Origin of the sequence: Streptomyces sp. NPDC048434, assembly GCF_043200375.1 — a bacterium.
Lineage (GTDB): Bacteria > Actinomycetota > Actinomycetes > Streptomycetales > Streptomycetaceae > Streptomyces.
The window spans coordinates 121,797-174,957 of the sequence record NZ_JBICXQ010000002.1 but is presented as its reverse complement, the minus strand read 5'-3'; the positions used below and the strand labels follow the sequence as shown (position 1 = coordinate 174,957).

Sequence of the window (53,161 nt, the reverse complement as noted above, 5' to 3'; positions counted from 1 at the left end):
GGCGAAGCCCCCCGCCCACGGGGGGCGAGGGGCTCGGCGAGGAGAGGTGCGGAAGTGCCGCGGCTCAGAATTCGTAGTCGGCGATCACCCAGGTGGCGAATTCGCGCCACTGAGCTGCGGCCGCCTGGTGGGCCGGGTGCTCGATATAGCGCTTGAGGGCGTCCGTGTCGGCCACGGCGGAGTTGATCGCGAAGTCGTAGGCGATCGGGCGGTCGGTGATGTTCCAGGCGCACTCCCAGAACGTCAGCTCCGGAATCTCGCTCTCCAGTGCCGCGAATGCGCGGACGCCGGCCCGCACCCGCTCCTCGTCGCGGGAGACACCATCGTTGAGCTTGAACAGGACCAGGTGGCGGATCACTGGGGGCCTCCGTGTGGCGGACGAGGCGCAGCCGGGCCGGTGGGCCGACTGACCGGGGCTGGGGCGCCGGCCGAACGCGGGCCGAGCCGGTCCCTCGGGCGGCCCCTTGGGTCCGCCGGCCGGATCGGGCGGTCCCTACTTGATCAGCGACGTCATGAACTCGCCGACGCCCTGCGCGGCGGTCGAGATGCCCTCGAAGCCTATCTGGACCATTTCGGCGGCCCGCTGCGGGGAGGTGATGATCGTGTACAGCACGAAGACGATGACCATGTACAACGCGATCTTCTTCGCCTGCACCATCAGTCCCGTCTCCCCTACGCAGTCCCCTACGGCAGTACCTGCACCTCCCGGTTGCAGTCGGGCGAGTGTAACCACACGTGTTCGATCGCGGGAGCCGAGCCCACGAGTCGTCCGCGGCCGCCCGCCGGCCACGCGGTCCGCGTCGGCACTGATCCGGACTTCCCGGTACTGATACGGACTTTATGGACCAAAGGCCTGTCAAAGGAGGTCCTTCGCCCGCCTGTTGGGGCGGGTCTCCCCAGGCACCATGAGTGGAGTGGCCCGGTGGATCTGGCAGGAATCCACGGGCCCGGGACCAGGGCCCCGCTGCGGGGTCCGCGCCGTGATCGTCCCGTGACGGCGGCGCGGACCGGGGGGCTCGGTCCGCATCGGGGGGAGCGGCCGTCTCCTGACACCGCTCCCGACCGGACAGGAGCTCCGCCTCCGAGCCGCCCCTGGATGCCACGGGGGGTCCCAGGACACGGCCCGGCGGCGGGGCTCCGTCTCGTGCGCGGTGGCCGGGTGCGCGCCGTACGGGGTTACGGTGTCCGCGGCCGCCGGTTCCCCGCCACGGGTTGCCGCTGTGGGCCCGCGGCCGCGCGTCTGCAACCACGCGGAGGGCCTCCGCGTCTCCCACCTCGTACGACTCGGGCGCCCCCGTACGTCGTAGGCCTCGAAGCACCTGGTCGGCACGCCCGGCATGCATCATGTACGCGACAGCAACGGAGCGCGGAAGCGCGCCGCGCCGCGGCGTGCGGCCGCGTGGGACGACGAAAGGAACACAGGCTCCAACGATGAAGATCGACTGGGACCGGCGTACCTGCGCGCGCCGCGGGCACATCACCTACCTCCCGCAGGAGGAGCACCTCCGGAACAAGCTGCGCGCGGACACCGCGCTTGGCGAGGCCTGGCGCTGTCTGCGCTGCGGCGACTTCGCCCTCGGCGACCCGCACGGCTCGGGTCCGGCCGCCGACGCCCCGCTGGTCCCGCGCGGCAAGGTCCTGCGCGATCTGTTCATCCTGCGGTTCCTGGCCGTCGAGCGGGCGGTGCGCGGAGTGTTCATCGTGCTGGCCGCCGTCGGCGTTTGGCAGTTCAGCAACCGCAAGGACGCGGTCCGCCAGTTCTTCGACGAGTACATCGCCGTGCTCCGCCCGGTGGCCCGGCACTTCCATTACGACCTGGACCACTCACCGGTCGTCGGCACCATCCAGAAGACCTTCGGCTACCGCCACTCCACTCTGCTGCTGGTGGCCGCGCTGCTGCTGGTGTACGCCCTGGTGGAGATCATCGAGGGCGTGGGCCTGTGGCGCGCCAAGCGGTGGGCGGAGTATCTGACGGTGGTGGCGACGGCGGCCTTCCTGCCGCTGGAGATCTACGAGCTGACCGAGAAGATCAGCTGGCTCAAGATCGCCACGCTGGCGGTCAACATCCTTGCGGTGCTCTACATCGCGCTCACCAAGCGGCTCTTCGGGCTACGGGGCGGCCGCGCGGCCTTCGACGAGGAGCGGCACAGCGCCTCTCTGATGGAGGTCGAGACCTCGGCCGGCGTGCCCGCCACCGCCCATAATGGCTGAACGCTCGATCCAAGGGGGAAACGAAGAATGCCCATGAACTCCGAACCGCGCGAGCCCGATTCGTCGTACGCGGCGGCCCGGCCGGCCCAGGGCGGACCCCGGTCGCCCCTGACGCGGCGGCGGCCGGCCATCGTGCTGGCGCTGCTGGTCGGCCTGCTGGCCGCGGCCGTCGCACCGGCTACGGCGGCGAGCCGCGGCGCGGTGGACGGTGCACGGGCGGCGGCCACCGCGAGCGCGCCGAGCCGGAGCGCCGATGCCTCCCGGCTCGCCGCCGCCCCCGCGCAGTCCGCCGGCTACCGCCACCACAGCGCGCACCACTCGGCTCCGCTCAAGACGGTCTTCAAGTCCAAGAAGTCGAAGTGGAAGTCGAAGACGAAGAAGAAGGGCGGCTTCTTCAAGAAGCTCGGCATCTTCCTGGTCGTGCTGTTCGTCCTCTTCCTCATCGTCGTGGCCCTGGTGATCTGGCTGATCGTGCGCTTCTTCCGCCGCGCGGCGCGCAACCGGCACAACGACTAGCCATGCCCTACGGGCCGTCCCGGCCCCGCGGCGCGTCCGTCCCGGCGGGCGCGCCGCTCTTTGCTGTGCGGCCTCTTCAACGGCTCCCGGCCGGCCCGGTCGTCCCGGTGGACGGGGCAGGCGGGCTCCCGGCCACCGGTACCCCCGCCGGGTTATACGGGAACCCGCGCATCGCTGCCGGTCCGCGCCGAGCCCCCATACGACGATGCCCCCGGACACGACGAAGGCCCCGATCCGTAAAGATCGGGGCCCTCGTCCTCTGAGCGGTAGCGGTGGGATTTGAACCCACGGAGGAGTTGCCCCCTCACGCGCTTTCGAGGCGCGCTCCTTCGGCCGCTCGGACACGCTACCGAGAGAGAGCTTAGCCCACCGGTGGCCGTGCGCCGAAATCGGATTCCGGGGCGGGGCCGGCGCGGGGTCGGGCCGCCCGTCAGCGGTCGCGGAAGAAGTCGGTCAGCAGGGCCGCACAGTCGGCTTCGAGGACGCCGGTGATGACCTCGGGGCGGTGGTTGAGACGGCGGTCACGGATGACGTCCCAGAGGGAGCCGGCCGCGCCGGCCTTGGCGTCGCGGGCGCCGTAGACGACGCGGTCGACGCGGGAGAGCACGATCGCGCCGGCACACATCGTGCACGGTTCCAGGGTGACGACGAGGGTGCAGTCGGTCAGCCGCCACCCGCCCGCCCGTCGCCCGCCGGTACCCGGGGCGGCATCTTCACCGGGGCCCGTCCGGGGGGAACCAGGGCCCGGTGCCTTCTCCCGCAGGGTCCGGGCCGCGGCCCGCAGCGCGAGGATCTCGGCGTGGGCGGTCGGATCGCCGGTGGCCTCACGTTCGTTGTGGCCGGTGCCGAGGACCGTGCCGTCCGCGGACAGCACGACGGCGCCCACCGGGACGTCACCGGTCCCGGGGGCGCGGGCGGCCTCGCCCAGCGCCTGCCGCATCGGTGCGATCCACGGATCGCGCAGCGGGTCGGGTGCGGGGGAGGGGTGAGAGGCGGATGGGGGGACGGTCATGTCCCCAGTGTCGGGGACGTGACCGGGGGCGGGGCCCAGGCCCTGAGGGCACGGGCCCGGCATGGCCGGCTCAGCGCACGGCTTCGAGGACCTCCGTGCAGCCCAGCGAGTCGGCGATGGTGCTCAGCGCATCACCGTCGAGGGCCAGCAGCTCCTTCTCGCTGACGCCCAGGTCGGTCAGCAGGGCGGCATCGCCGAGCGGGCCGTGCGGTGGGCCGTCCGAGCCGTTCACCGCGTCCAGGGGGTCGTTGTCGTCGTCGTCATGAACGTTGTTGTCCGATTCGGGTTCGCCGTCCTCCGTGCCGTCCAGGTCGAGGCTGTCGAGGTCATCGGCCGCGTCGTCCTCATCGCGGCCGAGCAGCTCGTCGGTCAGCATCGCGCCGTACGAGCTTTTGGCGGCGGCGGCGGCGTTGGAGAGGAAGACCCGCGGGTCGTCCTCTCCGTCCACCCGGACGACGCCGAACCAGGCGCCCTCCTGCTCGATGAAGGCCACCACCGTGTCGTCGTCGACCGCCGCCTCTCGGGCCAGATCGGCCAGATCGGTCAGCGTCTCCACATCGTCGAGCTCCGTATCGCTCGCTTCCCACCCGTCTTCGGTGCGCGCGAGCAGTGCGGCGAAGTACACCGTGACTCTCCCACTGGTCATAGGCGTGCCGGGCCGGGCGGGGCGGCGCTGCACGCCGTTGGTCCCGCCCCTTCGGAATCGTGGCAGAAACAACGCGTTCGCGCGGGGTCTTCGGCGCTGCGTCGTGCGGAGGTTGTGCGAGATGTCGCTCACGTGCCGCAGTGCAGGCGGGGCGCGAGGGGGGTTCGCTACCAGCGGAACGGGCTCCGCTACCAGCGGAATGTGCGCATCCGCAGGGCCTGGCGCATCCGTTCGGCACGTGCGCGACGGGGCTGGACGCGGTTCCGCAGCTCCTTGGCCTCGTGCAGTTCCCGCAGAAATTGTGCGCGGCGCCGTCGGCGCGCCGCTTCCGCTTCGGCGTCGAGGGCCGCGCCCTCGTCGGCGGAGACGGCGTCGTTCGTGTCATGGGTCCGCTTACGGTCGGGCACACGCACACCACCTCGGGCGGGGTCTTCGCCCGACGGCAGGACGGCTGATCGGGCGTACGTGCCCCCTTTCCCTCCTTTCGGTGGATTGATGCCGATCACACCGCGCCGCCGTGAGCGGCTGCCGGGTGCTGCACGGCGGGCGCTGCGGCCTTCCGGCTCGGTTAGTGTCGATGCCATGCGGATCCACGTCGTCGACCACCCGCTGGTGGCGCACAAACTCACCACACTGCGCGACAAGCGCACCGACTCCCCCACCTTCCGGCGGCTCGCCGACGAGCTGGTCACCCTGCTCGCCTACGAGGCCACCCGTGATGTGCGCACCGAACAGGTCGACATCGAGACCCCCGTGACGCCCACCACCGGTGTGCGGCTGTCGCACCCGCGCCCCCTGGTGGTACCGATCCTGCGGGCCGGTCTGGGCATGCTGGACGGCATGGTGCGGCTGCTGCCCACCGCCGAGGTCGGCTTCATGGGCATGGTCCGCAACGAGGAGACGTACGAGGCGCACACCTACGCCACGCGGATGCCCGATGACCTTTCGGGCCGTCAGGTGTACGTCGTCGACCCGATGCTCGCCACGGGCGGCACGCTGGTCGCGGCGATCCGTGAGCTGATCAAGCGCGGTGCGGACGATGTCACCGCGATCTGTCTGCTGGCCGCGCCGGAGGGCGTGGCGGTCATGGAGAAGGAGCTGGCCGGCACGCCGGTGACGGTGGTCACCGCGGCGGTCGACGAGCGGCTGAACGAGGCCCGCTACATCGTGCCGGGTCTCGGCGACGCGGGGGACCGGATGTACGGCACGGCCGGCTGAACGAGCCGCCGGCTTCCCGCCTGATCATGGTCCGGGCCCTGCACCACGGGTTGGTGCAGGGCCCGTCCGCATGCGGTCAGCACTTGTCGTCGGTGGCGGGGACCGGGGACGGGTGGGTCAGCAGGGCCAGGGACTTCGCGGCGTTCTGCTGGGTGGTCAGGTCCTTGAAGGTGTCACCGATGATCAGGTCGAGCTCGGCGCCCTTGCGGTCGTCGGTCTTCTGCTGAGCGCCGGTGAGCTGGGTGGCCAGTACCTTCAGCGGGGCGTCGGCCGCCTTGGGGCCGAGCAGTATCCCGGAGCCCTTGACCTTCTTGTCGTAGGCGGCAGGGGCGTTGCCCACCTTGCCGATCTTGAAGCCGCGCTTCTGGAGCTCGTCGGCGGTGCGCTTGGCGAGTCCGGAGCGCGGGGTGGCGTTGAAGACGTTGACGGTCAGCGTGCCGGGCGCGGGTGCTTTCCGCGCGGCGGTCCTGGCCTGCGCCGCGTCGGCCTTGCCGCTGTCCCGGCAGTGCTGTTTGTCCGGGGCGGCCTGGGCGGTACTGCCACGGCCACCGAAGACGTCGATGAGCTGCAGGGTCCCCCAGCCGGCCAGGCCGAGGGCGCAGGCCGTGACGACGAGGGTGAGGACGATCCGGCGACGGTGGCGGGGGCGGCGCATCCGCGGATACCTGTCGCCCGTGATGCGGTACTTCTTACCGCCCATCCCTGGGGGCGTCAGCATGCTCATGGGCGCAGCGTAGTGCGGGAGACAGGCCGTGCCTACTAGATGATCAACGCGTCGCGCGAGACCCAACCCATAAGGGTCAATACGGACAGGGCGGGTTGGGCGGCGCCGGGCGGTAAGAGGGGATTTCCGGTCAGTTGGCCAGGGGGCTGCGCGTCAGCCCAGTTCAAGCACGCGGGCGTGCAGCACCTGGCGCTGCTGAAGAGCCGCGCGTACCGCGCGGTGCAGCCCGTCCTCCAGATAGAGGTCGCCCTCCCACTTCACGACATGCGCGAAGAGGTCGCCGTAGAACGTCGAGTCCTCGGCGAGCAGCGTTTCGAGATCGAGCTGCTGCTTGGTCGTCACCAACTGGTCGAGGCGTACCGGGCGCGGGGCGACGTCCGCCCACTGGCGGGTGCTCTCCCGGCCGTGGTCCGGGTACGGCCGCCCATTTCCGATGCGCTTGAAGATCACACGGAAAGCCTACCGGGCGAGCGGCACCGGGCGCAGCCATGCCGCAGCAACGCAAAAGGATCATTGACGGCAAATTTGGCTCATTGGGGAGGGGCGACCCGGAGGATATGGCCGGATGCGACCCGAACGGCCTAGGGGCTGATCGAGGGATCACGGCCGGGGCCGCGGTGCGTCCCGAGGGTCAGGGGTGCCTTTTGCCACGGTCCGGTCCTGGGTCGTCACCACTTCCGGGCGGCCGTCAGGTTCGGCTGCCAGTACGTGACCGTGGCCGTGTGCGGGTCGACGTGGATGGGGGAGCGGCCGTCCAGGCCGACCTGGGTGGGGGCGGCGCGGCGGGTCAGTGCGACGCCGAACTGGGAGATCTTCCGGCCCCGGTGGCCGTTGCCGCCCGGCCTGCCGGTGGCGGAGGTGGTGATCGTGGCGTATGCGGTGTCGTCGGGCGCCAGTGAGACCACGGTGGCCGGGCGGCTCGTCTCGATCGCGGGGAGGGCGGCGTGCCGGTCGTCGCCGAACCGCAGCAGGGGGTAGGGCTGGGCGGCGAAGTCGCAGGTCCGGCCGGAGGAGTTGGTGACCGTCAGCAGCATGCGACGGTCCCGCCGGGGCAGCGCGCCGGCGTGGAATCTGAGCATCTCGGGGGTGCAGGCGACCCGGCCGTTGGGGCCCGGGGGGTTGTCGCCGTCGTCCGGGGAGGACGGGGTGGGGGCCGGTGATACGGCCGTGACGGGGTTGCCGGCCCTGTTGCCGGGGACGCCGTGGCAGGCGGCGGTCAGGGTCAGCGCGGCGGCGACGAGGAGACCGGCGGCGACCCGGCGGGTGGTGGCGGTGAACGGCATAGGGGGCTCCCCGGGACGGTGGCGTGTACACGACCTTCGGCGCGGGTGCTGGTGATCCGCTAACGCACGGCTAACGCAGGCGGGTGGTTTTGGCCCCGTCGGCCGCCGCGGCTTGAGGGCGGGCTCGCCGTCCGGGCGTTCGCGGTCTTCCTGCCGCGTGGTGCACGGCCGGGGGCGCCCGGCGGCCGCGGCCCGCGGCCTTCGGCCGGCTCGCCGGGGCCGCAGTGCGCGGCGTTGGTCGGTCGGCCGTGGGCCCGGCGCACGATCGTAGCTGCCGCGCCGGTGACCGCTGTTCCTCGGGTACGCGGTGGGACCGGGCGGACGGCCGTCGACGGACCCGGCGGGGCGGGGGTGTGTGACCGTCAACGAGGCTCTCAACTGTGCGTTGGTGACGGGGAGTTGCCGCTGTCACCCGCCCCGGCGCTGCCCTGCGGGGTGGGGGCGTGCGACGGGGTGGTGGAGGGCGGCAGGGCGGTGGCGGAGGGACGGCCGTCCGGCTGATCCGTCGGCCGGGGGGTGGGGGTATCCGAACGGGAGTGGTGCGGCGGCCGGGCCGGGTCGGTGCCGGGCGCCCGCGAGCCGGCGGTGCGGTCGGGGTCTGCCGACGGGCGGCTCGGTGACGGGTCGGGGGTCGGTCCCGTATGGGTCGGGGTCGGTGTGGGGGCGACGGGGCTCGGTGGTGTCGCGGGCACGGGTCGATCCGGCGGGGTGCCGGGGGCGGTCGCCAGATAGCCGATCACGACGGCGACGGTCGCGGCGGCCGCGGCCAGCGGCAGTCCGAAACGGCGCAGCCAGGGCCGTTGCGGACCGGGCAGCCGGCTGCGGCGGGAGTGCGGTCCCGGGGGTGCGGCGGGCCGCAGGTCCCGGACGGCGATGCTCTCGGCGCGCGCGGCGAAGGCCCGGCGCAGCCGGTCTTCCACGGGCCGCCCGGATGCGGCGCCGCCGGGGCCCGTGCCGCTGCCGCCGCCTCCAGGGCCCATGGCGCCGATGCCGCCCGCGCCGTCGCCAGGCCCGCTGCCGGCGCGACCGCTACTCGTGCCGGGGCCGCTCATGACCGCTCCTCCAAGATCTTCTCCAGCGAGTTCAGTGCGCGGCTGGCGATCGACTTCACCGAGCCGCGGCTGATGCCCAGCGTCGTCGCGATCTGCGCTTCCGTCAGATCGCCCCAGTAGCGCAGGACGAGCACCTCCCGGCGGCGGGCGGTCAGCCCGCTCAGCGCGGCGAACACCTCCCGGTGCTCCTCGTCCAGCACGATCCGCTCCTCGGCGGACGGCGCATCCGCCTCGTACGGCGGGGTGTAGTCGCGTGCGGTACGCCGGCGCCGCAGCACCGAGCGGGCGGCGTTGACGACCGCGGTGCGCAGATAGGCGAGCGCATTGTCGACCTCGCCGAGCCGTTCGCCGTGCCGCTTGTAGAGCGCGGCGAACGCGTCCTGGACGACGTCCTCGGCGGTGGCGCGGTCGTCGACGAGCAGGACGGCCAGCCGGACCATGTTCAGCCGGTGTGCGTGGTAGAGCTCGCTGATCGTCGGGCGTGGCTCCGGAGGCGCGGGGGAGCCGCCGTCCGGCAACCGGGCCCCGACGTCTGCCGGTTGGCCGTACGCGGGGTGCCGGGGCGGGTGGCCGGGGCGCGGTGATTCGCGGTGGGCGGCCGCCGGGCGGGCGGTGCGCAGCAGCCACCGCCACAGGGCAGGCCGGGGCCCCGGCAGGGCGAACCGTACCGGGGCGTGCTGCGGGCCGGCGGAGTACTCCATCGATTCCTCGGGCTGGGGCGGGCGGCCTGGCGCGGTGGCTCAGCCGCGCCGGCGGCGGACCGCGTAGACGGCGCCGCCACCCGCGGCGATCAGGGCCGCGGCACTGCCGCCGAGCGCCATGGTGGTCGTGGAGGAGGCCCCGGTGCGGGCGAGTTCCTTCTCGCTCCCGGAGCCCTTGGCGGGGGCGGGCCGGGCGCTCGGCGAGGGGCCGTCACCACCCTTGCCGGGGGAGGTCGGCGAGGCACTGGGCCGGGGCTCGGCGCTGGTCGGCTGCGGTCCCGGGCGGCTGGGGGAGGCGCTGGGCCGGGGCGTGCCGGGCACGGTGGGCCGGGCGGTCGATGCCGGCGGGACGCTGGTGGCCGGTTCGGGCGTGGGCCGGGCGCTGCCGCCGGCCGGCCGTGGGGCGGGCGACGGGGTCGCACGGCCGGTGTGCGGACGCTGCGGCTGCGGTGCCCGGTCGTCGGCGTGTGCGGTGCCGGCCGTGGACAGCGCGGCCAGGGCGAGGGCGGTGACCAGCCCGGCGCCTGCCGCGCCGCGCAGACGGGGGCGGGTGGCGTACGGCCGGAAACCGGCGGAGGTGCGGGGGATACGGGGGAACTTCACGGTCGGCTGCTCCACGTTCTTCGACGGGGCGGCGCCTGTTGGCGCCCTCACCCGTGACGACGTGCGGCGGGGACGGGGGTTGCCGGGCAGTGCGGAAAATCTTCCGCGGTCCCGCGCCCGCCCACCGGCCGCCGTCAGCCCACGCTGTGCAGCAATTTCTCCACGGCCTTGACCCGGTCGCCCAGCTCCGCCAACTGGGCGCTCATCGTCTCCTGTTGGACGGTGACCCGTTCCGCGAGCTTGCGGTACTCGGCCAGCGCGGCGGCATCCGCGCGATGCCGCTGCAGCTTGAAGTACGACGCCACGATCGTGGTGATCGAGGCGAAGATGATCGCCAGGACTGAAATCGGGATGATGGTGCTGCCGTTCATGTACGGGTCCCCCTAGGGTCGTTCGGTCCCTCCGCGGCCGACGGCTCCACCGCGCCGTCCGCGTCCCCGGTCTCCTGCTGTGCCGCCGCCCCGGACCGGTCCTCCTGGAGGGCCGCGAGGACGGTGGCCAGGTCCAGCTTCAGCTCGAACGGCGTCAGTTCGAAGTACTTGAGCGCCTTGCCGTCCTCGGACAGCTCCAGCCGGCCCGCCACCAGACCGGCCTTCTCCAGGCGGTCCAGATGCATGTAGAGCAGCGGCCGGGACATCTCCAGCCGGCGGGCCAGTTCGCTGACGTAGAGCCGGCCACCGGCAAGTTCGGCGATCACCCGCAGCCGCTGCGCATGGCCCACGGCGGACAACAGGGCCAGCAGCTCCTCGCTGTTCATGGCCCACCTTCTTGCCGTTCCGGACGCCGGTCAGCGGAGGTTTTCGTATGACGCGACGGACTGTCAAACACGTCCGCCGCCCTCCACGCCGCAATCTTACGGTTGACGCTCTGCGCCGACACCTGTAATTCTCGACTTACATGCGTACCAGTGGGGGGCGCGACGCGAGGGCGAAGGGGCCAGGCACATGAACGTGGTGGTACGAATGCGGCCGACGGAGCACCGGCCGAAGGAAAAACGGCCGGTCACGGTGCGATGGGCTACCTGGAGCGCACGGCATCCGTGGCGCGCGCTGGCCGGATGGCTGGTGTTCGTGGTGCTGTGCCTGGGGGTGGGCAGCTCCGTCGGCACCCACCAGGCCACCGCGGCGGACTACCGCGTCGGGGAGGCCGGCCGCGCCGAAACCCTGGCCGCCGAGGCCCGTCTGGGCCATGAGCCGGTCGAGCAGGTACTGATCTCCGCCCGGTCCGGCCCGCTGGACGGGGCCGCGGCCGATGCGGCCGCCCGGGACATCACCGCCCGGATGCGGAAGCTGCCCGAGGTGGCGCGGGTCGCGCCCCCGGTCCGCTCGGCCGACGGCACCGCGCTGCGGGTCGCCGTGGTGATGAAGGGCGCGGATGCGGACGCCGATGACCATGTCGCGCCGCTCGCCGAGCGGACCGCGGCGGTCCAGCGCAGCCACCCGCAGCTGCGGGTGGCGGAGACCGGCAGCCCGTCGGTCAGCGTCGGCGTCGATACCCAGCGCGACCAGGACCTGGCGCTCTCCGAAGCGATCACCCTGCCCGTCACGCTGCTGACCCTGCTGGCCGTCTTCGGGTCCGCACTGATGGTGGCGGTGCCGCTGCTGCTCGCGCTGACCTCGATCGCGGCCGCCGTGGGTCTGTCGATGGTGGTCTCCCACGTACTGCCGGACGCCGGGGTGGGCACCAATGTCATCCTGCTGATCGGCATGGCGGTCGGCGTCGACTACACGCTCTTCTACCTCAAGCGCGAACGTGAGGAACGGGCCCGCGCGGGCGGCCGGCTCGGGTCCGAGGCGCTGGTGGAACTGGCCGCCGCCACCTCCGGCCGGGCGATCATCGTCTCCGGCCTCGCGGTCATCGTCTCCACCGCCACCCTCTATCTGGCCACGGACGTGGTCTTCTCCTCGCTCGCGACCAGCACCGTCATCGTCGTACTGGCCGCGGTCCTCAGCTCGCTGACGGCGCTGCCCGCACTCCTGGTCAAGATCGCCCAGCGGGCCGAACGCCGCGCGGTACGCCGCGAGCTGCGGAAGGGACACCGGTCGGCTCCGCGGGACCGTTCGGACGGTACCGGCCGCCTCTGGCGCGCGCTGCTGCGCCCGGCGAGCACCCACCCGGTCCGCGCGCTGTGCCTGTCCGTCCTACTGATGCTCGGCCTCGCGGCGCCCGCCCTGGGCATGCAGCTGCGGGTCCTCAACAAGGACAGCCACTCACGCGAGATCCCTGCCCTGCAGACCTATGACCGACTGACCGCGGCCTTCCCCGACCTGCAGGTCCAGCATCAAATCGTGGTCCGTGCCGCCGCCGCGCAGGCACCCGAAGTGGCCTCGGCGCTGCGCGAGTTGGGTGCGCGGGCCCAGTCCGATCCCCTCTACGCCAAGGACGTCACCCCGCCCCTGCGCACCTCGCGGGACCGCCGCACCACCACCATGGAGGTGTCGACACCCCACAAGGTCAGCTCCCCGGAGGCGATCACCTCCCTGGACCGCCTCCGTACGGACTATCTGCCGGCCACCGTGGGCAAGGTGCCCGGCGCGGAGTTCGCGGTGAGCGGGGATGTCGCGCACGACACCGACTACCTCGCCCACCAGAACGAGAAACTGCCCCTGGTCGTCGGGGCGCTCTTGCTGCTGACCTTCCTCATGACGGCCCTGGTCTTCCGCTCCGTGGTGATCGGTCTGATCGGTGTCGCGCTCAATCTGCTGTCCGCGGCCGCCGCGTTCGGCCTGGTCGTGATCTTCTTCCAACACGGCCTGGCCAGCACGCTTTTCGGCTTCGACACCGCGGCGACCAGCGCCATCGGGTCCCGCGTCCCGCTGTTCCTGTTCGTGATCCTCTTCGGCCTGTCGATGGACTACCAGGTCTTCGTCGTCAGCCGCATACGGGAGGCGGCACTGCGCGGCGTACCGACCCGGGAGGCGGTGCTGCACGGCGTCGGTGCCTCCGCCAAGGTCGTCACCAGCGCGGCCGTGGTCATGGTGACGGTCTTCGCCAGCTATATGTTCCTGCACCTCGCCGAGATGAAGCAGATCGGCTTCAGCCTCGCGGTGGCCGTCCTGCTGGACGCCTTCGTCATCCGCGTGGTGATCCTGCCGGCGGCACTGATCCTCCTGGGCCGGGCGAGCTGGTGGCCGTCCCGGACGATGCGGCGGGCGCAGGGCTGAGGGAGCGCTTCGACGGGCCTGTCCGACGGGTCGGGCCGGACAGGCCCTGGGGGAGGGCGCTGCGGGAAGGGGCGGGGCGCCGGTCGCTCCTACGTCAACCGGCCGCCTGAGCGGCGGAGTTCGCCTCTCCGTCGGCTTCCTCCGTCTCCTGCTCGCAGCGGTTCCCGGTCCCGTGGATCTCCCAGGCCGGGAACGGGTCGTCGGCCGTCACGGGGGTGGACTCGTCAGGGGCGAGGAGGCAGGAGGTGAGGGCGGCGTGCAGGGGCTCGGGGCGCAGTCCGGTGCCGATGAAGACCAGCTCCTGTACGGCTTGGGCGGGGGCCTGGTCCGGACCGTCTGCCGGAGTGTGCTCCGTGGGCCCGGTGTCCGTGCCCGACGGCTCGAAGCGGGCGACCGCGCCGGCCTGGGACCACAGGCCGGCCACGCCGGGGCGGGTGGCGAGGCGGAAGAAGCCCTTGGAGCGGAGGATGTCGCCGTAAGCACCGCTGTCCAGGCCTTCGGTGACGAAGTGCCAGAGGCGGGCGGGGTGGAAGGGCCGGCCGGCGCGGAAGACGGTGCTGGAGATGCCGTACTCCTCGGTCTCCGGGACATGGTCGCCGTTGAGCTCCCTGACCCAGCCGGGCGCCTGCTGGGCGCGCTCCAGATCGAAGCGGCCGGTGCCCAGTACCTCTTCGAGCGCCACCCTGCCGTGCTGCGCCGGGAGGATGCGGGCGGCGGGATTGAGCCGGGTCAGCGTCGCCTGCAGACGTACGGCGGTCGCGCTGTCGACCAGGTCGGTCTTGTTGAGCACGAGGACGTCGGCGAATTCGATCTGGTCCATGAGGAGATCGCTGACCGTGCGTTCGTCGTCCTCGTACTGGTCGAGGCCGCGTTCGGCGAGGCCGTCGCCGCCGGTGAGTTCGGGCAGGAAGCCGGCGGCGTCGACGACGGTGACCATGGTGTCCAGGCGCGCCAGATCGTCGAGCGTGGCGCCGTCGTCGCGCGGAAAGGCAAAGGTCGCGGCGACCGGCATCGGCTCGGAGATACCGCTGGACTCGATCAGCAGACAGTCGAAGCGGCCCTCGCGGGCCAGCCGGCCGACCTCCTCCAGCAGGTCCTCGCGCAGGGTGCAGCAGATGCACCCGTTGGTCATCTCGACGAGCCGTTCCTCGGTGCGGGACAGCGCCGCGGCGCCGCCGCGCACCAGGGCGGCGTCGATGTTGACCTCGCTCATGTCATTGACGATGACGGCGACGCGCAGGCCCTCCCGGTTGCCCAGGATGTGGTGGAGCAGGGTGGTCTTGCCCGCGCCGAGGAAACCGGAGAGCACGGTGACGGGCAGCCGGGAGCGTGCCATGGCCGGTCAGCCCTTCGGGTCGATCAGACCGAGCCGGTACGCCTTCGCGAGGCGGCGCGGGACCAGGTGGACGGAGCCGTCGACGGTGACGGGGACCAGCGGGGGAACGGTGGCCTTCCACTGGGCGCGGCGATGGCGGGTATTGCTGCGGGAGAGCTTGCGCTTGGGTACGGCCATGGGGCGGGGCCTCCTTCGGGGGCGGCGGGCGAGCCGGAGCGGTTCACCGGCGGTGGGCGCCGTCGGGAGGCTATATGAAAATGGATACCGTTTTCAATTGGCTCTCATGGCACGCGCACGCCCGGGGCGGCCTGCGTCAGGCGGCCCCGGGCGTGATCAGGTCAGGAAGCCGGGCGGGAAGCCGGGCGGGAAAGCGGGCGGGAAACCGGGCGGGAAACCGGGCGGGAAACCGGGCGGGAAACCGGGCGGGAAACCGGGCCGCGGATCAGATCGTCGAGGTGTCGATCACGAAGCGGTAGCGGACATCGCTCGCCAGCACCCGCTCGTACGCCTCGTTGATCTGCTCCGCGCTGATCACCTCGATGTCCGAGGCCAGCCCGTGCTCACCGCAGAAGTCGAGCATCTCCTGCGTCTCCGGGATGCCGCCGATCATCGAGCCGGCGAGCGACCTGCGCCGCGGGATCAGCGCGAACGGCGCGACCGGCAGCGGGTTCTCCGGGGCGCCGACCTGCACCAGGGTGCCGTCGGTGCGCAGCAGTCCGAGGTAGGCGTTCAGGTCCAGGTTGGCGGAGACGGTGTTGACGATCAGGTCGAAGGTGTCCGCCAGTTCCTCGAACGTGGCCGGGTCGGAGGTCGCGTGGTAGTGGTCCGCGCCCAGCCGCAGGCCGTCGTCCTTCTTGCGCAGCGACTGGCTCAGCACGGTGACCTCCGCGCCCATCGCGTGCGCGATCTTCACGCCCATGTGGCCGAGGCCGCCCAGGCCGACGATGGCGACCTTCTTGCCGGGGCCGGCCTGCCAGTGGGCGAGCGGCGAGTAGAGGGTGATCCCGGCGCACAGCAGCGGGGCCGCGGCGTCCAGCGGGATGCTCTCGGGGATGCGCAGCGCGTAGTTCTCGTCGATGACGAGGTGGGTGGAGTAGCCGCCGTAGGTGGTCCCGCCGTCCCGGCCGGTCGCGTTGTACGTGCCGACGTTGCCGAGTTCGCCGGTGCAGTACTGCTGCAGGCCGGCCCGGCAGTTCTCGCACTCCCGGCAGGAGTCGACGAAGCAGCCGACGCCGACCCGGTCGCCCGCCCGGTAGCGGGTGACCTCGGCGCCGACCTCGGCGACCACGCCGGCGATCTCATGGCCGGGGACGATCGGGAAGGCCCCGCCGTCGCCCCACTCGGCGCGCACGGTGTGGATGTCGGAGTGGCAGATGCCGGCGTACTTGATGTCGATCAGGATGTCGTGGGCACCCAGCTCGCGGCGCGGAATCGTGATCCGCTCCAGCGGTGCTTTCGGGGCGGGTGCGGCGTACGCGGAGACAGAGGTGTGGGTCATGCCACCGAGAATGCGGCGTTCCGCTTGTCCTAACCAGTGCACCCTTGAACATATGCATGGCGTGCCTACTACTGACGGAACCACCCTCCGGTCCGCTCCGCGGCCACAGACTGCGGTCATGGACCAGCGAACGGAATTGAGCGAGTTCCTGCGCTCCCGGCGGGCCCGGCTGCGGCCGCAGGACGTCGGGCTGCCGGAGTACGGCGGGCGGCGCCGGGTGCCGGGGCTGCGCCGGGAGGAGCTGGCGCAGCTGGCCGGAGTGAGCGTGGCGTACTACATCCGCCTCGAACAGGGCCGTGGCCGCAATGTCTCGTCCGCCGTACTGGACGCCATCGGCAACGCGCTGCGGCTGACCCCCGCCGAGCGCGATCACCTCACCCATCTCGCCCGCCCCGTCTCGCGCCGGGTGCGCCCGGCCGGCCGGCCGCAACGGGTGCGCCCCGCGCTGCAGCAGCTGATCGACACGATGGAGAGCGTCCCCGCCTATGTCATCGGGCGACGGCTGGACATCATCGCCTGGAACCGGCTCGCCTGCGCCCTGCTCGGCGACTTCGCCGCGCTGCCGCCCGAGCGCCGCAATCTGGCCTGGCAGGTGTTCCTGGATCCGGCCGCACGCGAGCTGTACGAGGACTGGGACGCCAAGGCCGCCGATGTGGTCGGCTATCTGCGGCGCGATGCGGGCCGCAATCCGGATGATCCCGACATGGCTTCCCTGATCGGTCAACTCTCGCTCAACAGCCGTGAGTTCCGGCAGCTGTGGGCCGCCCATGACGTGCAGGACAAGGGCTTCGGCGGCAAGGTCCTGCACCATCCGCTGGCCGGCAGGCTGGTCCTGGCGTACGAGACCCTGACGCTGCCCGCCGACCCCGACCAGCAGGTGATCACCTACCACGCTGAACCGGGGTCGCGGTCGGCCGAGGCGCTCCGGCTGCTGGCGTCGGATCAGGAGAAGATCACCGAACGGACCTTCAGCTGATCCGAGGCGTGACCGCCGTTCGGCCGGAGGGTGAAGGAGTCGCCCGTGCAGTCGGCGCCCGCGAAGACCGTCGCGACGGATGAGGTGTAGTTCCTCGGGGTGTGGGCGGGCTGGACGGACGGGTCGGACACCTCGGGCAGGGCGAGGCACGCCCGGCTCGGCGGGTCGGCGAGCAGGCCCACGTGCGGGGTGCCGGTCGAGTCGGTGTACACGTAGGTGAACGGGCCGGTGGCCGCGCCGGCCGAGGCGGTGGGCAGGGCCAGGGCGAGCGCGAGGGCGCCGACGGCGGTGACGACGGTAGAGCGAAGACGCATGGGGATATTCCTTTCCTTCCGTTTCTATGCGGAATGTCTACTTCCCTGGCATACGCCCGGTGATGTCCGCCGTCACACGAAGGAGTTCTGGCGCGACGCCGAAGGGCGCGCCGCGCTATGGGCCTTGCCGCGCGCCGCCCCGCCCTAGGGGCGTGGGCGCGCCTCGCTCCGCTCCCGCAGCACGCCGGCGACCCGCTCGCACCAGTCGTGGGTCTCCCGCTCGAAGCCGAGGCCGCGCAGACAGGTCAGATAGGGGCCGAGCCGCGCGCCGCGGGCCAGGAACTCCGTCTCGTCCAGACCGCCGCGCAGCCGCGCCAGCAGCTGGACGAAGATCTCGGCCTTGGCGGCGGCGACCCGCGCCCGCTCCGCCAGCTGCTCGATCACCGGTGTCGCGTCGATCCGGTCCACGGCCTGCACCTTGACCAGCAGATCGTCGCGGATGAACGAGGGTTTGGACGCGGCTGCAGCAAACCGCTCCAGCTCGGCCAGCCCCTCGTCGGTGACCTGGAACAGCCGTTTGTTGGGCCGGGTCTCCTGGACCACCTGGCGGCCCGCGATCAGCCCGTCCGCCTCCAGCTTGGCCAGCTCCACGTAGAGCTGCTGCGGGAGTGCGTGCCAGAAGTTGGCGACACCGGCGTCGAACGCCTTGGCCAGCTGATAGCCGCTGTACTCGCCGTCCAGCAGTGCCGCCAGCACCGCGTGCTTGAGAGCCATGTCCAGGCCACCCCTTCCCATACTCAAGAATATGACTAATCATAGTCGCGACTAAGGCATCCGGGTCGAGCTGTTGCTCGGCCGAGACGAGGAGGAGTCATGGGGACGACGGCGGACCGCTTCAAGGCGGCGGTGGAAGCACAGGAACTGAGCGCGGTGGAAGAGCTGTTCACCGAGGACGTGCGCCTGTACAGCCCGGTGAAGTTCACGCCCTTCGAGGGGCGGCCGATGGTGCTCGGGCTCTTCGGGGTACTGCTGCGTACCTTCCAGGACTTCCGTTACGTCGGCGAACTGGCCGGCAGCGCGGAGACGGCGGCGGGGGCGGACGGCGGCTCCGCCGACTCGACGATCCTGATCTTCCGGGCCACCGTGAACGGCAAGCAGATCCACGGCATCGATCTGCTGCAGTTCGACGAGGCGGGCCGGATCAAGGAGTTCACGGTGATGGTGCGCCCGCAGTCCGCGGTGCAGGCGCTGGGGGAGGCGGTGCTGGCCGGGCTGGTCGAGGACGGGCTGGTGCCGCAGCCGTAGGCGGCTCGGGCCGGGGGCGGTCAGCCTTCGAGGAGCCGTTGGAGGGCGGGCGCGTAGAGGTCGGCGAGCCGTTCGGGCGGGGCCTCGGCGGCGGCGCCGGTGCGGTGGATGCTGAGGGTGGCGCCCAGACCGATCAGCTGGGCCGCGATCAGCTCGGCCCGGAGGGCGGCGTCGGGGCCGGTGAGCAGGGCGGTGAGCCGGTCGGTGATCTGCTCCTGGAACCGGTCGCGCAGCAGCGAGCGTTCATCGCTGATGCCCAGGGAGAAGACGACGCGCAGCAGCGGATCGCCCTGCTGGGCGCGGCGTTGGCCGACGAGGGTGCGGACCATGTGCCGGCCGAGTTCCGGGAGCGGTGCGCCGAACAGCGCGTCGGCCGCCGGGCCGAAGTCGGCCACGGCGGCGAAGAGCTGCTCCTTGCCGCCGAACCGCTTGACGATCAGCGAGGCACTCACCCCCGCTTCGGCGGCGATGCCGCGCAGGGTGACCTCGGCGTACGGGCGCAGGGCGAAGGCCCGCTGGGCGGCGCGCAGGATGGCGGCACGGCCGGTGCCGGGGTCGGTCGTGGGGCCGGTGCCCGTGCCGGGGGCGGTTGCGGGGGTCGTTCCGGTGCCGGGCGTGGGCGTCGGGCCGGGCGCCGGTTCCGGGTCTCCCGACGCGGCGGCGTCGGCCTCGGCCTGAGCGGTCATGCGTCCTCCTGGGTGAGCGCCGTCCGCACCGGCGGGGCCGGTCGCCGGACCTGCCCGACCGTACCGTCCGGCGGTTCCGTGTCGTGGCCCGGCAGGCACAGCGTGACCGCGAGGGCGAGCAGCGCGGCGCCGGCCGCGATGAGGAAGACCAGCAGATACGCATGCAGGGTCGGCGCGGTGCGGCCGCCCGCGCGGAAGGTGACATTGGCCAGTACGGCGGCGACCGCCGCGCTGCAGAACGCCTGACCCACCGAACGCATCAGGGTGTTCAGGCCGTTGGCCGCTCCGGTCTCACCGGCCGGCACCGCGCGCATCACGAGCGCGGGCAGCGCGGAGTAGCCGATCGCGGTGCCGGCGGCCACCACCGTGGCACCGGCGATGATCATCCACAGCTGGTGGCTGGTGAAGAACCGCACCACATACCCCACCGCCATCAGCGCTGCGGCCAGCGCCAGGGCGACCTTCGGCCCGTGCTTCGCCGAGATCCGCGCGGACAGCGGCGACAGCGCCACCATCGACAGACCGCCCGGCAGCAGGCACAGCCCGCTGACCACGAGGGACGCGCCCAGCCCGTATCCGGTGCTGCGGGGCTCCTGCACCATCTGCGCGGTGGCCAGCGAGTTGGCGTAGAAGGCGAAGCCGATCAGCAGCGCGGCGAGGTTCGTCAGCAGCACCGCGGGCCGGGCCGAGACCCGCAGATCGACCATCGGCGACGCACAGCGCAGCTCGTACGCGCCCCACGCCAGGCCGGTCAGCACGGCCGTGACGAGCAGTCCCACGGTGCGCGCCGAGGCCCAGCCCCAGCCGGCGCCCTGGGTCACGGCGAGCAGCAGGCAGCTCAGGGCGACGGTCAGGCCGAGCGTGCCCAGGACGTCGAAGCGGCCGCGCGAGCGCAGCGGCGATTCGGGCACCCAGCCCAGCACCAGCGCGATGTCCAGCAATCCGAGGGCCGCCGAGACCCAGAACATGGTGTGCCAGTCGGAGTGCTCGATGACCAGCGCGGCGATCGGCAGCCCGACCGCGCCGCCGATGCCCAGGGTGGAGCTCATCAGCGCGACCGAGGACAGCACCCGCACCGGCGGCAGCTCGTCGCGCATGATGCTGATGCCGAGCGGCACCACCGCGAGCGCCGCGCCCTGCAGGGCACGTCCCGCGATGAGCACCCCGATCTGTGAGCTGACGGCGCACAGTACGGAGCCGAGCACCAGGACACCGAGAGAGGCCAGCAGCACCCGGCGCTTGCCGTACATGTCGCCGACCCTGCCGAGGACGGGGGTGCAGATCGCGCCGGTGAGGAGGGTGATGGTGACCAGCCAGCTCGCGGTGGCGGGGGTGGCGCCGGTGAGCTGCGGGATGTGCGGCAGCAGCGGTACGACGAGGGTCTGCATGACGGCCACGACGACACCGCAGAAGGCGAGGACACCGACGAGTGCGCGGGGGTGGGCCTTGGCGGGTTCGGCGGTGTCCACGGGCTCGGGTATCGCTGCGGGCATGGGTCTCCGTAGGGCGCGGCGGAACGGCGGACAGGGGTGCACAGGCGTTCACCCCAGGGTAAACGCTTGTGCACCCCTGTCGAGCCGAAACCGGTGGGGCCGGTCCGGCGGGGCCGGTCCGGCGGGGCCGGTCCGGCGGGGCCGGTCCGGTGGGGCCGGTCCGGCGGGTGGGGGGACCGGCCTCAGACCCGCTCCACCCGCTCCATCTGCTCCACCGAGATCGCTGCGGCCGGGCAGATGGCCACCGCCTCATGGACCGCTTCATGGAGCGCGGCCGGCGGTTCGGCGTCGAGCAGGACGACGATGCCGTCCTCCTCGCGCTGGTCGAACACCTCCGGCGCGGACAGCACACAGCTGCCGGCGCCGCAGCACTTCTCCTGGTCAATGTGCACGCGCATGGCTCTCCCCACGATGGGCCGCCCGGCTTCGGAGAGCCGGTGACGGACGGGCTGGAACGGGATGACGGAAGGGATCGGGGTATCGGTGCCGGTACGGGGCACTCACCACGCGACCGGCAGCGCGTGGACCCCGTAGATCCCCATGTCGTGACGGAACGGGACGTCCTCGAAGGGGATGTCGAGCCGCAGGTCCGGCAGCCGGCGCAGCAGCGTCTCGACGGCGATCTGCAGTTCCACCCGGGCGAGCGGCTGGCCCAGACACTGGTGGACGCCGAAGCCGAAGGCGACATGACGGCGGGCATCGCGCCCGACATCGAGTGCCTCGCCCCCGGGGAAGACGTCCTCGTCACGGTTGGCGGAGTTGAGGGTGCACAGCACGCCCTCGCCGGCGCGGATGGTGCGGCCGCCGAGGGTGACGTCCTCGGTGGCGACCCGCGGAAGACCGTTGTGGATGATCGTCAGATAGCGCAGCAGCTCCTCGACGGCCCCCTTGATCAACGAGGGGTCCGCGCGCAGCCGCGCCAGTTGGCCGGGGTTGCGCAGCAGGGCGAGGGTGGACAGCGCGGTCATGTTGGCAGTGGTCTCATGGCCCGCGATCAGCAACAGCCGCCCCATGGAGGCGACTTCCTCGGTGTCGAGATCGCCGCGGGCGACCAGCCGGCTGACGATGCCGTCGTCCGGCTCGCGCCGTTTGGCCGCGGCGAGCCGGCTCAGATAGCGCTGCAGATCGTCCTGCGCGGTGCGCACCTCCTCGGCCGTCGACCGGAGGCTGAGCAGGAAGCGGCTGCGGTCCTGGAAGAACTCATGGTCGTCATACGGGACGCCGAGCAGCAGACAGATCACCAGGGACGGCAGCGGCAGCGCGAATTCGGCCACCAGATCCGCCGCGTTGCGCCCCGCGGTCATCCGGTCCAGCAGGCCGTCGGTGAGGCGCTGCACCTCGGGGCGCATCGCCTCCACCTTCTTCACCATGAAGTCGGCGGTGAGCATCCGGCGCAGCCGCGCATGCTCGGGGTCGTCCTGGCGGATGAAGGTCGGTTTGGAGGTGACGAGTTCCCGACCGCCGGCGGTGAGGAAGGGGAAGCCCTGGCGGGTCGCATCGGCGCTGAAGCGCGGGTCGCCGAGCACCTCCCGTACGTCCTGGTGCCGGGTCACCAGCCAACAGGAGGAACCGTCCCACAGCGTGGCCCGGGTGACCGGTTCCTCCCGGCGGGCCCGTTCGACGCCGGGTGCGGGATCGAAGGGGCAGCCGGCGGCCCGTGTGGCCGGGACGGCGAGGGGGGCGAGGCCCTCACCCGGGCCGGTGTCGTGCTCCGCCTCGGTACGTTCTGCAGTCGTCATGCGGCTGGTCCTTCCACGATCGGGACACGGCACTGCCGTGGCGAACGGTGCGGGTTGCGCCTCTCCTTGACGGGTTCTGCGAACTCGGTAACCAGCTCGGCAGCCGCCGTGACCAGCGGGGTCACGGCGACCGATTACTAGTTACCTAACTTAAGCAACTAAGTTCTCGCCACGTTAACTCACCGTGAACAGGGGAGGGAAGGGGAGATCAAGGCGACCGCGAGGTTGGCTCAAACCGAGCGCACCCTCGTCCCTGTACCGGCGTGCCGGACCGGGAACCGCGGCATCTCAAGGGCCGTTAAAGTGCCTGCATGCCGGACCCCGGAAGAGACCAGGACCCCACCGCCGCACTGCAAAGAGTGCTGGCCACGCTGTCCTACCTGCTCACCCGCTCCCGGGCGCACGAACGCCAGGCGGCCCAGGCGGGCGTCACGGCGGCCCGCTCCGATCTCTGGCTGCTGATGGCCCTGGAGGACAGCGGAGGCGTCAGCAGGGTCGGTGATCTGGCCGCACTGCTGATGGTCGAGCCGCCTCATGTCACGCGCCAGATCAGCCAGTTGGAAGCCCAGGATCTGGTCGAACGGACCCCGGACTCCCTCGACCGCCGTGCCCGGCAGGTAGCGATCACGCCCCACGGCAAGGCCGTCCTCAACCGCCTCCAGCACACCAGCCAAGCCGGTCTCCACGAGGCCCTCGCCGACTTCGACGACGCCGATATCGCCACCACCGTCGCCGTGCTCAACCATCTGGTGGCCTACGCCCGCCGCAAGCACACAGCGGAAGAGCGACCGCGGGGGCGGGGGGAGTGAGCGGGGTGGGGCGAGGCCCCACCCCGTCCGGTATCACTACTCGATCTCGACCCGGCCGCTGTGGCCCTGGTTCGCGGCGGAGCCGCCGTTCTTGTCGGCCTTGCCGTCCTGGCCCTCGGTGGAGCCGAGGTTGCGGCGGACCGAGTCGAGGATGGTCAGGCCCTGGCCGACCAGGCCCGCGGCGATCTCGCCCAGGCCGTCGGTGCCGTTGAGGACATTGACATTGGCGTTGGCCAGGCCCGCGGAGGCTTCCTTGACGATCTGCGGGAGCTGGTCGATCAGCATCCGGTCCAGGGCCACACGGTCGTGCGACGCGGCGGCCTCGGCCTGGATCTTCATCCGCTCGGCCTCGGCCACGGCCACCACCCGGATGCGCTCCGCCTCCGCCTCGGCGGGCTTGACGACCTCGGCCACCAGCTCCTGCTGACGCAACTTAGCCGCGCGCTCGGCGAGTTCGGTCTGGGCGGCGAGGACTTCCTGCTGTGCATGGGCCTGTGCGAGCGGGCCGGCCTGGGCGGCGCGGGCCTGGGCGCGGTCCACCTCGGCGGAGTACTCGGCCTGGACCACGGCGGTCTGCCGGGAGTATTCGGCCTGATTACGCGCGGCCTCCTGCTGGGCCTCGACCGAAGCCTGGGTGGCGTGGGCCTGGGCGATCTGCGCCTGCTGCTGGATGGCCGCCTTGTGCGGGGCGGACATCGCTTCGATATAGCCGGTCTCACCGTCGTCGATCGACTGGATCTGCAGCGAGTCGACGATCAGACCGATCTTCGCCATTTCGGTCTTGGACGTCTCCAGGACCTCGGTGGCCAGCTTCTGCCGCTCGGTGACGATCTCCTCGACCGTCATCGAACCGATGATGGAGCGCAGATGACCGGCGAAGATCCGGCCGGTCAGCACCGACATCTGATCCTGGTCGGACAGGAATCGCTGACCGGCGTTGACCACGCTCTCGGTGTCGTTGCCGACCTTGAAAGCGATGACGGCGCGCACCGTCAGCGCAATGCCCTGCCGGGTCACGCAGGTCTCGGCGACCTCCGCCTCACACATCGCCAGCGTCAGAAAGCGGACCTTGCGGAAGACCGGCAGCACGAACTTGCCGTGCCCGGTGACCACTCGGAATGGTGCGCCCCCCTGTCCACGCCTGCCTCCCGAGATCAGCATGGCTTGATCGGGGGCAGGAACGCGGTAACCGAACATCCTTTTTCTCCTCAACCGGCGTCGCCGGCATTGCCGGACAACGCGTCCATTGGATCGGCCCACTCCATGACGTCGACCTGGCGACTGCCACGGGACTCGATCACGAGCACGGTCGCCCCTACTGGAAGGGGCTCGGCGGACCAGGCGAGAAAAGCCTCCGTGCCGCCTCTGATCCGTACCAGGACCTCACCGGGACCGGCAGGCCCACGCGTGCCGATCAGCAGCACTCCCGTACAGCCGATCACGGCATCGTCCTGCGCCATTGGCGGCTGCCTTCCCCCGTTACGTTCCTGGAAATCCGACCATAGCGCTCCGGCGCGCGGCGGCCTATGGGGGGTTGGCGGCGAGTTGGGACAACGGGCCGCGGCGGTCAATTTTCCCGTGAGGACATCCGCGAATGCCGGGCGTAAATCCGTTCCTGGGTGCGGGGCAGAGGTGCCGTGCGGAATTCAGCGTGTCGGGGCCAATGCGTCGAGGGCGGCGAGGATGTCGGACGGTTCGGCGCGTGCGGTGTAGTCGGTGTCGACGAAGGCCCAGCGGATGGTGGCGTCGCGGTCGATGACGTAGGTGGCGGGCAGCGGCAGGGTGCGCGGATGGCCGCCGTTGACGCGCTGCAGGTCGAAGCCGAAGGAGTCGTACACGGCGGCCAGGTCGTCGGGCAGGTCGAAGCTGAGGCCGTACTGCTTGGCGGTGTCCGAGCCGAGGTCGCTGAGGACGTCGAAGGCGAGCGCGTGCTTCTCGGTGAGGGGGAGGGACTCGTCGGGGATCTGCGGCGATACGGCCACCAGCCGGGCGCCGCGGGCGGTGATGTCGGAGTGGTGCTGCTGAAGGGCGCGCAGCGCGAGGTTGCAGTAGGGGCACCAGGCGCCGCGATAGAAGGTGAGCACGACCGGACCGGCGGACAGCAGGGCGTCCAGGGTGACGGTGTCGCCGGTCGCGGTGGGGAGGGTGAAGCGGGGCGCCGTGTCTCCGGCGTGCAGGGCCCGCTCGGCCTGGCCGGATGCGGCGAGGTCGCGGCCGGCGCGCTCCATCACCTCCCGGGCGGCGGCCGGGATCTGCGGGTAGCGGGCGTGGAAGAACGCATTGAGTTCGTCGTGGAGGCTCATAGCGGTGGGTGCTCCTGAGGTGAGTGGTGGGCGCGCAGCGGCGCGAGGGCGGCGGTCACCGTGTCGGTGAGCGTCCGGGCATCGGCGCCCGCACGGGAGCGCAGATTGACGCCGTACGCGAGTGTCGCCAGCACCGCGGCGGAGGCGTCGAGATCGTTGGCCGGCTGGAGCTGTCCCAGCTCCTCAGCGGTGGCCAGGGCCGCTCGCATGGCCGCTTCCAGCGTGGTGTGGTGCTCTTCGAGCAGGGTGCGGATGCCGGGGTCGGTGCATTCCGGCCCGGCGTAGGCATTGGTGACCATGCAGCCCCAGCCGGCGACCGGGCCGGAGCAGCGCACCTCGATCAGCCCGGCGAAGAACTCCTCGATCGAGGTCAGCCCCGAGGCGGACGACGACAGCTGGGCGAAGGCCGGCGTCGAGTGCTGCGCTATATAGCGGCCCAGCGCCGCGGCGTAGAAACCGTCCTTGCTGCCGAAGGTCGCATAGAGGCTGGAGCGGCTCAAGCCGGTCGCGGTCACCAGCGCCTGGATGCCGGTCGTGGGCAGGCCCTGGCGCCAGAAGATCTGGAGGGCGTCGTCGAGCACGACGTCGGGGTTGAAGTGCTTGATGTCGGGCATGGCCGGCCTGCTCGTCTCGCTGTCATGTGCGATACGCGGCCGGGCGGTGCGGGAGTCGGATCAGCCGCCCCGCATCGTCCGCCCCGCATCTCGGAACGGTTATTCCAAGATGCGCCGAGTCGCCTTTCCTGTCAAGGAGTTGGGGATACCGGCTGGGGACAGCTTCTGGAGCCGGCCCCTCCGTATCGCGTCGAGGGTGCGGGAAACGAGGGTGCGGGAAACCGGCCGTGCAGAAGGGCGGACGCCGCCGGTGCCTACGCCCGGCGTCCGGCGGCCTCCGGAAGGAACGGCAGCAGCGCCGAGACCGCGGCGGCCAGCACGACGTTGAGGACCAACGCGGCCGCCAGCGCCTGCCCGTACGCGCCGGTGTCGTGCTGCGCGGCACCGTCGAGCACGCCGTAATAGAGGATGCCGACGAGTGCCACACCGACCGCACCGCCGATCTGCTGACCGGTGGACAGCACCCCGGATGCCATGCCCACTTCCTCGGGGCCGACGTTGCCGAGCACCGCGTTCAGCAGCGGGGTGACCAGCAGACCGTTGCCCCCGCCCACCAACAGCAGGGTCGGCACCAGCTCCCAGGCGGTCAGCGTGGCACCGGCGTTGAGGATCAGCGCGATGGTTGCGAGGAAGCCCACGGCGCCGGTCAGGGCGCCGAGCTGCAGCACGTGGCGGCCGTAACGGGCCAGCCGGCCGGCGATGAGACTGGCGGCGAAGAAAGCGACGGCGAACGGTGTGTAGACCAGGCCGGCGCCGAGCGCGTCCCTCCCCAGACCGTCCTGCAAGGTCAGCGACAGGACGAGGAACAAGGAGTTGATGCCCGCATAGGTGAGGACGACCAGGGTCGTCCCGACCGCGAACGGTCGCTCGGCCAGCAGCCCCAGCCGGACGAGCGGGGTGCCGCCCGCGGCTGCCACCCGCCGCTCCACCAGACAGAACCCCGCGAACGCCGGCACGCTGCCGGCCAGGCAGAGCCAGGTCCACAGCGGCCAGCCGTACGAGCGGCCCTCGACCAGCGGCACCACGAGCAGAAAGAGCGCCACGGTCAGCACCGTCGCACCGGGCAGATCGAGCCGCCGGGCCTCCGGTGCCCGCGTCTCGGGCAGGAACACCCCGGCGAGCAGCAGCGTCACCACACCGACGGGCACATTGACCCAGAACACCGGCCGCCACGAGGAGCCGAAGAGATCGGCGGAGATCAGCACACCCCCGATCAATTGGCCGGACATGGTGGCCATGCCGATGACCGCGCCGAGCGCGCCGAACGCCTTCGGGCGCTTGCCGGCCGGGATCAGCACCTGGATCACCGCGAAGACCTGCGGAAACATCGCGGCCGCGCTGAGGCCCTGGACCAGTCGCGCGGCGATCAGACTGCCGGACCCGGGCGCGAGCGCACATCCCACGGAGGACAGGGTGAACAGCGCCATCCCGGTCATGAACAGCCGCTTGCGGCCGAAGCGGTCGCCGAGGCGTGCGCCGGTGATCAGGGCCATGGCGTAGGTGAGCTGGTAGCCCGCCAGGATCAGCTGGACATCGGCGGCGGAGGCGTGCAGATCGGCCTGGATGGCGGGGGCGGCGACCAGCACGATGAAGGTGTCGAGCACGGCCATGAACGCCCCGACCAGCACGAGGGCCAGGGCCCGCCACGGCGCTGCGCCGCCGGCCGCGGGAGCCTGCGGACGGGGCTGCGGACCGGCCTGCGGACGAGCCGGAAGGCCGGCCTGCGAACGGGCTCGGCGACCGGCGTGCCGACCGGCCCGCTGACCGGCCTCCGGCGGGGTCGTCCGCACCGGCGCGGCCTGCCGCCCGCCGGTACCTGAGGGTGGGGTCTGGGTCATGCGGCAAGCGTCGGTCGGCCCCGGCCGGACATACAGAGACCGATTATGCTGGTGTCCCCACCACCCCCAACTACCCCTCACCACACCGCTGTCCGGGCCGGGCCAGGACGCACCCCCGGCGGTCCGTACCCCCGGCCGGCACCCACGGTCGGCACCCCGCGACCCGCGGCGAAACGGGAGCATCGATGGCTGACCTGCAACGGCGGCGGAGTCTCGCGGAGTTCCTGCGCTCGCGCCGGGAGCGGCTCACGCCCCAGGAGGCGGGCATCATCGCGGGCCCGCGGCGCCGCACCCCGGGGCTGCGGCGCGAAGAGGTCGCCCAGCTCTCCGGGGTCAGCGTGACCTGGTACACCTGGCTGGAGCAGGCGCGCGACATCACCGTCAGCAGACAGGTCCTCACGAGCCTGTCGCGTGCGCTGATGCTCAGTTCGGCCGAGCGACGGCATCTGTTCGCGCTGGCCGGGGTGCCGTTGCCGGAGCGGCCTCCGGGCCGCGGTCCCGGCCCCGCCCTGCAACGGCTGCTCGATGCGCTCGAACCGCACCCCGCATACCTCCTCGACGCCAACTGGGACCTGGTGGGCTGGAACCGCGCCGAGGCGGGACTGATCGGTGATCCCGGGCAGCTGGAGCCGGACGAACGCAATCTGCTGTGGCTGGTGTTCACGGATCCGGCGATTCGCTCGCTGCTGGTGGACTGGGAGGGGCAGGCGCGGGATCTGATCGCCCAGTTCCGGGCCGATGCCCGGCAGCGCTCGGGGGACCCGCGCTACGAACAGCTCACCGGCGGGCTGCGGGAGGCGAGCGCGGAGTTCCGGACCTGGTGGGAGGCGCACGACATCGCGGAGTTCGGCACCACGCGCAGAAGGTTTTGCCACCCCCGGGTCGGGGCGCTGACCTTCGACTATGTGAAGCTGGCGGCGCTGGACGCCCCCGGCGTCAAGCTGTTCGCCTGCCTGCCGGCCGACGCCGCGACAACGGAGAAGCTGCCCGCGCTGCAGCAGTGCGCAGGGGGCACGGCTCCCGAGGAGTCCGCCGTCGCTCCGCTGGGCGCCCCGTAGGCAGCCCTACGACACCGGATTGACCGCCACGGCCTTGAAGAAGGTGTAGTGGAAGGTCCCGTCGCCGTCCGCGGCCGGATGCTGCTGCGCCGCCGCCATCGGCAGCGCCGGGACGCCATGATCGCGGCGATCCGGGCCCGGCTGCCGGGCGCGACCGTGCACGGTGCCGCGGCGGGCCTGCATCTGACGATCAGCTTCGCGCCGGAGGGCTTCCGTGGCTCCGACACGGACCTGGCCGCGGCCGCACTCGCCCGCGGCGTCAAGGTCCAGCCGCTGTCCTGGCACAGCCAACGCCCGTGTCCGCCTGGCCTGGTGCTCGGCTATGCCGCCCGCACACCGGGCGAGATCACGGAGGGCGTGGCCGTCATTGGTGAGGCGTCGGCGGGCGGGTGACGGGGCTGCGCGCCACCCTGGGCAGCGGTCCATTTCGTGCGCTCCTCCTCTCGGAGCGCACGGAAGGGTGGGGTGCCGTCCTGGTGACCCGGCGGCTGCTCGGGCGCGGCGTGGCGGGGGTAGTTGGGCGGCCCGCCGGTGCCGCCGGGGTCGGTGATGACCGGGCGGGGTCAGGGTTCGATGACTCCCGCGTGCGCGCTGGACGGCGACAGGATCGCTGACGGGGTGGTCGCGCCGGCGAACTCGACGTCATAGCCGCCGTTGGCGAGGATGAGCGTCAGGACGAGCGTCTCGTTGAACCGGGCGACGCCTTGGGCATCGGTGGTGCCGAGGCCCAGGAGGTTGCTGCCGATTTTGAACACGATGGTCTGGCCGGGCACGGGCAGACCGGTGACCTGGTCGGTCAGCGTGGCGGTCAGGAACGGGAAGTACACGTGCGGCGGGAACAGTTTCGTCAGCGCCGGCGTCGCGGTCAGCGAGGTGGCGTGGACGGGGAGGAGGTAGGTGAAGCCGTTCACCAGGCTGGCACTGCCACCAGGGGTGGTGACGGTGACGGTGGCCGGACCGGCCGCACCGGGCGGGGTGACGAAGGTGAGCTGGGTGCCGGTGGCGTTGACCACGACCCCGGTGGCGGGGTTGCCGCCGACGTCGACGCTCGCGCCGGTCAGGTTGGTGCCGGTGAGCGTGACGACCGTGCCGCCCGCGATGGGCCCTTGGGTGGGGTTGATGCTGGTCAGCGTCGGGTCGAATTGGATGACGCTGACGTTGTTCCCGTTGATGTTGCTGACGTAGACCTTGTTGTTGGGGGCGACCGCCACGGCGATCGGTCCGGCGCCGACGGGGACCGGGGCGCCGACGACGGTGTTGGTGGCGGTGTCGAACACCGTCACGCTGTTCGCCGCCCGGTTGGCCGTGTAGGCCATCCCGTCGGCGCCGACCGCGATTCCCCACGGCTGGTTGCCGACGGCGATCGGGGCGCCGACGACGGTGTTGCTGATGGTGTTGATCACCGTCACGTTGTTCGACCCGATGTTGGCGACGTAGGCGTTGCCGTTCGGCGCGATCGCCACGAAGTTCGGCTGGGCGCCGACGGCGATCGGGACTCCGACGACGGCGTTCGTGGCGGTGTCGATCACCGTCACGGTGTTCGATCCCCGGTTGGTCACGTAGGCGTTGCCGTTGGGGGCGACCGCGATCCCGACCGGCTGGGCGCCGACGGCGATCGGGGCTCCGACGACGGTGTTGGTGGCGGTGTTGATCACCGTCACGGTGTTCCCGGCGAAGTTGGTGACGTAGGCGTTGCCGTTGGGGGCGACCGCCACCACGGCCGGCTGGTTGCCGACGGCGATCGGGGCTCCGACGACGGTGTTGGTGGCGGTGTTGATCACCGACACCGTGTTCGACCCGCTGTTGGGGACGTAGGCGTTGCCGTTCGGGGCGACCGTCAGCCAGACCGGCGTACCGCCGACCCCGATCGGGCCACCGATCACGGTGTCCGTGGTGGCGTCGATCACCGACACATTGGCCGATCCGGAGTTGGCGACGTAGAGGTTGCCGTTGGGGGCGAACGCCAACCCGACCGGGTTGTTACCGACGGGGATCGATGTGACGGCCAGGAAGATGCTCGCCGGGATTGCCGCCCGGCTCAGCTGCCCCGCCTGGGCGGGGAACGTGGCTGTCTGCAGCAGCTCCTGCATCGGCGACTGAAGAATCGTACTCATGCGGACCCCTTCGGTGGGGGCCGTCCAGATCCCGCTCCGGGGCACCACAACCACAGACCACGCGCCACAACAACGCGGCGGGCTGCCCATCCCCGAGGAGGGATGGGCAGCCCAGTAGTTCGGTTGTCGCCTTTTTCCCATGATGCGGGGAAGCGAAACATTCGCACACGCTTGATCACGGCCGACGCGGTCACCCCTCGGCTTCCAGGTCGTCCGGTACCGGCAGTCGCCCGCCCCTGCTGGTCGCGATGCGCAGCATGTCGCCGAGTGCGCGGGTGGTCTGCTTGAGCGTCACCCGGAGCGTGAGCGGCCCGGCCGTCGGGTCGTCCAACACCTCTTCCGCTTCGGCGAATACGGCGGCACCGTCGCACATCTGGTCCGCCTCCATCTCGTCGGCCTTACGGGAGAGATAGCCGCCGCTGTCGTCGGTGCTCAGGTAGCACGGGTTGCCCGCGGGGGTCTCCCACGGCAACAGGCGCAGTCCTGGCCCGGGACACCGGGTGTCGTCCGGGTTGCTCTGGTTGGTCACGTCGTCAACTCCTGGGCGCCTTGGCTGCTTTCGGCCCTAGCGTTGTGTAACGGCGAGTAGCCTCGCCAGTGCACGGAGGGTGACGAATTTTCGGTCACATGGGGGTTGACGATATGAGCAGCACCTACGGCGATTGGCTCAGGCAACAGCGAGAAGCGGCGGGGCTGACGCAACAGCAGTTGGCCGACGCGGCGGTGATGACCCGCACGCATATCGCGCATATCGAGGCGGGGCGGCGAGTTCCTTCCAAGGAGGATGCGCGGCGGTTGGACATGGCTCTGAACACGGGGAATGTGCTCAGTAGCTTCCGCCCGGGTGAGGACGGCAGGCCCGTCGGCGCTCACTTCGAAGCAGCCCTGTCGTTCGAGCAACAGGCCACGATGATCCGTGAGTTCGCGCTCTCCTATATGCCTGGCATCCTTCAGACGGAGAGGTACGCCCGGGCGGTCCTGCGCGTCGGATTCCCTCCCCTGAGCGACAAGGAGCGTGACCAAGCCGTCGTCACACGGCTTGGGCGCGCGAAGATCCTTGCCGATCCGGTGATGCCCGTGGTGTGGGCGCTGCTGGACGAGGCGGTGCTGCGCCGTCCTGTCGGTGGCACAGATGTCATGGCTGAGCAGATCATGCACGTGGTCCGGCTTGTTGAGGACGAGCGCGTACGGGTGCACGTGCTGCCGCTCGGTCTGGGAGCGCACCCGCTCCTGGAGGGCATGATCACGCTGATGTGGTTTGCGGACCAGCCTCCGGTGGCCTATGTCGAAGCCATGCGTACGGGCAAGGTGTACGACGACCCAGCCATGGTCGAACAATTCCGGGGAGCCTACGATCTCGCTCTAGGCGACGCACTGCCGCTGACGGAGTCACTGGCCCTGATGAGGGCGACAGCGAAGGAATACGGACACCATGGCTGAGCACACCGTTCCGAACGCCGCGACGTTGACCGGTTGGCGCAAGTCGTCGTACAGCGGCTCTTCCGAGGGGAGCTGCGTAGAGATCCTGGACAACCACCCCTCCGGCATCCCCGTCCGCGACTCCAAGAACCCGCACGGCCCGGCCCTCCTCGTCGGGATACCCGCGTGGTCGTCCTTCGTCGCCGCCCTCAAGGACGGGGAGCTGCCCGGCTCCGGCTGATCAGCGGAACGGGAGGGCGTGGCCCCGCTCCTCCTCCGGGCGGGGCCCGAAGATGCGCCGTTCGTCGCCGATGATCGCGACATCGTGGATGCCCGCCTCCCGGCGTCGCATCAGTCCCTCCTCGTCGAACTCCCACAGCTCGTTGCCGTAGCTGCGCCACCACTGGCCGGCCGCGTCATGGGACTCGTACTGGAAGCGCACCGCGATGCGGTTGCCGTTGTACGACCAGAGCTCCTTGCGCAGCGCGTAGTCCAGTTCGCGGTTCCACTTCTGGCGCAGGAAGGCGACGATCTCGTCGCGGCCGGTGAGGAAGGTGTCGCGGTTCCGCCAGACCGAGTCCTCGGTGTAGGCGAGGGCGATCCGCTCCGGGTCGCGGGTGTTCCAGGCGTCCTCGGCCGCCTGTACTTTCTGCAGCGCGCTCGGCTCGTCGAACGGCGGGAACGGTGGGCGTGCGGCCATGACGTTCTCCCTCTCTCGGTGGCGGGAGGACGGTCGGCCGTTCTCCCTGCTGATTGCCGGTGCTTCCCCGCCCAGCCTGGCCTGGTCGGGACGTATCTCACCGCCGCGACACCGGCCGTTCCTCACCGGCAGGTTCATGCGCTGTCCCGCAGGGGCGGGTTGGCGGGCGAGTACTCGGGGGCGGACCAGCGCAGAGGGCTGGCGTGCGGGGTCTCCACGGACTCGGCGATCGAGAAGCGGATGGTGCGGCCGTGGGTGCCGAATGTGGTGTGCGCGGTGCCGGTGAACTGGAGCGTGGTGCCGGTGCTCCAGTCGAGGAACAGCAGCCCGGCGCGCGGGTCGTTCTCAAGGTTGCCCAGGCTCAGGTACATCGAGTTGCCGGGGTAGTCCTGCCAGGTCAGTTCGGTGGGTGAGGTCACCCGGACGAATCCGGGGTTGCCGCCGCGGTGGCTGGCGTCGGCGCCGTCGGCCGCCGCCGTGGCGATGAAGAAGGTGTCGGCGGAGCGGACGAGCGTGAGCTGGTCGGGGGTGAGTTCCCGGCCCCGGCGTACGGCGCCGGGCCGGGTGGGGGCAGGCGCCTGGAGTTGCCGCCTCTGCAGATACTTCGGGCAGTTGGAGAAGACCTGCTCGGCCGTCACCACGAATCCGCGGGCCGTCGGTGCGGCCGTGCCGTTGAGGCGCATTCGGCGGCGGGTGCGCGGGTCCAGGGCGATGGTGCCGACCTCGGTCCCCTCGGTCGTGAGGGCCGCGGCGAGCGGGTCGTGGTCGGGCAGGCCGCCCGTGACCGCGATCCGGTCGGGGCCCGTGGCCCGTACAAAACCGGGCGCACCGGTGAGCAGTGAGCTCCACATCCGGCCGGCCCGGTCCGCCGCGCCGACCACCAGCATCGGCTGCAGGCCGAGGAAGGCCGCGGCCACCTCGCGGATGCCGGGCCCGATGGAGCGGCCGATGTGGTCGGCCGCCGTGCGGACGCCGAGGCGGTCCTGCACGGCGCGCGAGCCTTCGTGGTACGGGTCCACGGTCCTCAGCTCCTCAGAAGAATCCGCAGGTCGGTGCGGCCGCCGCCGGGGCGGGCGCGCCGAGTGCGCCGGTGGGTACGGAGATCTCCAGACGGGTGCCGTCCGGGTCGTGGAAGAAGATCCCGCCGGAGGCCGCGCCCTCGCCGTGGGCGACGACCCCGTCGTACGCGAAGTCGACGTCCCGCTCGCGGAGCCGGGCCTCGAAGGCCTTCACCTCGTCGATCGTCCCGGCCTGCCACGCCAGGTGGTGCAGCCCGGCCAGGTGGGGGGCGTACGCGCCGTCCGCCTGCTGCCACAGGGTGAGCGTGAGCTCGCCGTCCTGCCCCAGGAAGGCGAAGCGCCGGCCGTCCTCGTCGCCCTCCCCGAGCACGTCGAATCCGAGCACCTCCGCGTAGAAGCCGAGCGAGCGGTCGAGGTCGGTGACGTTGAGGCCGGTATGGCCGGGCCGCAGTGTGCTGGTCGCCGTCATGGCGGACACCTTTCCGTTGGATCGATCCACCCGATCTAACTGTTGTGATTGACTTTAGAGGTTAGAAATGGAGTGGTCAACCGATCACGTACGCTTGAGTGGTTAGCCCGCCGGGGGTACGGACACGAGAAGGAGGCAGGGATGTCTGCGACCGAGCCCGCGACCGACCCGCGGCCCCTGACCGGAGAGCCCGTCTCGCTGGATCTGCTGAACACTCGCTGGATGGCCGAGGGCGGGCGCCAGGATCTGCTCGCCGACCCCGACGGGCTGCGCATCTGGCTCGCGAGCAACGGTCTCGACGGCCGCTTTCCGGCCGGCGCCGCCGCACTGGAGCATGTGCTGCTCGCCCGCGAGGCGCTCGCCGCCGCCGTCGACAGCCCCGGCGACAGGGCCGGTATCGAGCGCGTCAACGCCGTACTCGACCACGGCCGGATCCGCGCCACCCTGACCGCCGAAGGCCCTGGCGAGGAGGCGGAGTTCGAGGATCCGTCCTGGGGCGCGGCCTGGACGGCGGCCCGTGACTACCTGGACCTGCTGCGCGCCGCCCCCGACCGGATCCGGCGCTGCGCGCACGACGCGTGCATTCTGCACTTCTTCGACATCTCGCGGAACGGCACCCGCCGCTGGTGCTCGATGGCGGCCTGCGGCAACCGGGCGAAGGCCTCACGCCACTACGCGAAGACGCGCGAGGCCTGAGCGGCGTGCGTCGTGCGCTGCCGCCCGCCGCGGGGGCGCCAACGGGAGCGGCCCCCGGCCCGGGGTTACCGGGTCGGGGGCCATTCTTTCCGGTGGGGGCGGTGCGCCCGCTCGGTCTGCACCGTCCTTGCCGGGCGGCAATGCCGCGTCGGTAGTACCTTGCCGCGTCGGTACGGCAACGCCGCGTCCGTGGTGCAACGCCGCGTCGGTACTGCGGTCCCGTGTCAGGTCACCGGATCAGCGACCGCTCCAGGCAGCCCAGCGCCGACTGCAGTTCCTCTGCGGTGATGGTCAGCGGCGGGGCGAGCCGGATCGTCGAGCCATGGGTGTCCTTGACCAGGACGCCCTCCTTCAGGAGGCGTTCGCTGATCTCCCGGCCGGTGCCGAGCGCGGGGTCGATGTCGACGCCGGCCCACAGGCCGCGGGCGCGGAAGCCGGTCACGCCCTTGCCGGTCAGCGCTGCCAGTCCGGTACGCAGCTGTGCGCCCAGCTCGGCGGCGCGGCGCTGGAACTCTCCGGTGGCGAGCAGCTTCACGACCGCCGAACCGACCGCGGCCGCAAGGGGGTTGCCGCCGAAGGTCGAGCCGTGCTGGCCGGGGCCCAGCACACCGAGCACCTCGCGGCGGGCGACGACCGCGGAGACCGGGACGATGCCGCCGCCGAGCGCCTTGCCGAGCAGTAGGACGTCGGGAACCACGGACTCGTGCTCGACCGCCAGGGTGGTGCCGGTGCGGCCCAGCCCGGACTGGATCTCATCGGCGATGAACAGGCACCCGGCCCGCCGGGTCAGTTCGCGTACGCCGGTGAGATAGCCGTCGTCGGGGATGACGACGCCCGCCTCGCCCTGGATGGGCTCGATCAGCACGGCGGCCGTCGTCTCGTCCACGGCCGCTTCGAGCGCGGCGAGATCGTTGTAGGGGACGGTGCGGAAGCCGGGGGCGAAGGGGCCGAAGCCGATGCGGGCCGTGTCGTCGTCGGAGAAGCCGACGATGGTGGTCGTCCGGCCGTGGAAGTTGCCGCCGGCCACCACGATCGTCGCCCGGTCCGCCGGGACGCCCTTGACGTCGTACGCCCACTTGCGGGCGACCTTGATGCCGCTCTCCACCGCCTCGGCGCCGGTGTTCATCGGCAGGACCATGTCCAGACCGGTCAGCTCGGCGAGGCCTTCGGCGAAACCGGCGAGACGGTCGTTGTGGAAGGCACGGGAGGTGAGGGTGAGCTGGTCGAGCTGGCGGTGCGCGGCCTCGATCAGGGCCGGGTGGCGATGGCCGAAGTTGAGCGCCGAGTAGCCGGCCAGCATGTCGAGGTAGCGGCGCCCCTCGACGTCCTCGACCCACACCCCTTCGGCGCGCGCGACCACCACGGGCAGCGGGTGGTAGTTGTGCGCGAGGACCGGGCCCTCGGCCTGGATCAGCTCCGCGGACGAACGGGGAGCAGCCTGCGCGGGGACGGTACGGGTGGGAGCGGTCATGAGCGAATCTCCTGGGTGCAGCACTTGATGCCGCCGCCGGCCTTGTGGAACTCGGAGAGGTCGACGGGGACGGGGACATAGCCGTGCGCGCTGAGCCGGCCGATGAGGCCGGTCGCCTGCGGGGCGATGAAGACATGGCGGCCGTCGGAGACGGAATTGAGGCCGAAGGCCATGGCGTCGTGCCGGGTGGCGAGCACCGCCTCGGGGAACAGCCGCCGCAGCACTTCACGGCTGCCGGTCGAGAACGCCCCGGGGTAGTAGGCGATGTTCGCCTCGCCCGTCTCCGCCGTCTCCGCCGTCTCCTCCAGGACGAACAGCGCGGTGTCCAGGTGGTAGAAGTACGGGTCCACCAGCTGCAGGCCGATCGTCGGGACGCCGAAGAACTCCTGCACCTCGCGGTGTGCCGCCGGTGTGGTGCGAAAGCCCGTGCCCGCCAGGATGTAGCGGCCGGCCGGTACGAGGTCGCCCTCGCCCTCGCACAGCGATTCGGGCCGGTAGACGTCGTACCCGGCCGCCTTGAACCAGGTCTCGTACTCCGTGGACTCCGGCCGCCGCTGTGGTGCGTGGAAGTACGAGCCGAAGACCCGGCCGCCCACGACGAGCGCGGAGTTCGCCGCGAACACCATGTCGGGAAGCGTGGCCACCGGGGGCACGGTCTCCACCGTGTGCCCGTGGTCGCGGTAGGCGCCCATCAGCGCCTCCCACTGGCGCCCCGCGAGGGCGGTATCCACCGCTGCGTCCGCACTCATCCACGGATTGATCGCGTAACGCACATCGAAGTGTCTGGGCTCGCAGACCAGATAGCGCCGGGGGCGCGATACACGACTCATCGGCACGGGACGATCCCTTCGCTTCCTACGGGCTTGCGGGGTGCCCGGCTGTCACTGAGGGTCACCCGGGTTGCTTCCAAGGTAAGGAGCGAAGGATTCGGGCCACAAGCAACAAATGCTGCTCATCAGCGCAGGAATGCTGCGGAGAAATGACGATGGACGATGGATTGCTGCGCCTTGCTGCGCCTTGCTGCGCCGGTGGGGAGGGTTTCCGCCCCGTCGCCCTTGCTCCGGCAAGGGGCCGGCCGGTCGTCGCCGCTTCGGTGGGGGCCGCGCTGCCGCCCCGCGTCAGTGGGGGGTTCCTCCCGAGGACGGGGTGGCGCCCGCCTCCGGGCTGTCCGGCAGGAGATGGGACAGCACCATGTAACTGATCGTCTTGCGGATGAACGGCTCGGCCCTGATGCGTTCGAGCACCTCCTCGAAGTGCTCGACATCGGTCGCCCGTACGTGCAGCAGCGCATCGGCGCCACCGGTCACGGTCATCGCCGCGGCGATCTCCGGATGGTTGCGCACGACCTCCGCGAGCCGCCGGGGCGGCGCCGCACTGTCGCAGTACACCTCGACATACGCCTCGGTCAGCCAGCCCAGGGCGGCCGGCCGGACGGTGGCGGTGAACCCCGTGATCACGTTGTTCTCCCGCATCCGGTCCACCCGCCGCTTCACCGCGGTGGACGACAGCCCGACCGCCGCACCGATCTCCGCAAAGCTCGCCCGGCCGTTGTCGATCAACGCCGCAACGATCTTGCGGTCGAGGTCGTCGAAGGGCGCGGCCTTGTTGGTCACTGGGCCTCCCGATTCTTCCCGGTTCCTACCGGTACATCTCCGTCGCGGTCGCCTCACGGTAGCGATACCGCGGGTGGGCGGGGAGCGGGGCCGGGAGGGGCCGGCCGGGTGTGGCGGCCGGGGGCCTCGGACCGCAGCCGCAGTCACGGCGGCCGGCCAGGGGGGCCCGGCGCGCCGGCGTCGCCGCGGGGGAAGGGCTCAGCCCTCTCCCAGCACCGCCCGGATCACGTGCCGGGCGTTGTGCGCCATCGCCGGGTTCGTCCTCCGGCCCCGGCCCCGAGCACCTCGGGGATGGCCGTGGGCAGCCGGGACGCGAGGCGGGGCAGCCACTCCTGCTCCATCGATACGTCCTGGGCGCCGCCCTTCGCCAGCGGCAGCCGCACGACCATGCCGTCGCCCAGCCGGTACACGGCGTTGACCGTGCCGCCGGACGGCAGCCGCTCCACCGAAAGCCCCGCCCACTACGGGAGTTGCCCGGCGATCAGCCGCCGTACCAGGTCGTCGTCGAGGGGTTGCCGGCCCGGATGCATCTGCCCTGTGCTCATGGGGTGTCATCCGATCCCCGGACACCGTCGGCGTCAAAGGCTTTTCCGGCCCGGACGAGCGGCCCGGCCACCGGTCACACCGACTGACGCTGCCGCACTAGGCCGGCTCCACGCGGCGCAGCCCCGCCCGGCGGACGACCTCCGGGCCCAGCTGCGCGGCCCGGGACACCAGGGCGTGGCCGTCCCAGTCCGGTGGCCAGCCGTGCCACAGGCGTAGCGTGCCGCCTACGACGACTGCGGCGATCTGGTCGCGGTGCGCGAGGCGGACGAGTTCCCAGCGCAGGTCGTAGGAGGGCGTGAGTTCGGGGACATCGAGGTCCACGACGAGGAAGTCGGCGGCCTTGCCGACCGCGATCTCGCCGGTCACCTTGCCCAGTCCGAGCGCATCGGCGCTGCGCGAGGTGGCGTGCTCCAGCCACATCCGGCCGGCGCCGCAGGACGAGTCGCCCGAGGCCATGCCGTACGCCAGCCGTTGTGCCGTCTCCGCGGCGTCGATCAGCCGGAAGCCGTCACCGCGGGTGCCGTCGGTGCCCATGCCGAAGCGCACGCCCATCGCGGCGAGCAGGGTGGCGTGCGTGACGCCGTTGCCCTTCCAGGCGCTGGCCACCGGGTTGTAGCTGATCGCCGCGCCGGAGTCGGCCAGCAGCCGCATCTCCGAAGGGGTGAGGAGGGTGGCGTGCGCGCCCAGGGTGTGCGGGCCGAGCGCGCCGATGTGGTGCAGATGTTCCACCGGGCGGCGGCCGACGCTCTTCAATGAGCGTTCCACGGAGGCGAGATGCTCGTTCACATGGATCTGCAGCACCGCGCCTGCCTCGGTGCACAGGTCGGCGGTCTTCTTGATGACCTGGCCGGGTGCGTCCTCGGGGACGGCGATGGCCAGCGAGGGATGGATCAGCGGATGGCCGTCCCACCGCCCCAGATGCGCAGGCCCGCCCTCGCCGGTAGAGACGATCTTGGACAGTACGCACCGGATACCGGCTTCCTCCGTGGCCTGCGCCACCACCCGGACGTCCACGGGGGCACGGGTCCCGGCGTCGGCGACCGTGGTGAAGCCGCCGCGAAGGGCCTCCAGCGCGGCCAGCTTCGCCGAGACGTAGGCGCTCTCCTCGTCCAGCGCATGTTCCAGCGGCTCCCATATGGTCTTGAAGATCTCCGAGGGCTGGCCGAAGGACTGGGCCTTGCCGAAGCTCTGGGTCAGATGGTGGTGCGCGTCCACGAACCCGGGCATGAGCAAGTGGCCGTCCAGTCGCACCGGTTGTACGTCGCGGTGCGCGGCGATGAGCTGTTCGGCCGGTCCGATCGTGCGGAACTTTCCGTCGCGGACGAGGACGGCCTGATGGCGTACCGGCCCGTCCGGCAGCAGCAGCAACTCGGGAACCAGCAGTTGTTGTCTGCCGTGGAACTGTCCGGGCCGTGGGGCGGCCTTGCCGTGGGGGCTGTCGGCCGTGGCCACTTCCGTACCTCCGATGCCCGATCCGCCGAGGAGCCCGCCTGCGCCGGTCAGGCCCATGCCGACCAGAAACCTCCGTCGTCGGAATCTGCTCATCCCGGGTCCTGGGTCCGGCCGTTCGCCCGGGGGGACGCCGTGGTCCTGCTGCTCGTTCGCCAACCCGCTCGCCTGCTTTCCGCACTTCGGTACGTGTGTGTCCTGCTCGCTGAGCTGTCCCCGGGGTGGCCTGACCTTAGGGCCGCCCCAGAATTGGAACAAGGGTTCCGGCATGCGGGATTTGCTGTCGGCACAGTGCGGGTGGCGGAAGTCTCGCCGGGGTCCGGCAAACTCCTGGTCATGGGCGAGGGGTCGGGCGCAGGAGGTGGCGTAACCTCGCCGAAATATGGGCCGGAGCCCGGTGCGTGGGTCCACGGTGCCCGCCGGAACCCGCATGGGATCCTGGTGTGTCATGGATCTGCCGGACGGACGGTGGACGTGCGGCGATGACGAGGGTGCACCGATGAGACTCTGCTTCCTGGTGGAGGAGCAGTACCGCCATGACGGCATGCCGCTGGACGTGATCCGCCAACTCGGCGCCTGGGGACACCAGGTGGACGTGGTGTGGCCCGGCCGCTCGCTGATCCCCATATCCGAGGCGATTCAGGCGGGCAGCCATGATGCCTGGGTCCTCAAGACCGTCTCCGGCGGCCCGGGGCTGACGCTTCTGGAAGCCGCCGCTTCCGTCGGGCTGACGACGGTGAACGATGTCCGGGCGATCCGCGGCGTACGCGACAAGGCGCTGGCCGCAGTGATCGCCCGCAGCAACGGGCTGCCGGTCCCCGCGACGTATGCGGCGGCCCGTCCCGAGGAGTTCGCGCAGATCCCCGAGGCGGAGTTCCCCCTCGTAGTGAAGCCCGCCGACGGCAGTTCGGGGCGCGCCGTGCGGCTGGTGGCGACGCCGGACCGGCTGCTGGATCCCGCGGGGCCGGACGCCACGGGAGAGCCGGGCGGGACGGCCGGTGGCCTGCTCATCGCCCAGCCCTATGTGCCCAACTCCGGTACGGATCTGAAGGTGTACAGCGTCGCCGGCGAGCTGTACGCGACCGAGCGGTGCTCTCCGCTGCATCCCGCGCACGCCGCACGCGAACGTCAGGTGCCGCTCACCCCGGAAATCGCCCGGATCACCGCCGAGATCGGCACGGTGTTCGGCCTCGACCTCTACGGGGTCGACATTCTGCTCGGGCCCGACGGCCCGGTGGTCGTCGACATCAATGACTTCCCGAGCTTCCGTCAGGTGCCGGACGCGGTCGCCCGAGTGTCCGCCGCCGTGCTGGACCTCGCCCGTAACGGGACGACGGGGCAGGCGGCCGGGCCGGCTTCCTGCCGCCTCGCGGCCGGGCAGCCGAGGGTGATGCCCGCGACGGCTCCCACGGCATCCCCTTTCACCGCTCCGCCCGCCCCGCGCGCCGACCGGCCCGCGGCCTCGATCGGTGGTGGCCGATGAGGATCGGGCTGGTCACCGCGGATCCCGGGCATCCGCTGCTGGCCGCGGTCACCGAGCTGCTGACTCCGGCGCATCGGGTCGAGTGGCTGGACCCGGGCGGCGAGGCGCCGGGCCCGGACCTCACCTCGCCCGCCGATGTCTATCTCCTCAAGGCGCGTACGCCCCGGGCGCTGGCGCTGGCCGCCCGCCTGGAGGAGCACGGCGCCCCGGTGCTCAACTCGGCGGCGGCGACCGCGCGCTGCCAGGACCGGGTCGGCATGGCCGCGGTGGCCCGCGCGGCGGGGCTGCCGTTCGCGGGCACCACCTCGGTGGCCACGCTCGGGCAGCTGGCCGCGGCCGGCGAGCCGGGGGGCCCGCTGGTGATCAAGAGCCGGTTCAGCCGGCGCCATGACCTCGTGGCCCGTGCCGACAGCGCCGTACGGCTGCGGGAGCTGGCCGCCGACTGGCCCGATGAACCGGTGGTGGTCCAGGAGTTCACCGTGAACAGCGGCTGGGACCACAAGCTGTGGGTGGTCGACGGCCGGCTCTTCGCCGGGTTGCGCCGGTCGGAGCTGGCCCCGGGCGGCCGCGGGCCGACGCTGCCGCTCCCGGTCGGTGAGCTGCCCGCGAGCTGGACCGGGGCCGCGCTGCGGGTCGGCGAGATCTTCGGTCTGGACGTCTACGGGGTGGACCTGCTCGATGGCGGTGGCGGTGCGCCCCTCATCGTGGACATCAATGCGTTCCCCGGTATCCGTGGCCAGGCCGGCGCCCCGGAGGCGCTGGCGCAGCTCGCCCTGCGCACGGCCGCGCGCGGCCGGAGCCTCGGCCCCGACGAAAGAAAAGTGCCAGAAGTCAGCGAGAAATGAACCGTGTTCGGAGGCCACCGAACCGAAGTGGCGCGGAGGCGGAAGCTCCTCCTCCGTAAGGCCTAAGGCACTGACCCCTGGGGTAGCGCTGCCCCGTCCGGAAGGCATGGTTCCCCGTGCCTTCCTTCCGTACGTATGGGGAGAGGCCGGCAACGGTGACACAGCCATTCGAACTGCCTGACTTCTACACGCCCTACCCGGCGCGGTTGAACCCGCATCTGGAGACGGCGCGTACGCACTCCAGGAAGTGGGCCCGCGAGAGGGGGATGCTGGAGGGCTCCAACATCTGGGAGGAGAAGGACCTCGACGCCCACGATTACGCCCTGCTGTGTTCCTACACCCACCCGGACTGCGACGCGGACGCGCTCTCGCTGGTGACCGACTGGTATGTCTGGGTCTTCTTCTTCGACGACCACTTCCTGGAGAAGTTCAAGCGGACGCTCGACCGGGAGGGCGGCAAGGAGTACCTCGACCGGCTGCCCGCCTTCATGCCGATGGATCTGGCCGCGGCCGTGCCCGAACCGACCAACCCCGTCGAGGCGGGACTTGCCGATCTGTGGGCACGCACGGTGCCGCGGATGTCCATGGCGTGGCGGAAGCGGTTCGCCGAGAGCACCGAGCATCTGCTCAATGAGTCGCTCTGGGAACTGTCCAACATCAACATCCGCCGGGTGCCCAACCCCGTCGAGTACATCGAGATGCGCCGCAAGGTCGGTGGCGCGCCCTGGTCGGCGGGCCTGGTGGAGTTCGCGACCGGCGCCGAGGTGCCCGCTGCCGTCGCCGGCTCCCGTCCGCTGCGGGTGCTGCGGGACACCTTCTCCGACGGCGTCCATCTGCGCAACGACCTCTTCTCCTACCAGCGGGAGACGGAGGACGAGGGCGAGCTGAGCAATGGCGTCCTGGTACTGGAGACCTTCCTCAACTGCACGACGCAGGAGGCCGCGGACGCCGTCAACGATCTGATCACCTCGCGGCTGCAGCAGTTCGAGAACACGGTGGTCGCCGAACTCCCCGTGCTCTTCCTGGAACAGGGCCTGGACCCCACGTCCTGCGCGGACGTGCTGGCATACGCCAAGGGGCTCCAGGACTGGCAGTCCGGCGGCCATGAATGGCATCTGCGCTCCAGCCGCTACATGAACGGCGGCGGGGCCGCGGCCGGCACCGCGCAGCCCTGGTCGCCCTTCTCCTTCGGCGGCCTCGGCACCTCGGCGACGGATCTGCGGACCGCGCTGGGCACGGCCGGTGCGCACCGCTTGCGCAGCTCCACCCATGTCCCGCACCAGAAGGTCGGCCCCTCGCGCATCCCCGACCTCTATATGCCGTTCACCACCACCCTCAGCCCGCACCTGGAGGGCGCCCGCCGCCGCGTCGTCGCATGGGCGCACCGGATGGGCTTCCTCGGCCCGCAGCCCGGAGTGCCGCTGTCCGACGTCTGGGACGAGCCCGCGATGGTCCGCTACGACCTGGCGCTGTGCGCGGCCGGCCTCCACCCGGACGCGACCCCGGAGCAACTGGACCTGGGCGCCGCCTGGCTGGCCTGGGGCACCTACGCCGACGACTACTACCCCCAGGTCTTCGGCCGGACCCGCGACAGGGCCTCGGCCAAGGTGTGCACGGAGCGGCTGTCGGCCTTCATGCCGCTCGACCCCGCGGCCCCCGTGCCCGAGCCGGTCAACGCGATGGAACGCGGGCTGGCCGACCTGTGGGTACGTACGGCGGGACCGATGAGCCCCGAAGCGCGCCGGACGTTCCGTGAAGCCGTCGACACGATGACGGCCAGCTGGCTCTGGGAGATCGACAACCAGATCCTGAACCGCATCCCCGACCCGGTCGACTACATCGAGATGCGCCGCGCGACCTTCGGTTCCGACCTCACCATGAGCCTGAGCCGCATCGGCCACGGCCGGCAGGTCCCGCCGGAGGTCTACCGCACCGGCACCCTGCGCTCACTGCAGAACGCCGCGGCCGACTACGCCTGTCTGCTGAACGATGTCTTCTCCTACCAGAAGGAGATCGAGTACGAGGGCGAGGTCCACAACGGCATCCTGGTCGTCCAGACCTTCTTCGACTGCGACTACCCGACCGCGCTGCACATCATCAATGACCTCATGACCTCGCGGATGCGCGAGTTCCAGCACGTCGCGGCCCATGAACTCCCGGTCGTCTACGACGACTTCGACCTCTCGCCACAGGCCCGCAAGGCGCTCGACGGCTACGTCCACGAGCTGGAGAACTGGCTGGCCGGCATCCTCACCTGGCACCAGGGCTGCCTGCGCTACATCGAGCCCGAGCTGCGCCATCCGACCGGTTCGCCGGCGCGGCTGGGCGCGCCGACCGGGCTGGGGACATCGGCGGCCCGCCTCTTCCGGTCGTCGGTCGCGGGGGTGGCGGTGGGGTAGGCGGCGGGCCGGCCCGCCCGGCGGACTCCCTGCGCCATGCCCCCGTGCCCCTCCCGTGCGCGGTACCGCGTCATGTGCCATCGGCCTATGGTTCATGACCCCGTGCGTACGGGGCGAGCGGTGAGGGGGCGGGCGATGGCGGCAGGGAGTTCTCCGGGCGGGCCGGCCGGCGGTTCGGCGTCACGGCGGGCGCAGGAGGCCCGTCGGCAGGAGCGGCTGTTACGCGAACAGTGGCAGGCCGCCCGGCAGCGGGCCGAGCGCTGGGAGGCGGCGGGCGAGGGGGAGCGGCGGGTCGCCGCCCAGCTGCTGATGCTGGCCGGCCGGGGCTGGCGGCTGCTGGTGGACCGGCGCTGGCCGGGCACCCGCGCGGCCAATGTGGACATGCTGCTGATCGGCCCCGCCGGCGTCTTCGTCATCGACGTCAAGAACTGGCGGGCCGCGCCGGAGTCCTCGGGCGGCCGGCTGCGGGCCGGGGGATTCTCCCGCGACGAGCACCGGCGCAAGCTGCTCGCGGTCACCAAGGCCGCCGAGAGCGCGGTGGCCTCCCTGGGAATGTCCCCGGTGGCGGTGCGTCCGCTGCTGGCCTTCGCGGGGCAGCGGGTCGACGCGGAGCTGGGCCGGATACGGCTGCTGGGCGAGCACGAGATCGGCCCGGCGCTGCTGTCGGAGCGCACCCGGCTGTCGGCGGACTCGGTCCGCGTCCTCACCGACCACCTGGCGCGGGTCTTCCCCGAGTACGAGGACCCGGCCGCCACCCCGGCCCCGGCCGCCACGGCGTCGCCCCGGGGCGACGCCGCCGGGCCGCAGGCTGCCGGGGCCGACGGGCTCTTCGACCTCGACGGGCTGCGGGAGGCCGCCCTCGACGAAGCGCGCCGGGCTCCCGTCGAGCAGTGGATGACCTTCCTCGACCCCGACCAGCTCGCGCTGGTACGGCGCAACTGGGCCGGTCCCGCCAGGATCAGCGGCCCGGCCGGCACCGGCAAGACCGTCGTCGGTCTGCACCGCGCGGCCTATCTCGCCCAGCGCACCAACGGCCGCATCCTGTACGTCACCTTCGCCAACAACCTGCCCCGCGTCCAGGCCACCTTCCTCAGGACCATGGCCCCGGCGGTGGCCGACCGGGTCGACTTCCGCAGTCTGCACTCCTGGGCGCGGGACTATCTGCGCGGCCGGGGTGTGCCGGTCCATCTGCACAAGGAGAAGGCGGAGACGGCCTTCAGCCTCGCCTGGAAACACGTCGGGCGGAACAGCTGTCTGACGGAGATCGACCCGCTGCACCCCTACTGGCAGGAGGAGATCAACTACGTCATCAAGGGCCGCGGCATCACCTCCTTCGAGGAGTACGCCGTGCTCGCGCGTCGCCGCCGCCGCGCCGCGCTGCGCCGCCCGCACCGGCAGGCCGTCTGGGCCCTGTACGAGGCGTACGAGGCCCAGCGCACCGAGCGTGCCGTCCACGACTTCAACGATGTGCTCTCCCTCGCGCTCGCGGAGGCGGCCGGCCGTACCGGCCACAGCGACTACACCGCCGTCGTCGTGGACGAGGTCCAGGACCTGACGCTCGTCGGGGTGCGGCTGCTGCACGCCCTGGTGGGCGACAGCCCCAACGGGCTGCTGCTGGTGGGGGACGGCCAACAGGCCGTCTACCCCGGAGGGTTCCGGCTCTCCGACGCGGGCATCGACATCCGCGGGGACCGCGGCCAGGTCCTGCGGGCCAACTACCGCAACAGCAAGGAGATCGTGGACACCGCGCTCGGTGTGGTCGCCGACGACGCCTTCGAGGACCTCGACGGGCTGCGCACCCCGGGCCGGCGGGACGTCGACCTGACCTACCACGACGGCCAGGTGCGGCGCGCCGTGCTGCCCACCCTCGCCGCACATGACGAGGCGCTGCTGGCCGCGCTGGGTGACCTGACGCCGCAGGAGCTGGCCGACTCCGCCGTGCTCTGCTCCTCGAAGCGCGCCATCGAGCACTATCAGCGCCTTCTCACCCGTGCGGGCCTGCGCGTCTGCCCCCTGGAGCAGTACGACGGGCACCCGGTCGAGGCCGTGAAACTTGGCAGCTACCGGCGCGCCAAGGGCCTGGAGTTCAAGCGCGTCTATCTGCCCCGGCACGACGCCGACCTGCCCCGGGGGAACCCGGCCGACGGCCCGTCCACCGAAACGGCCGACGAGCGCGGCGCGCTGGCCCGCAGCCAGCTCTTCGTCGCCATGACCCGCGCCCGCGACGTCCTCTGGCTGGGCAGCATTCGGCCGCAGGGCGGGCACTGACCCACGGACGCCGCCCGGCCCGTCCCCCGAACGGCGGCCCAGGACCCCGCAGAGCCTTCCGCGGGGTCCTGCTGGCTGGTGAATATCCCGCCCGAGGTGAATATCCCGATATGTCATCGGGAACCCCACATGGCGACGTCCCGCACGGGGTGGGACCGAGGGCCGGACCGCCGCCCATGGCTGACGAGGAGTTCCGACTGTGCGACGCATGATCGCTTTGCTTGGCGCGCTGGCCTTCACCGCCGCGTCCGCCGCGTTCGGGCCAACCGACGCGGAGGCCGTCAACGGCGTCATCACGTACCACATCCGGCAGGGCAACCGGATGTACCGGATCGAGGATCCCGGCGACGACCACTGCTACGGAGTGGGCGACGGATACGGCGAGGTGGACAACGCAACCCCCACCGACCTCGTCCTGTACAACGGCCGCGACTGCACCGGATCCGTGGTGGTCACCGTGCACGCGGACAGCTGGCTCAACGCACGGTTCGGCAGCCTGCGGCTGAGCGCGAACGGCCCGCGGTACCCGGAGGAGCCGGAGAACCGGGACAGCACCACGTCCTCGGACAACCAGGAGGACCGGGACAGCCCGGCGCGTTCGGACCGCCCGGAGGACTCGGACCGCCCGACGTCTTCGGAGGGCCGGGAGAACTCGGACCGCCCCCGGGACACGGCCGGCCCGGATCACTCTGCGAACCAGGACCGTCCCGCGAAACCGGACCGTCCCGCGAACCAGGACCGTCCCGCGAAACCGGACCGTCCCGCGAACCAGGACCGTCCCGCGAAACCGGACCGTCCCGCGGACCCGGTGAACGCCGCGGATCCGATGGTGCACCCGGGGAGCCCGGGAAGGCCCGTGCGTCCGGTAAGCCTCGCGCGTCCGGTAAGTCTCATGGATCCGGCAAGTCTCATGCGTCCGGGATTCGTCGACTGAGGCGCGCCCCGCTCAGCCGCGCCACCGAGCTGCCGCGAACTCGCGGAAGCTGCGCGGCGGGCGGCCCGTGATGCGCTCGACGGTGTCCGTGACACGGTCTTCGGCGCCCTCGGCGATGGCGCGGTCCAGGCCTGCCAGCAGGGCGGCGAAGGCGACGGGCAGGCCGGCGGCCAGCCGGTCGTGCAGCTGGTCGTGGGTGAGGGGGCGGTGGCGTACCGGCCTCCCGGTGAGGGTGGTGAGTGTGGCGGCGATGTCGTCGTAGCTCAGGGACTGCGGGCCGGTGAGCACCAGGTCGGTGCCGGGGGGCGCCGGTTCGTCGGTGAGGGCGTGGACGGCGACGGCGGCGATGTCGTCCGCGTCGATGAAGCCGACGCGGCCTTCGCCGGTCGCGGTCATGATGTCGCCGCCGGCGCGGATGCTGTCCGCGTGCGGATGGCGGTCGGTGAAGTTCTGCATGAACCACGAGGGGCGCAGCACCGCCCATGCGTCGAAGAGGCCCGGGAGCGCCGCATGCACCTGGCCCACCCCCGGGCCGCCGGCGGGAAGGGCGGAGGAGCTGAGGAGCACGACGCGGCGGACACCGGCCGAACGGGCCCGTTCGAGGAAGGGGATCATCACGGCGGCCGGGTCCGGGGCCGCGCTGGGCGGGACGAGATAGAGCCGGGCCGCTCCGCGCAGGGCGGCGTCGTGGGTGGCGGGGTCGTACCAGTCGAAGTGGACGGGCCGGGCCCCCGGCAGCGCGGGAGCGTGACGGCCGGCGGCCCTGACGGGGTGCCCGAGGGCGGTGAGCCGGGGCACGATGCGGCTGCCGGTGTTGCCGGTGGCGCCGGTGACCAGGATGGTGTCGCGGCCGGTCATGGCGCTGCCGTCGGTCATGGTCTCGCCGTCGGTCATGGTCTCGGGATCGGTCATGGTCACTCCGTCAGGACGTGGGGGTGGGCGATGATTTCGCCGCGCTCATGGAGGCCGGGAGCAGCAGGGGGTTCCAGTAGTCGCGGTAGTGCGTGATGCGGCCGTTCACGACCGTCACCACGGCGATGTAGGAGATCTCGCACGGTGCGCCGGTGGCCACGATCCGGCCGACGGCGCGCATTTCGACGACGAGGGTGTCCGGGGCGTCGGTCCGGTGGATCTCCAGGTAGGGGAACGACTGGAGGTCGACGTGATCGGGGTAGTCCTGCAGGTACGCGGCGATCGCCGCCCTGCCCTCCAGCCGCTTCGGATAGCCGTCCGGGGCGAAGGGGAACTCGAAGACCGCGTGGTCGTCGCACAAGGCCACCCAGCCGTCGATGTCCTTGTCCAGGAGCAGTTGCAGCCCGTGGCGGTAGAGGTCCGCCGGCGCCGTGGGGCTCGTGGGCTTGCCGCGTTCGCTGTCGTTCATGGGATGCCTCGCCTTTACACTGGGGGCACTATGTGGACCGACGGTCCGCTTAGATGTTCCGAGACTATACGGACCGATGGTCCGTTTCGTAAAAGGGGCTCTCCCATGGCCGAACGCAAGGCGCGCGCGGATGCGCTCCGTAACCGCGAGACCGTTCTGGCGGCCGCCGACGAGCTCTTCGCCCGCAGTGCGAGCCCCCGGAGCGTGTCGATGGACGACATCGCGGCGGCGGCCGGTGTCGGCAAGGGGACGCTCTTCCGCCGCTTCGGCGACCGTACGGGCCTGATCCGGGCGGTGTTCGACGCACGGATCGAGCCCCTGCGGCAGGCCGTCGAGGAGGGGCCGGCGCCGCTCGGGCCGTCAGCCGCACCGCGCGAGCGGGTGCCGGCGCTGCTGGATGCCCTCCTGTGCTTCAAGCTCGACCACCGCCATCTCTCCCTCGCCCTGGAGGAGGCCGGCAGCGGAAGCCCGTATCAGGGGGCGTCCTACGCGTGGTGGCACGGAATCCTGCGGGACATGCTGGAGCAAGGGGCCGGTACGGGGAGCGGTACGGGGAGCGGTGCGGGGACTGGTGCGGAAGCCGGCGCAACGGCCGGTCCGGTTCCGGACGGCGACTTCACCGCGCACGTCCTGCTGGCCGCCACCCGCGCCGATCTGGTCGAGCACCTCGCCGGCCGGGACGGGATGACTCCCGACCGGCTGCGGGCCCAACTGGCCGCTTTCGTGGGCAGGGTGCTGGGCGAGGGGCAGCGGGCCTGAGGCCGCCGGGCCACCGGTCGCTCAGCCCCCTGCGGGGAGGCCGGCCCAGTGGGTCAGCGCACGGACCCGTTCGGTGCGGCGGGTCTGCACGGCCGTGGTGCGGGTGGCCCAGGCGATATGGCCGTCCGGGCGGACGAGGATCTCGCGCACCCCGTCAAGGTCGGTGCGGGGGTCGTGCTCAGTGACGGTGAGGGCGGTCACCCGCGTTCCCCACGCCTTCTCGACGGACTGCCGCATCTCCTCGTCCCCCGCGAGGTCGAGCAGGACGAACCGGCCGGGCGGGAGCAGTTCGTAGACGCGTATCGCCGCCGAGCCGGTCGCCGTCAGCGCGATATCGGGCATCCGCCGTCCCACCAAAGGGTCGGCAGCCGCGTCGTCGGGCGGATAGGCGGTGTCGAGCGCGGAAACCAGCCCGGCCAGGTGGCGGTTGACCTCCTCGATGCCCAGGAGCTCCGCCATCAGCGCGCGCAGCGCGGCGGCCGGCCGCCGGTACTGCGGGAGCAGGGTCAGCTCCGCCAGCAGTGTCTGGATCTCGGTGTTCTCCGTGACCGCCCGCCCGACCGGATGCCGCTCGGCGTGGTAGCTGTCGAGCAGACGGGGCGGCGCCCAGCCGTTGATCTCGGCGGCGAGCTTCCAGCCCAGGTTCATCGCGTCCTGGAGCCCGGTGTTGAGGCCCTGGCCGGCCGCCGGGAAGTGGATATGGGCGGCGTCGCCCGCCAGCAGGACGCGCCCGGCACGGTAACGGGCCGCGAGGCGGGTGGCGTTGCCGAACCGCGACAGCCATCGCGGCCGCGCCACCCCGCAGTCGGTTCCGCAGATCCGCAGCAGCGAGGCCCGGAACTCGTCGAGCGTCAGCGGCTCGGCGGACGGTGTCTGCATCCGCTCCGGATCCAGGAGGACGAGCCGGGTGAGGCCTCCCGCGCGCCCTTCTTCCGGGCCGTCCGGGTATGCGTCCTGTGGGTCCAGCGGTACGGCCAGTACGCCATGCGCCCGTGCGCGGTCGAGGGCCGCCGGGTCGACGGTCGCGAAATCCCCCAGTGCGCCGCTGAGCGTCTCGTCGGTACCGGGAAAGCCGATCCCGGCGGCCCGCCGCACCACGCTCCGCCCGCCGTCGCACCCGACCACATACCGTGCGCGCACGGTCTCCACCGTGCCGTCGGGGCCGCGGACCGCCACCTCGACGCCGCCCCCGTCCGTGCCCCCGGGGCCGCCTTCGCCGTCGCTGCCGGCGTTCTGCCGCAGCCCGGTCACCTCGTATCCGCGCCGGATCGTCACGTCGAGTTCCCTCGTGCGCTCGGCCAGCAGCTGTTCGGTGCGGGCCTGGGCGAGGAACAGGGTGTAGCCGTGCCGGGTGTCCAGCGCGCTGAAGTCCAGCCGGGTGTCCAGTCCCGCGAAGTGCCACCCCGGTACCGGGCGCCCATGCGCCAGGAACCGTTCCACCAGGCCCCGTTGGTCCATCAGCTCGATACTGCGCGGATGCAGGGTCAGCGCCCGTGAGTCCCGCTGTGCCGCGGCGCGCCGTTCGAGGATCCGCACCCGTACGCCGCCCAGCGCCAGTTCGGCGGCGAGCAGCAGCCCGGTCGGCCCCGCGCCCACAACGATCACATCGGTGTCGGTGTCGGCGCAGGGGTCGACGGCGGCGTCGGTAGGGGCATCGGCTGCGGTATCCCTGGCGGCGTTCATGAGGGGCCTCCGGTCGAGTGTCGGCTCACGATTTAGTGAACAGTGTTCACGTGAACGATGTTCACTATAGTGAGGGCCATGAGTTCCGCGTCAACCCCTCCCGGCGCCCGTGCCGCAGCCACGACACGGGGCCGGCCCCCGAAACTCGACCAGGCGCGCACCGTCGAAGTCGCCCTGGCCCTGCTGGACGAGGCCGGGCTCGATGCGCTCACCATGCGGCGGCTGGCCGAGGCCATGGACGTACGGGCCGGTGCCCTGTACCGCTACTTCGCGACCAAGCACGAGCTGCTGACCGCCATGGCCGAAGCGCTGCTGGCGGACTGCCTCGAACGGCCGCTCCCGTCACCGGACTGGAGCGAGCGCCTGGCCGAACTGGCCCACCGGATGCGTGCGGCGCTCCTCAGCCGCCGGGACGGCGCTCGCGTCTACGCCGGTACGCACTCCACCGGCAGGCACACCCTCGGCTTCGCCGACACCCTCATCGGTGTCCTGCGGGAAGCGGACTTCGCCCCCGACGACGCGGCCCGTGCCGCGCTCACGCTCGTCAACTTCACCCTCGGCCACACCCTGGAGGAGCAGGCCGCCCTTCAGGTCGCGGGCGACGGGCCGGCCGACCCCGAGCGGCTGCGCGACGCGGTGACGGCGGCGCAGTACCCCCATCTCGCCGTCACCTTGCCGGTGCTCACCAGCACGGACTTCACGGCCCACTTCGCCTTCGGGCTCAGGCTGCTCATCGACGGGCTGCGGGCGGCCGGGCCCGGTCCCGCCGCCCCGGGGACCGGCGGTTGACGGCAGGTCCCGGGCGGCCCGGCGCCCCAGCAGTCCGCACCACACCCCGTCGATGAGCAGGCCGAGGGCCCAGAGCGGCAGCGAC

General features: G+C 71.6%; 57 protein-coding genes, 1 tRNA gene and 2 pseudogenes. 19 read left to right on the top strand and 41 right to left on the bottom strand.

Annotation, left to right across the window (positions count from 1 at the left end; translation table 11 throughout):
* Positions 1–64 precede the first annotated feature (64 nt).
* Positions 65–358 (bottom strand): Dabb family protein, encoded by a 294-nt coding sequence (locus ACGFWI_RS03105; RefSeq protein WP_393904156.1) that lies wholly within the window; start codon positions 356–358, stop codon positions 65–67.
* Positions 359–493: 135 nt separating this feature from the next.
* Positions 494–658: a hypothetical protein gene (locus ACGFWI_RS03100; RefSeq protein ID WP_393904155.1), complete on the bottom strand. Its 165-nt coding sequence runs from the start codon at positions 656–658 to the stop codon at positions 494–496.
* Positions 659–1,431: 773 nt separating this feature from the next.
* Here ACGFWI_RS03100 and ACGFWI_RS03095 point away from each other — a divergent pair.
* Both ACGFWI_RS03095 and ACGFWI_RS03090 read left to right on the top strand, forming a co-directional pair.
* Positions 1,432–2,211, top strand: a complete 780-nt coding sequence (locus ACGFWI_RS03095) for a DUF2127 domain-containing protein (RefSeq protein ID WP_393904154.1) — start codon at positions 1,432–1,434, stop codon at positions 2,209–2,211.
* 33 nt (positions 2,212–2,244) lie between these two features.
* Positions 2,245–2,727 (top strand): hypothetical protein, encoded by a 483-nt coding sequence (locus ACGFWI_RS03090; RefSeq protein ID WP_393904153.1) that lies wholly within the window; start codon positions 2,245–2,247, stop codon positions 2,725–2,727.
* Positions 2,728–2,991: 264 nt separating this feature from the next.
* Here ACGFWI_RS03090 and ACGFWI_RS03085 read toward each other — a convergent pair.
* The 4 genes from ACGFWI_RS03085 to ACGFWI_RS03070 form a co-directional block, all read right to left on the bottom strand.
* Positions 2,992–3,078, bottom strand: a tRNA-Ser gene (locus ACGFWI_RS03085).
* 79 nt (positions 3,079–3,157) lie between these two features.
* On the bottom strand, positions 3,158–3,739 hold the full coding sequence (locus ACGFWI_RS03080) for a nucleoside deaminase (protein WP_393904152.1): 582 nt from the start codon (positions 3,737–3,739) through the stop codon (positions 3,158–3,160).
* Between the two features lie 70 nt (positions 3,740–3,809).
* Positions 3,810–4,364, bottom strand: coding sequence for a hypothetical protein (locus ACGFWI_RS03075; RefSeq protein ID WP_393904357.1), 555 nt, complete (start codon positions 4,362–4,364; stop codon positions 3,810–3,812).
* Positions 4,365–4,573: 209 nt separating this feature from the next.
* Entirely contained in the window at positions 4,574–4,792 is a 219-nt protein-coding gene (locus ACGFWI_RS03070) for a hypothetical protein (RefSeq protein WP_393904151.1), read from the bottom strand.
* Positions 4,793–4,967: 175 nt separating this feature from the next.
* Between ACGFWI_RS03070 and upp the strand changes: the two genes are divergently transcribed.
* Complete coding sequence (gene upp / locus ACGFWI_RS03065) at positions 4,968–5,603, top strand: uracil phosphoribosyltransferase (RefSeq protein WP_393904150.1); 636 nt, start codon at positions 4,968–4,970, stop codon at positions 5,601–5,603.
* 76 nt (positions 5,604–5,679) lie between these two features.
* Here the strand turns inward: upp and ACGFWI_RS03060 are convergent, their stop codons facing one another.
* The 8 genes from ACGFWI_RS03060 to ACGFWI_RS03025 form a co-directional block, all read right to left on the bottom strand.
* Complete coding sequence (locus ACGFWI_RS03060; RefSeq protein WP_393904149.1) at positions 5,680–6,327, bottom strand: LytR C-terminal domain-containing protein; 648 nt, start codon at positions 6,325–6,327, stop codon at positions 5,680–5,682.
* Positions 6,328–6,480: 153 nt separating this feature from the next.
* Entirely contained in the window at positions 6,481–6,777 is a 297-nt protein-coding gene (locus tag ACGFWI_RS03055) for a type II toxin-antitoxin system VapB family antitoxin (RefSeq protein ID WP_030084955.1), read from the bottom strand.
* 218 nt (positions 6,778–6,995) lie between these two features.
* A complete protein-coding gene (locus ACGFWI_RS03050) occupies positions 6,996–7,610 on the bottom strand; it encodes a DUF4232 domain-containing protein (RefSeq protein ID WP_393904148.1) in 615 nt (204 codons plus the stop codon).
* A gap of 374 nt (positions 7,611–7,984) precedes the next feature.
* Positions 7,985–8,662: a hypothetical protein gene (locus tag ACGFWI_RS03045; RefSeq protein ID WP_393904147.1), complete on the bottom strand. Its 678-nt coding sequence runs from the start codon at positions 8,660–8,662 to the stop codon at positions 7,985–7,987.
* Positions 8,659–9,363, bottom strand: coding sequence for an RNA polymerase sigma factor (locus tag ACGFWI_RS03040; RefSeq protein ID WP_393904146.1), 705 nt, complete (start codon positions 9,361–9,363; stop codon positions 8,659–8,661). Before ACGFWI_RS03040 ends, ACGFWI_RS03045 begins: the two co-directional genes overlap by 4 nt.
* A gap of 39 nt (positions 9,364–9,402) precedes the next feature.
* Positions 9,403–9,966, bottom strand: a complete 564-nt coding sequence (locus tag ACGFWI_RS03035; protein ID WP_393904145.1) for an LAETG motif-containing sortase-dependent surface protein — start codon at positions 9,964–9,966, stop codon at positions 9,403–9,405.
* Positions 9,967–10,100: 134 nt separating this feature from the next.
* Positions 10,101–10,337 carry a hypothetical protein gene (locus ACGFWI_RS03030; protein WP_393904144.1) on the bottom strand — a complete coding sequence of 79 codons (237 nt, stop codon included), beginning with the start codon at positions 10,335–10,337 and terminating at the stop codon, positions 10,101–10,103.
* Positions 10,334–10,723: an ArsR/SmtB family transcription factor gene (locus ACGFWI_RS03025; protein ID WP_393904143.1), complete on the bottom strand. Its 390-nt coding sequence runs from the start codon at positions 10,721–10,723 to the stop codon at positions 10,334–10,336. Before ACGFWI_RS03025 ends, ACGFWI_RS03030 begins: the two co-directional genes overlap by 4 nt.
* Before the next feature lie 187 nt (positions 10,724–10,910).
* On the opposite strand from ACGFWI_RS03025, the gene ACGFWI_RS03020 reads away from it, so the two are divergent.
* On the top strand, positions 10,911–13,130 hold the full coding sequence (locus ACGFWI_RS03020; protein ID WP_393904142.1) for an MMPL family transporter: 2,220 nt from the start codon (positions 10,911–10,913) through the stop codon (positions 13,128–13,130).
* Positions 13,131–13,224: 94 nt separating this feature from the next.
* On the opposite strand, the gene ACGFWI_RS03015 is transcribed toward ACGFWI_RS03020, so the two are convergent.
* The 3 genes from ACGFWI_RS03015 to ACGFWI_RS03005 form a co-directional block, all read right to left on the bottom strand.
* A complete protein-coding gene (locus ACGFWI_RS03015) occupies positions 13,225–14,466 on the bottom strand; it encodes a GTP-binding protein (RefSeq protein WP_393904141.1) in 1,242 nt (413 codons plus the stop codon).
* Positions 14,467–14,472: 6 nt separating this feature from the next.
* On the bottom strand, positions 14,473–14,643 hold the full coding sequence (gene rpmF / locus ACGFWI_RS03010) for a 50S ribosomal protein L32 (protein ID WP_393904140.1): 171 nt from the start codon (positions 14,641–14,643) through the stop codon (positions 14,473–14,475).
* Between the two features lie 265 nt (positions 14,644–14,908).
* Entirely contained in the window at positions 14,909–15,964 is a 1,056-nt protein-coding gene (locus ACGFWI_RS03005) for an NAD(P)-dependent alcohol dehydrogenase (protein WP_393904139.1), read from the bottom strand.
* A 118-nt stretch (positions 15,965–16,082) separates the two neighbouring features.
* Between ACGFWI_RS03005 and ACGFWI_RS03000 the strand changes: the two genes are divergently transcribed.
* Entirely contained in the window at positions 16,083–16,940 is an 858-nt protein-coding gene (locus ACGFWI_RS03000) for a helix-turn-helix domain-containing protein (protein WP_393904138.1), read from the top strand.
* On the opposite strand, the gene ACGFWI_RS02995 is transcribed toward ACGFWI_RS03000, so the two are convergent.
* Positions 16,907–17,254: a hypothetical protein gene (locus tag ACGFWI_RS02995; RefSeq protein WP_393904137.1), complete on the bottom strand. Its 348-nt coding sequence runs from the start codon at positions 17,252–17,254 to the stop codon at positions 16,907–16,909. The genes ACGFWI_RS03000 and ACGFWI_RS02995 overlap by 34 nt on opposite strands.
* Positions 17,255–17,398: 144 nt before the next feature.
* Positions 17,399–17,968, bottom strand: coding sequence for a PadR family transcriptional regulator (locus ACGFWI_RS02990; RefSeq protein WP_393904136.1), 570 nt, complete (start codon positions 17,966–17,968; stop codon positions 17,399–17,401).
* Positions 17,969–18,067: 99 nt separating this feature from the next.
* On the opposite strand from ACGFWI_RS02990, the gene ACGFWI_RS02985 reads away from it, so the two are divergent.
* Entirely contained in the window at positions 18,068–18,499 is a 432-nt protein-coding gene (locus tag ACGFWI_RS02985; protein WP_393904135.1) for a nuclear transport factor 2 family protein, read from the top strand.
* Positions 18,500–18,519: 20 nt separating this feature from the next.
* Here the strand turns inward: ACGFWI_RS02985 and ACGFWI_RS02980 are convergent, their stop codons facing one another.
* The 4 genes from ACGFWI_RS02980 to ACGFWI_RS02965 form a co-directional block, all read right to left on the bottom strand.
* Positions 18,520–19,185, bottom strand: coding sequence for a TetR family transcriptional regulator (locus tag ACGFWI_RS02980; protein WP_393904134.1), 666 nt, complete (start codon positions 19,183–19,185; stop codon positions 18,520–18,522).
* Positions 19,182–20,678 carry an MFS transporter gene (locus ACGFWI_RS02975; protein WP_393904133.1) on the bottom strand — a complete coding sequence of 499 codons (1,497 nt, stop codon included), beginning with the start codon at positions 20,676–20,678 and terminating at the stop codon, positions 19,182–19,184. The genes ACGFWI_RS02980 and ACGFWI_RS02975 overlap by 4 nt, the downstream gene beginning before the upstream one ends.
* A 182-nt stretch (positions 20,679–20,860) precedes the next feature.
* Entirely contained in the window at positions 20,861–21,076 is a 216-nt protein-coding gene (locus ACGFWI_RS02970; protein ID WP_393904132.1) for a ferredoxin, read from the bottom strand.
* Between the two features lie 102 nt (positions 21,077–21,178).
* Complete coding sequence (locus ACGFWI_RS02965) at positions 21,179–22,417, bottom strand: cytochrome P450 (RefSeq protein WP_393904131.1); 1,239 nt, start codon at positions 22,415–22,417, stop codon at positions 21,179–21,181.
* Between the two features lie 311 nt (positions 22,418–22,728).
* Here ACGFWI_RS02965 and ACGFWI_RS02960 point away from each other — a divergent pair, with 311 nt between their 5' ends.
* On the top strand, positions 22,729–23,226 hold the full coding sequence (locus tag ACGFWI_RS02960; RefSeq protein WP_393904130.1) for a MarR family winged helix-turn-helix transcriptional regulator: 498 nt from the start codon (positions 22,729–22,731) through the stop codon (positions 23,224–23,226).
* Positions 23,227–23,262: 36 nt separating this feature from the next.
* On the opposite strand, the gene ACGFWI_RS02955 is transcribed toward ACGFWI_RS02960, so the two are convergent.
* From ACGFWI_RS02955 to ACGFWI_RS02935, 5 genes are all read right to left on the bottom strand, one after another.
* Positions 23,263–24,423, bottom strand: coding sequence for an SPFH domain-containing protein (locus tag ACGFWI_RS02955; RefSeq protein ID WP_393904129.1), 1,161 nt, complete (start codon positions 24,421–24,423; stop codon positions 23,263–23,265).
* Between the two features lie 11 nt (positions 24,424–24,434).
* On the bottom strand, positions 24,435–24,686 hold the full coding sequence (locus ACGFWI_RS02950) for a hypothetical protein (protein ID WP_393904128.1): 252 nt from the start codon (positions 24,684–24,686) through the stop codon (positions 24,435–24,437).
* Positions 24,687–24,872: 186 nt separating this feature from the next.
* Complete coding sequence (locus ACGFWI_RS02945) at positions 24,873–25,529, bottom strand: peroxiredoxin-like family protein (RefSeq protein ID WP_393904127.1); 657 nt, start codon at positions 25,527–25,529, stop codon at positions 24,873–24,875.
* Positions 25,526–26,143, bottom strand: a complete 618-nt coding sequence (locus tag ACGFWI_RS02940) for a TetR/AcrR family transcriptional regulator (protein ID WP_393904126.1) — start codon at positions 26,141–26,143, stop codon at positions 25,526–25,528. Before ACGFWI_RS02940 ends, ACGFWI_RS02945 begins: the two co-directional genes overlap by 4 nt.
* Before the next feature lie 254 nt (positions 26,144–26,397).
* Positions 26,398–27,981 (bottom strand): MFS transporter, encoded by a 1,584-nt coding sequence (locus ACGFWI_RS02935; RefSeq protein ID WP_393904125.1) that lies wholly within the window; start codon positions 27,979–27,981, stop codon positions 26,398–26,400.
* A 185-nt stretch (positions 27,982–28,166) separates the two neighbouring features.
* Here ACGFWI_RS02935 and ACGFWI_RS02930 point away from each other — a divergent pair, with 185 nt between their 5' ends.
* A complete protein-coding gene (locus tag ACGFWI_RS02930) occupies positions 28,167–29,039 on the top strand; it encodes a helix-turn-helix transcriptional regulator (protein ID WP_393904124.1) in 873 nt (290 codons plus the stop codon).
* An 81-nt stretch (positions 29,040–29,120) separates the two neighbouring features.
* Positions 29,121–29,432, top strand: a pseudogene (locus tag ACGFWI_RS02925) (PLP-dependent aminotransferase family protein); the annotation flags it as partial.
* A 170-nt stretch (positions 29,433–29,602) separates the two neighbouring features.
* Here the strand turns inward: ACGFWI_RS02925 and ACGFWI_RS02920 are convergent.
* A complete protein-coding gene (locus ACGFWI_RS02920) occupies positions 29,603–31,153 on the bottom strand; it encodes an IPT/TIG domain-containing protein (RefSeq protein WP_393904123.1) in 1,551 nt (516 codons plus the stop codon).
* A 190-nt stretch (positions 31,154–31,343) separates the two neighbouring features.
* The gene (locus ACGFWI_RS02915) at positions 31,344–31,682 is read right to left on the bottom strand and encodes a hypothetical protein (protein ID WP_393904122.1); all 339 of its coding nucleotides are present in this window, start codon (positions 31,680–31,682) and stop codon (positions 31,344–31,346) included.
* Positions 31,683–31,795: 113 nt separating this feature from the next.
* On the opposite strand from ACGFWI_RS02915, the gene ACGFWI_RS02910 reads away from it, so the two are divergent.
* Together ACGFWI_RS02910 and ACGFWI_RS02905 are read left to right on the top strand one after the other, a co-directional pair.
* Positions 31,796–32,593 carry a Scr1 family TA system antitoxin-like transcriptional regulator gene (locus tag ACGFWI_RS02910; RefSeq protein WP_393904121.1) on the top strand — a complete coding sequence of 266 codons (798 nt, stop codon included), beginning with the start codon at positions 31,796–31,798 and terminating at the stop codon, positions 32,591–32,593.
* Positions 32,586–32,813 carry a DUF397 domain-containing protein gene (locus ACGFWI_RS02905; protein WP_393904120.1) on the top strand — a complete coding sequence of 76 codons (228 nt, stop codon included), beginning with the start codon at positions 32,586–32,588 and terminating at the stop codon, positions 32,811–32,813. The genes ACGFWI_RS02910 and ACGFWI_RS02905 overlap by 8 nt, the downstream gene beginning before the upstream one ends.
* Here the strand turns inward: ACGFWI_RS02905 and ACGFWI_RS02900 are convergent, their stop codons facing one another.
* From ACGFWI_RS02900 to ACGFWI_RS02890, 3 genes are all read right to left on the bottom strand, one after another.
* Positions 32,814–33,272: a nuclear transport factor 2 family protein gene (locus tag ACGFWI_RS02900; protein ID WP_393904119.1), complete on the bottom strand. Its 459-nt coding sequence runs from the start codon at positions 33,270–33,272 to the stop codon at positions 32,814–32,816.
* Positions 33,273–33,406: 134 nt separating this feature from the next.
* On the bottom strand, positions 33,407–34,291 hold the full coding sequence (locus ACGFWI_RS02895; RefSeq protein WP_393904118.1) for a pyridoxamine 5'-phosphate oxidase family protein: 885 nt from the start codon (positions 34,289–34,291) through the stop codon (positions 33,407–33,409).
* Between the two features lie 13 nt (positions 34,292–34,304).
* Positions 34,305–34,760: a VOC family protein gene (locus ACGFWI_RS02890; protein WP_393904117.1), complete on the bottom strand. Its 456-nt coding sequence runs from the start codon at positions 34,758–34,760 to the stop codon at positions 34,305–34,307.
* A 141-nt stretch (positions 34,761–34,901) separates the two neighbouring features.
* Between ACGFWI_RS02890 and ACGFWI_RS02885 the strand changes: the two genes are divergently transcribed.
* Complete coding sequence (locus ACGFWI_RS02885; RefSeq protein ID WP_393904116.1) at positions 34,902–35,456, top strand: CGNR zinc finger domain-containing protein; 555 nt, start codon at positions 34,902–34,904, stop codon at positions 35,454–35,456.
* Between the two features lie 229 nt (positions 35,457–35,685).
* Here ACGFWI_RS02885 and rocD read toward each other — a convergent pair whose 3' ends face one another.
* From rocD to ACGFWI_RS02860, 5 genes and pseudogenes are all read right to left on the bottom strand, one after another.
* Positions 35,686–36,927 (bottom strand): ornithine--oxo-acid transaminase, encoded by a 1,242-nt coding sequence (gene rocD / locus ACGFWI_RS02880; RefSeq protein WP_393904115.1) that lies wholly within the window; start codon positions 36,925–36,927, stop codon positions 35,686–35,688.
* Positions 36,924–37,757, bottom strand: coding sequence for a dimethylargininase (ddaH, locus tag ACGFWI_RS02875; RefSeq protein WP_393904114.1), 834 nt, complete (start codon positions 37,755–37,757; stop codon positions 36,924–36,926). Before ddaH ends, rocD begins: the two co-directional genes overlap by 4 nt.
* Positions 37,758–38,045: 288 nt before the next feature.
* A complete protein-coding gene (locus ACGFWI_RS02870) occupies positions 38,046–38,540 on the bottom strand; it encodes an Lrp/AsnC family transcriptional regulator (RefSeq protein ID WP_393904113.1) in 495 nt (164 codons plus the stop codon).
* A gap of 245 nt (positions 38,541–38,785) precedes the next feature.
* Positions 38,786–39,085: pseudogene (locus ACGFWI_RS02865) on the bottom strand (phosphotransferase); the annotation flags it as partial.
* A 97-nt stretch (positions 39,086–39,182) separates the two neighbouring features.
* Positions 39,183–40,631, bottom strand: a complete 1,449-nt coding sequence (locus tag ACGFWI_RS02860; RefSeq protein ID WP_393904112.1) for an amidohydrolase family protein — start codon at positions 40,629–40,631, stop codon at positions 39,183–39,185.
* A 403-nt stretch (positions 40,632–41,034) separates the two neighbouring features.
* Between ACGFWI_RS02860 and ACGFWI_RS02855 the strand changes: the two genes are divergently transcribed.
* The 5 genes from ACGFWI_RS02855 to ACGFWI_RS02835 all read left to right on the top strand — a co-directional run bounded on the left by ACGFWI_RS02855 (position 41,035) and on the right by ACGFWI_RS02835 (position 48,464).
* The gene (locus tag ACGFWI_RS02855; protein ID WP_393904111.1) at positions 41,035–42,018 is read left to right on the top strand and encodes a RimK family alpha-L-glutamate ligase; all 984 of its coding nucleotides are present in this window, start codon (positions 41,035–41,037) and stop codon (positions 42,016–42,018) included.
* A complete protein-coding gene (locus tag ACGFWI_RS02850) occupies positions 42,015–42,863 on the top strand; it encodes a RimK family alpha-L-glutamate ligase (protein WP_393904110.1) in 849 nt (282 codons plus the stop codon). Before ACGFWI_RS02855 ends, ACGFWI_RS02850 begins: the two co-directional genes overlap by 4 nt.
* 155 nt (positions 42,864–43,018) lie before the next feature.
* Positions 43,019–45,262 (top strand): family 2 encapsulin nanocompartment cargo protein terpene cyclase, encoded by a 2,244-nt coding sequence (locus ACGFWI_RS02845; RefSeq protein WP_393904109.1) that lies wholly within the window; start codon positions 43,019–43,021, stop codon positions 45,260–45,262.
* A gap of 135 nt (positions 45,263–45,397) precedes the next feature.
* Positions 45,398–47,530 carry a UvrD-helicase domain-containing protein gene (locus ACGFWI_RS02840; RefSeq protein ID WP_393904108.1) on the top strand — a complete coding sequence of 711 codons (2,133 nt, stop codon included), beginning with the start codon at positions 45,398–45,400 and terminating at the stop codon, positions 47,528–47,530.
* Positions 47,531–47,738: 208 nt separating this feature from the next.
* Positions 47,739–48,464, top strand: a complete 726-nt coding sequence (locus ACGFWI_RS02835) for a chitin-binding protein (RefSeq protein WP_393904107.1) — start codon at positions 47,739–47,741, stop codon at positions 48,462–48,464.
* A 12-nt stretch (positions 48,465–48,476) separates the two neighbouring features.
* Here ACGFWI_RS02835 and ACGFWI_RS02830 read toward each other — a convergent pair whose 3' ends face one another.
* Together ACGFWI_RS02830 and ACGFWI_RS02825 are read right to left on the bottom strand one after the other, a co-directional pair.
* On the bottom strand, positions 48,477–49,322 hold the full coding sequence (locus ACGFWI_RS02830; RefSeq protein ID WP_393904356.1) for an NAD(P)H-binding protein: 846 nt from the start codon (positions 49,320–49,322) through the stop codon (positions 48,477–48,479).
* A 64-nt stretch (positions 49,323–49,386) separates the two neighbouring features.
* A complete protein-coding gene (locus ACGFWI_RS02825; protein ID WP_393904106.1) occupies positions 49,387–49,845 on the bottom strand; it encodes a nuclear transport factor 2 family protein in 459 nt (152 codons plus the stop codon).
* Positions 49,846–49,950: 105 nt separating this feature from the next.
* On the opposite strand from ACGFWI_RS02825, the gene ACGFWI_RS02820 reads away from it, so the two are divergent.
* The gene (locus ACGFWI_RS02820; protein WP_393904105.1) at positions 49,951–50,604 is read left to right on the top strand and encodes a TetR/AcrR family transcriptional regulator; all 654 of its coding nucleotides are present in this window, start codon (positions 49,951–49,953) and stop codon (positions 50,602–50,604) included.
* Positions 50,605–50,625: 21 nt separating this feature from the next.
* On the opposite strand, the gene ACGFWI_RS02815 is transcribed toward ACGFWI_RS02820, so the two are convergent.
* Positions 50,626–52,287, bottom strand: a complete 1,662-nt coding sequence (locus ACGFWI_RS02815) for an FAD-dependent monooxygenase (protein ID WP_393904104.1) — start codon at positions 52,285–52,287, stop codon at positions 50,626–50,628.
* 78 nt (positions 52,288–52,365) lie between these two features.
* On the opposite strand from ACGFWI_RS02815, the gene ACGFWI_RS02810 reads away from it, so the two are divergent.
* Positions 52,366–53,076 (top strand): TetR/AcrR family transcriptional regulator, encoded by a 711-nt coding sequence (locus ACGFWI_RS02810; protein ID WP_393904103.1) that lies wholly within the window; start codon positions 52,366–52,368, stop codon positions 53,074–53,076.
* Positions 53,077–53,161: the final 85 nt, after the last annotated feature.

Bases quoted from the DNA above. Each gene is read 5' to 3' on its own strand.
- ACGFWI_RS03100 (WP_393904155.1), bottom strand. From the start codon at position 658: ATGGTGCAGGCGAAGAAGATCGCGTTGTACATGGTCATCGTCTTCGTG.
- ACGFWI_RS03095 (WP_393904154.1), top strand. From the start codon at position 1,432: ATGAAGATCGACTGGGACCGGCGTACCTGCGCGCGCCGCGGGCACATC.
- ACGFWI_RS03090 (WP_393904153.1), top strand. From the start codon at position 2,245: ATGAACTCCGAACCGCGCGAGCCCGATTCGTCGTACGCGGCGGCCCGG.
- ACGFWI_RS03080 (WP_393904152.1), bottom strand. From the start codon at position 3,739: ATGACCGTCCCCCCATCCGCCTCTCACCCCTCCCCCGCACCCGACCCG.
- upp (WP_393904150.1), top strand. From the start codon at position 4,968: ATGCGGATCCACGTCGTCGACCACCCGCTGGTGGCGCACAAACTCACC.
- ACGFWI_RS03060 (WP_393904149.1), bottom strand. From the start codon at position 6,327: ATGAGCATGCTGACGCCCCCAGGGATGGGCGGTAAGAAGTACCGCATC.
- ACGFWI_RS03050 (WP_393904148.1), bottom strand. From the start codon at position 7,610: ATGCCGTTCACCGCCACCACCCGCCGGGTCGCCGCCGGTCTCCTCGTC.
- ACGFWI_RS03045 (WP_393904147.1), bottom strand. From the start codon at position 8,662: ATGAGCGGCCCCGGCACGAGTAGCGGTCGCGCCGGCAGCGGGCCTGGC.
- ACGFWI_RS03040 (WP_393904146.1), bottom strand. From the start codon at position 9,363: ATGGAGTACTCCGCCGGCCCGCAGCACGCCCCGGTACGGTTCGCCCTG.
- ACGFWI_RS03030 (WP_393904144.1), bottom strand. From the start codon at position 10,337: ATGAACGGCAGCACCATCATCCCGATTTCAGTCCTGGCGATCATCTTC.
- ACGFWI_RS03025 (WP_393904143.1), bottom strand. From the start codon at position 10,723: ATGAACAGCGAGGAGCTGCTGGCCCTGTTGTCCGCCGTGGGCCATGCG.
- ACGFWI_RS03020 (WP_393904142.1), top strand. From the start codon at position 10,911: ATGAACGTGGTGGTACGAATGCGGCCGACGGAGCACCGGCCGAAGGAA.
- ACGFWI_RS03015 (WP_393904141.1), bottom strand. From the start codon at position 14,466: ATGGCACGCTCCCGGCTGCCCGTCACCGTGCTCTCCGGTTTCCTCGGC.
- rpmF (WP_393904140.1), bottom strand. From the start codon at position 14,643: ATGGCCGTACCCAAGCGCAAGCTCTCCCGCAGCAATACCCGCCATCGC.
- ACGFWI_RS03005 (WP_393904139.1), bottom strand. From the start codon at position 15,964: ATGACCCACACCTCTGTCTCCGCGTACGCCGCACCCGCCCCGAAAGCA.
- ACGFWI_RS03000 (WP_393904138.1), top strand. From the start codon at position 16,083: ATGGACCAGCGAACGGAATTGAGCGAGTTCCTGCGCTCCCGGCGGGCC.
- ACGFWI_RS02995 (WP_393904137.1), bottom strand. From the start codon at position 17,254: ATGCGTCTTCGCTCTACCGTCGTCACCGCCGTCGGCGCCCTCGCGCTC.
- ACGFWI_RS02990 (WP_393904136.1), bottom strand. From the start codon at position 17,968: ATGGCTCTCAAGCACGCGGTGCTGGCGGCACTGCTGGACGGCGAGTAC.
- ACGFWI_RS02985 (WP_393904135.1), top strand. From the start codon at position 18,068: ATGGGGACGACGGCGGACCGCTTCAAGGCGGCGGTGGAAGCACAGGAA.
- ACGFWI_RS02980 (WP_393904134.1), bottom strand. From the start codon at position 19,185: ATGACCGCTCAGGCCGAGGCCGACGCCGCCGCGTCGGGAGACCCGGAA.
- ACGFWI_RS02975 (WP_393904133.1), bottom strand. From the start codon at position 20,678: ATGCCCGCAGCGATACCCGAGCCCGTGGACACCGCCGAACCCGCCAAG.
- ACGFWI_RS02970 (WP_393904132.1), bottom strand. From the start codon at position 21,076: ATGCGCGTGCACATTGACCAGGAGAAGTGCTGCGGCGCCGGCAGCTGT.
- ACGFWI_RS02965 (WP_393904131.1), bottom strand. From the start codon at position 22,417: ATGACGACTGCAGAACGTACCGAGGCGGAGCACGACACCGGCCCGGGT.
- ACGFWI_RS02960 (WP_393904130.1), top strand. From the start codon at position 22,729: ATGCCGGACCCCGGAAGAGACCAGGACCCCACCGCCGCACTGCAAAGA.
- ACGFWI_RS02955 (WP_393904129.1), bottom strand. From the start codon at position 24,423: ATGTTCGGTTACCGCGTTCCTGCCCCCGATCAAGCCATGCTGATCTCG.
- ACGFWI_RS02950 (WP_393904128.1), bottom strand. From the start codon at position 24,686: ATGGCGCAGGACGATGCCGTGATCGGCTGTACGGGAGTGCTGCTGATC.
- ACGFWI_RS02945 (WP_393904127.1), bottom strand. From the start codon at position 25,529: ATGAGCCTCCACGACGAACTCAATGCGTTCTTCCACGCCCGCTACCCG.
- ACGFWI_RS02940 (WP_393904126.1), bottom strand. From the start codon at position 26,143: ATGCCCGACATCAAGCACTTCAACCCCGACGTCGTGCTCGACGACGCC.
- ACGFWI_RS02935 (WP_393904125.1), bottom strand. From the start codon at position 27,981: ATGACCCAGACCCCACCCTCAGGTACCGGCGGGCGGCAGGCCGCGCCG.
- ACGFWI_RS02930 (WP_393904124.1), top strand. From the start codon at position 28,167: ATGGCTGACCTGCAACGGCGGCGGAGTCTCGCGGAGTTCCTGCGCTCG.
- ACGFWI_RS02920 (WP_393904123.1), bottom strand. From the start codon at position 31,153: ATGAGTACGATTCTTCAGTCGCCGATGCAGGAGCTGCTGCAGACAGCC.
- ACGFWI_RS02910 (WP_393904121.1), top strand. From the start codon at position 31,796: ATGAGCAGCACCTACGGCGATTGGCTCAGGCAACAGCGAGAAGCGGCG.
- ACGFWI_RS02905 (WP_393904120.1), top strand. From the start codon at position 32,586: ATGGCTGAGCACACCGTTCCGAACGCCGCGACGTTGACCGGTTGGCGC.
- ACGFWI_RS02900 (WP_393904119.1), bottom strand. From the start codon at position 33,272: ATGGCCGCACGCCCACCGTTCCCGCCGTTCGACGAGCCGAGCGCGCTG.
- ACGFWI_RS02890 (WP_393904117.1), bottom strand. From the start codon at position 34,760: ATGACGGCGACCAGCACACTGCGGCCCGGCCATACCGGCCTCAACGTC.
- ACGFWI_RS02885 (WP_393904116.1), top strand. From the start codon at position 34,902: ATGTCTGCGACCGAGCCCGCGACCGACCCGCGGCCCCTGACCGGAGAG.
- rocD (WP_393904115.1), bottom strand. From the start codon at position 36,927: ATGACCGCTCCCACCCGTACCGTCCCCGCGCAGGCTGCTCCCCGTTCG.
- ddaH (WP_393904114.1), bottom strand. From the start codon at position 37,757: ATGAGTCGTGTATCGCGCCCCCGGCGCTATCTGGTCTGCGAGCCCAGA.
- ACGFWI_RS02860 (WP_393904112.1), bottom strand. From the start codon at position 40,631: ATGAGCAGATTCCGACGACGGAGGTTTCTGGTCGGCATGGGCCTGACC.
- ACGFWI_RS02855 (WP_393904111.1), top strand. From the start codon at position 41,035: ATGAGACTCTGCTTCCTGGTGGAGGAGCAGTACCGCCATGACGGCATG.
- ACGFWI_RS02850 (WP_393904110.1), top strand. From the start codon at position 42,015: ATGAGGATCGGGCTGGTCACCGCGGATCCCGGGCATCCGCTGCTGGCC.
- ACGFWI_RS02840 (WP_393904108.1), top strand. From the start codon at position 45,398: ATGGCGGCAGGGAGTTCTCCGGGCGGGCCGGCCGGCGGTTCGGCGTCA.
- ACGFWI_RS02835 (WP_393904107.1), top strand. From the start codon at position 47,739: ATGATCGCTTTGCTTGGCGCGCTGGCCTTCACCGCCGCGTCCGCCGCG.
- ACGFWI_RS02830 (WP_393904356.1), bottom strand. From the start codon at position 49,322: ATGACCGGCCGCGACACCATCCTGGTCACCGGCGCCACCGGCAACACC.
- ACGFWI_RS02825 (WP_393904106.1), bottom strand. From the start codon at position 49,845: ATGAACGACAGCGAACGCGGCAAGCCCACGAGCCCCACGGCGCCGGCG.
- ACGFWI_RS02820 (WP_393904105.1), top strand. From the start codon at position 49,951: ATGGCCGAACGCAAGGCGCGCGCGGATGCGCTCCGTAACCGCGAGACC.
- ACGFWI_RS02815 (WP_393904104.1), bottom strand. From the start codon at position 52,287: ATGAACGCCGCCAGGGATACCGCAGCCGATGCCCCTACCGACGCCGCC.
- ACGFWI_RS02810 (WP_393904103.1), top strand. From the start codon at position 52,366: ATGAGTTCCGCGTCAACCCCTCCCGGCGCCCGTGCCGCAGCCACGACA.